Source organism: Microbacterium sp. C23T (assembly GCF_053345975.1).
On record NZ_JBKFBD010000016.1, the window covers coordinates 56,854 to 111,726 of the forward strand.

Consider the following 54,873-nt stretch of genomic DNA (forward strand, 5'->3'; position numbering starts at 1 on the left):
CGAGCCGGCGCTCCGGGTCGAGCAGCACGGTGAACCGCGGGTAGGTCAGCTCGCGCACGTCGCGTCCGTCGCCGGGACGGGGGAGCGGGAGCGGGATGCCGAGGAAGGCGTCGTCGTATGCGTCCGAGGTCACGTCTGCCACGCGCCCATCATGGCCCCAGCGGGCGACATCGCGCGACGTCGAGGCTCACTCACCGTCGGCCGCCCTTCTCGCGCCGAGCCGGCGGGCGAGGACCGCGTCGATGGCGAGCCCGAGCCCGACCGCGAACGCGACCGAGACGACCACCGCCACGACCGGCCCACCGGGCACCAGCGTCGCCACCACTGCCCCCACGAGGGCCTGGTAGATCGCCCAGGCGAGGGCGGCGAGGCCCGCGACCGCGAGGTAGCGCGGCGCCGGCAGGCGCGTCGCACCCGCCGTCAGGTTGACCGCGAGTCGTGCGAACGGGATGAACCGAGCGGTGAACAGCACCAGGGCCGCGCGGCGCTCCAGGCGCAGCCGCGCCCAGGCGAAGGCGGCCTGCGCGCGCGACGTGCGCATCCACCGCCAACGCTCGAGGCCGATCGTGCGCCCCACGAGGTAGCACGCCGCGTCGCCGGTGAGAGCGGCCGCCGCGGCCACGAGGACGATCGCCACGAGGGCGGGCTCGCCCTGCGACACCGCCAGCGCCCCCAGCGCGGTGACGGCGGCCTCGCCCGGTATCACCACCAGGAACGCGTCGCCCAGCACGAGCACGAACAGCAGCGGCAGCGCCCATGCGCTCGACGCCACCGTGGTGAGCAGGTCCTCGACCATGTCTTCTTGGTAGCCGCCCGCGGTGAACGGCGACGGAACGGGGCACGTCCGGTGACCCGCCGCGGTGCATCCGGTGAACTCTTGCGCACGGACGCCGGTTCGCGGCATCCGTCCTCGCTCGTCCCGTCACCCTGGAGGCGTGAGAGTCGCACTGCTCGCCGAATCGTTCCTGCCCCACATGAACGGGGTGACGGGGTCGGTGCTCCACGTCCTGCGGCATCTGGCCGCCGAAGGACACGAGACGCTCGTCATCGCACCGCGCGCCGGGGAGATCACCACCGACCTCCACGGCGCCCGCACCGAGCTGCTGCGCTCGGCGCCCCTGCCGTCGTATCCCGAGGTGCGCGTGGTGTTCGCGCGCGCCGCCCGGCTGACGGCGATCCTCCGCGAGTTCCGGCCGGATGTCGTGCATCTGGCGTCGCCGTTCGTGCTCGGCTGGCAGGGTCTCGCGGCCGCCGACGCGCTGCGCGTGCCATCCGTCGCCGTGTACCAGACCGACGTGGTCGCGTACGCGGAGAAGTACGGGATGCCGCAGGCCGCCGCGCTCGTCGGACGCCACATCGGGCGGCTGCACCGCAGGGCGACGCTCACCCTGGCGCCGTCGACGGCGTCGCTGCAGCAGCTCGAGCGCCTCGGCGTCGACCGCCTCCGTCGCTGGGGGCGCGGGGTCGACGTCGAGCGCTTCGGCCCGGAGCGGCGCAGCGACGGCTGGCGTGCGGAGGTCGCGCGGGGAGAGACGATCGTCGGCTACGTCGGCCGCCTCGCCCCCGAGAAGCAGGTCGAGGATCTCGCGGCGCTCGCCGGGCTCCCGGGGACGCGCCTCGTGATCGTCGGCGACGGACCGTCACGACCCGTACTCGAGCGCGCGCTGCCCGACGCCGTCTTCACCGGGCATCTCACCGGACCCGCGCTCGCCGAGGCGCTCGCGAGCTTCGACGTGTTCGTGCACCCCGGCGAGAGCGAGACGTTCGGGCAGACGATCCAGGAGGCGCTCGCCAGCGGCGTGCCGGTCGTCGCGACCGGCGTCGGCGGACCCGTCGATCTGGTGCGATCGTCGGTCGACGGCTGGCTCTACCGGCCCGGCGACCTGGTCGACCTGCGCGCGCGGGTCGCCGATCTCGTCGGCGATGACGGCAAACGCCGGGCGTTCGCTGCGGCGGCGCGCGAGTCGGTGCGCGAGCGCACGTGGCACGCCGTCTGCAGCCGCCTGGTCGACCATTACGACGAGGCACGGATGCTGCGCCCCATCGACGACGCGCAGCCCCAGCGCGCGGCGACCCGGCCGGCGGTTCCGACGCCCGCTCCGCGGCGCTCGTGGTCGCGGTTCGTCGCGCTGGGCGACTCCATCACTGAGGGGCTGTGCGACGCCTCGCGCATGCCGGCGGGCCAGTACCGCGGGTGGGCGGACCGGCTCGCGCAGCTGCTCGCGCACGCGGGCGGCTCCGGGGAACCGTTCCGCTACGCCAACCTCGCGGTGCGCAGCCGCCGGGTGAAGCACGTCGTCAGTGAGCAGGTGCCGCGGGCGCTGGCCCTCCGGCCGCAGCTGGTGTCGATCCTCATCGGGGCCAACGACCTCGTCGGGCGCCGCGTCGACCCGATCGCCGTCGCGCGCGACCTCGAGCAGTCCGTGGGCGAGCTGCGCGCAGCCGGCATCGACGTGCTCCTCGTGACGCCCTTCCTCCCTCGTCGGCGCCCTGCGCGGCTGTTCGCCCGCCGGTTCGCGGTGTTCTCGTCCGAACTGCGCCGGATCGCCGCAACCACCGGCGCGGTGCTCGTCGACACCGACGCGTTCCTCGACGCGCGCGGGCTCCCCGCCATCGGCGACCTCGACCTCTGGGCCGACGACAAGGTGCACCTGCGCCCGCGCGGCCACCGCTACCTCGCGTACCGCGCGGCCGAGGCGCTCGGGGTGCCCGACGCCGAGGCGCTCGGCGAGCTCGACGCGAGCCTCCACGCCGACGACGACCCGGTGCTGCCGGGCACGTGGCTGCGGCGGGATGCCCTGCCGTGGGTCTGGCGGCGCCTCCACGGGCGCACGGCCGGCGACGGGCTCGTCGCCAAGCACGCCGACTACGTGCTCATCGGAGGACCCGGCGACGTGCCTGCTCGCGTGCACGCCGGCTGAGGCATCCGCTCCGTCCTTCAGTCCGCCTCGCCGATCGTGCGCCGGGCCAGCAGCGCGGCCGCGAAGAAGCAGAGGGCGCCGATGCCCGTGCCGAGGTTCGCCCACAGCGGGCTCACGAGCTCACCTGTCGACGGCACCACGAACGCCGCGACCGCCGACACCCCGAAGGCGATCGACCCCAGCAGGTTGAGGCCGGTGCCGTGCCATGTGCGCGCGTCGCGATCCCACAGCGTCCCCCGGTCCTTCGTCGCCACGACCGCCAGGACGCTGGAGACGAGGAAGGCCGCGGAGCCCCACGCGTCGGGCCGCCATCCGGCCCCGACGTAGTCCGGATCCGTGATCGCGGCGAAGAGGGCGGCGGCGGTCGACACGTTGAACAGGAGCGTGCCGGCGAACTGGATGGCGGCGGCCCACCAGTCGAAGCGATCGGCCCGGTTCATCCGCGCGTCCGGGGTGCGGCGCCCGCTCAGCAGGAGCTGGATGAGACCCGCCGTGGTGAAGAAGATCGATCCGGCGAAGAACGTGACGTTCGCGCCGACAGGACCCGCCCACGCGGCGTAGGCCGGGACGACGCCGATGAAGAACAGCGCCGACCCGACCGCGAAGCCCCAGGACTCCCGCCGGAGTCGCCGGATCCGCCGCGCGGTCGGGTCCAGCGGTCGTCGCGCACTCAATGGTGGAAGCTGGGGCCGATGCCGGGGTGGGGCATGGGGCTGTCGAGCGAGTCGAGGAACTCGGTCTCGCTCTTGATGTCCTTCAGCAGGTCCTCGGCGAGGTCGCGGCTGAGCCCGTTCCGGCACACGATGCGCATGACGGTCTGCTCCGACAGCTCTCCCGAGAGCGGATACGCGGGGACGAGCCATCCCTTGATCCGCAGTCGCTCGGACAGGTGGTACAGCGTCCACTTGTCGGTGTGGCCCTCCGTGAGCCGCCAGGCGAACACCGGGATGTCGGTGCCGTCGCTGAGCAGCTCGAACGCGTCGAGCTCGCCGATCGCCGACGAGAGGAACACGGCGACGTCCTGCGAGGCCTGTTGGATCGCGGTGTAGCCGGCGCGACCGAGGCGCAGGAACCGGAAGTACTGCAGGAGCACCTGCGTGCCGGGGCGCGAGAAGTTGAGCGCGAAGGTCGGCATGGAACCACCCAGGTAGCTCACCTTGAAGACGAGGTCATCGGGGAGCGCTGCGGCGTTGCGCCAGACCACCCAGCCCACGCCCGGGTACACGAGCCCGTACTTGTGGCCCGACGTGTTGATGGATTGCACACGCTCAATCCGGAAGTCCCACTCGAGGTCGGGCTGCAGGAACGGCGCGATCATCGCTCCCGACGCGCCGTCGACGTGCATCGGGATGTCGAGCCCGGTCTTCGCCTGGATCTCGTCGAGCTTCGCGGCGATGGCCTTCACCGGCTCGTAGGCGCCGGTGTAGGTGACGCCCACGATCGCGACGACGCCGATCGTGTTCTCGTCGACGTAGTCCTCGAGCCCCGTGCCGTCCATGAGCGGGTGCTCCTCGGTGACGGGGACCAGCCGCATCTCGACGTCGAAGTAGTTGCAGAACTTCTCCCAGCACACCTGGACGGCCGAGCTCATGATGAGGTTCGGCTTCTCGGTGGACTTGCCGGCGGCGCGTCGCGCGTGCTGCCAGCGGCGCTTGAGCGCGAGACCGCCGAGCATGCACGCCTCGGACGAGCCGATGGTCGACGTGCCGATCACGTCGTCGTTGTCGGGGACGTTCCACAGGTCGCCGAGGATGCGCCAGCAGCACTCCTCGATGGCGGCCGTGGCCGGGTACTCGTCCTTGTCGATCATGTTCTTGTCGGCGGAGTCGACGGCGAGCTTGTTGGCGTAGTCGTCCATCCAGGTGCCGACGAAGGTGGCGAGGTTCAGCCGCGCGTTGCCGTCCAGCATCGTCTGGTCGCGGATCACCCGGTACGCCGTCTCGGGCAGCATCTCGCCCTCGGGGATGACGTTGTACCTCGCGGTCGTCGCCTCGCCGGCGCGGGTGAAGGTGGGCTGGAGCGCTTCGTCCTGGTACATGCATCCTCCGTCGCTTGCGGACCTGTCGCGCGGGCGCGCGCCTCGGAGCCTGCGATGCCCAGTCCACCGCACCCCCGGATCGGTCCCTTCGGTGCCGAAGCTATACCGCTGAGGTCCTGCCGTCATCCCCTACATCGCGTGAGACGGCGATGTCCCTTCGCTGTTCGGCTACGGAACGGACGGATGCTGCGCCCACGCGTACTCGGACTCCGGCCGGCCGCGCGTGCCGTAGCGGGCCGCGCGCTGTGCGCGCCCCTCGGTCACGAGGTGCTCGAGGTAGCGACGAGCGGCGACGCGCGACATCCCCAGCCTCTCCGCGGCCTCCGCAGCCGAGACCGGTCCCCGTGCGCGCACCTCGTCGCTGATGCGGGCGAGCGTATCGGCGGAGAGGCCCTTCGGCAGCGCGACCGGCGTCGCGGGTCGGAGCGCGCCGAGGAGCGCGTCGATCTCGGCCTGCGTCGGCGCGCCCGCGGCTTCGGCCGCGCGCCGCCGGAACTCGCGGTACTGCTCCAGGCGCTCGCGGAAGACAGCGAAGGTGAACGGCTTGACGAGGTACTGCGCGACGCCGAGCGACACCATCTGACGCACGACGTCGGCGTCGCGGACTCCCGTGATCGCGATGACATCGACGGCGGCGCCGCGGGCGCGCACGTGCCGCAGCACGTCCAGCCCCGTGCCGTCCGGCATCGTGACGTCCAGCAGCACGAGGTCGATCTCGTCCCCGCGCTCCAGCACGGCGTCGATCGCGGCGCGAGCGCCCGTGCACTCGGCGACGGCCTCGAAGTCGTCCAGGCGTGCAAGGTAGTCCCGGTGGAGCTCGAGCGTGAGTGCATCGTCGTCGACGAGGAGGACGCGGATCATGTCGCCCTCGCCGGAAGGATGACCACGAAGACCGTCGGGTCGTCGCGCAGCTCGACGTGGCCGCCGGCGCTCGCCACGATCGAGCGCACGAGCGCGAGGCCCACACCGCGTCCGTCGGCTCCGCCGGGCTTGGTGCTGAAGCCGTGCTCGTAGATGCGCTCGCCCAGCGCCTCGGGCACGCCGGTGCCGCTGTCCGACACTTCCATCCGCAGGGCCGCGGGGGAGGAGGTCGTCCTCCCGAACACGACGCGCACCCAGCGCGGCGCATCGGCGGCGGCCGCAGCATCCATCGCGTTGTCGATCAGGTTGCCCACGACCGACACCGCGTCGACCGGCGACAGCACGCTGCGCGGCGCGTCCGGGTCGATCTCGGCCGACCACTCGATGCCGCGCTCACGTGCCTGGGCCGCCTTGCCGAGCAGCAGCGCCCCCACGGTGGGGTCGCCGCCGCGCCGTGCGGCCACCTGGTCGACGAGCTCCTGGCTCTGCCGCGACGTCTCGGTGAGGATCTCGATCGCCTCGCCGGTGCGGCCGAGCTCGAGCAGCGACACGGCGGTGTGCATGCGGTTGCCGTGCTCGTGGGTCTGCGCGCGCAGCGCCTCGCCGAGCGTCCGCACGGACTCGTACGAGGCGACCGCGTCGCGGATCGTCCCGGCGGGCAGGTCGCCCGCGACGCGCCGTGTCGTGCGACGGGCGAGCCACGCACCCACGAGGCCCGCCGCGAGGAGTGCGAGCGCGATCGACACGACGAACGGCAGCCGCGGCAGGATCTTCGACCAGATGCTGCCGATCGTGACGCCGACCGAGACCCAGCCGACGAGTTCGCCCTCGGCCGTCACCGGCACGATCGTCCGCACCGACGGGCCCAGCGTGCCCGTGAACTCCTCGGTGAAGATGCTCGGCGTGCTCGGGATCGTGCCGAGATAGTGCCGGCCGATCTCGGCGGGGTCGCGGTGGCTGACGCGGATGCCGTCCGGGGTCATGATCGTGACGAAGTCGAGGCCCGTCTGCGCCATCACGTCAGCCGCGAGCGGCTGCAGCGCCTCCGAAGGGTCGGGTGCGCTCAGGTACTCGGCCACCTCGGGCAGTGACGCGAGGGACGACGCGACGGCCCGCGTCACCTCCTCCGCCTCGTTCCGTTCGGAGCGCTCCGCGTCGAGCACGAGCACGGCGGCGAGGGCGGCGACGATCACGGCCGCCGAGACGGCGACGACGACGAACACGCGCGATGCCGCGCTGCCCTGCTGCGTCTTCGCTGACATGGCCCTCCTCGTCGATGCCGCCGCATCCATCCTCGCCCGTCGAGGGCGGCAGAAGGGAGTCCGCGGGTGCGACCAATACGACCGTAAATCGCCGGCCGCCGCGGCGGCGCGCACGCTGTCTCACACGCCGCACCATCGAGCGGCACCGCGGAAACACCGCCGTTTCATCCCGCAGGAGGCAATGATGGCTCTCTCGACCCGCACCACGTCCTTCACGCTCCCCGGCTTCAACTGGAGGCGTGGCAAGCAGGCGTGGGACAAGCACACCTGGCTCTACCTCTCGGTCATCGCCGCCGTCGTCCTCGGCGCGATCGTCGGGCTGGTCTGGCCTGACGTCGGCGTCGCGCTCAAGCCGCTCGGCGAGGGCTTCGTCGCCCTCATCAAGATGATGATCGCGCCCATCATCTTCTGCACGATCGTCGTGGGCGTCGGGTCCATCGCGAAGGCGGCCACCGTCGGCAAGATCGGCGGTCTGGCGCTCCTGTACTTCATGGTGATGTCGACGTTCGCGCTCGCCATCGGCCTCGTCGTCGGCAACCTGCTGCACCCGGGCGAGGGCCTGAACATGGCGAACGCCACCTACGAGGCGACCGCCGAGGCGAAGACGACGCAGGAGTTCATCCTCGGCATCATCCCGACGACGTTCTTCTCGGCCTTCACCGGTGAGAGCGTGCTGCAGGTCCTGTTCATCGCACTGCTCGTCGGCTTCGCGCTGCAGCAGATGGGCGACAAGGGCACGCCGATCATGAACGCGGTGAAGCACCTGCAGGCGCTGGTCTTCCGCATCCTCGGCATGATCCTGTGGCTCGCGCCGATCGGAGCCTTCGGCGCGATCGCCGCCGTGGTCGGCACCACCGGCGTCGCCGCGATTTGGGCGCTCGGCACCCTGATGGTCGCGTTCTACATCACGTGCGTGATCTTCATCGTGGGCGTCCTCGGCACGCTGCTGTACGCGGTCACCCGCGTGAACATCTTCCGTCTCATCAAGTACCTGGCGCGCGAGTACCTGCTGATCGTGGGGACGTCCTCGTCCGAGTCGGCTCTGCCCCGCCTCATCGCGAAGATGGAGCACCTCGGCGTCTCGAAGCCGGTGGTGGGCATCACCGTGCCGACCGGATACTCGTTCAACCTCGACGGCACCGCGATCTACCTGACGATGGCATCGCTGTTCATCGCGAGCGGCATGGGGGCCCCGATGTCGATCGGCCAGCAGATCGGCCTTCTCGTCTTCATGATCATCGCCTCGAAGGGCGCGGCCGGCGTCACCGGTGCGGGCCTCGCGACTCTCGCCGGTGGTCTGCAGGCGTACCGACCCGACCTGGTGAACGGCGTCGGCGTCATCGTCGGCATCGACCGGTTCATGTCGGAGGGCCGTGCGCTCACGAACTTCACCGGCAACGCCGTCGCGACGGTGCTGATCGGCACGTGGACGAAGGAGTTCGACGCCTCCCGCGCGCGCCGCGTGCTCGCCGGGGAGCTGCCGTTCGACGAGACGACCTTGTCGGGCGACGGCCACGACGGGATGTCGCCCGCCACGGACGCGGTCGGGGTGCAGGGCCTCGAGGAGGCTGCGATCAGCGAGGCGGAGGCCAAGGAGCGCCGCGCTCGCGAACGCGAGCAGCTGCTGTCGCGCTGAGCGGACGGCACGGGCGGGCGCGGGTCGGACCCGCGCCTGCCCGTTCAGTCGTCCGGGGCGATCTCGCCGGCCTCGATCGCCGACTCGCGCTCCTCGAGCTCGAGCTCGTCGACATCCTCTTCGACCGCCTCGAGCGGGTCGATGGTCGGCGGCGGGAGCTCGAACTCCACGCTGTCGTCGACGGGCACGTCGCGCTCGTCGTCGGGGATGCGCTCTCGGAAGTCGCTCATGGCCTGCTCGCGATCACTCCTCGCCGTACGGCGGCAGCTCGTCTTCCTCGATCTCGCCCTCGAGGGGAGGGGCGTCGTCCTGACCGTCCAGGTCGGGCAGCTCGTCGGCCTCGTTCGAGATCTCGTGGAACGTCGGGTCGAAGACCATGGCCTGCTCCTATCCGCTCTTGCGACGGAACTCGCGCTTCGTGACCGCGCCGTGCGTGCCGTGGATCGCCGAGTCGCCATCCATGTGGGACTCGCCCTCGCGGTGATTCGCGTTCTTCTTGTCGAGTGCTTCCTTGAACTTGCGCTTCATCTCATCGGATGCCGCAGACGCCGGCTTCTCGTCGGTGCTCATGCCCCCACCCTAGGCGCGGCATCCGACGCTCGCCAGGGTGGGGGTCATCCGGGGTGCTGCTGATAGGCTTGGGCGGGTTGCCCTGGGGCAACCGCTCAATTCCACATGTGAGCTACACGGAGCAGGCCGGCAGGAAGCTGGTCCCCTGTGGTGGATTCCCCGCCGGACGACGTCGGGTGATCTTCTACTGGTGACCAGCGCTGGCGAACCCCGCGGCACTCCCGCGCGCCGAGATCTGCCTGTTCCTGCTCCTTCGCACAAGCTCGTGCGCGAAACGCGCGTGCGAGCCTAAACAAAGAAGGAGAGACCTCTTGGAAGGTCCTGAAATCACCGCCGCTGAAGCCGTTCTCGACAACGGCCGCTTCGGCACCCGTACCGTCCGGTTCGAGACCGGGCGACTCGCGCAGCAGGCACAGGGTGCCGTCGCCGCGTACCTCGACGAGGAGACGATGCTCCTGTCGGCGACCAGCGCCGGCAAGTCGCCTCGTGAGGGCTTCGACTTCTTCCCGCTGACCGTCGACGTCGAAGAGCGTTCGTACGCCGCGGGCAAGATCCCCGGTTCGTTCTTCCGTCGCGAGGGCCGCCCCTCGACCGAGGCGATCCTCGTCTGCCGTCTCATCGACCGCCCGCTGCGCCCGTCCTTCGTCGACGGTCTCCGCAACGAGGTGCAGATCGTCGTCACGGTGCTCTCGATCGCGCCGGGTGAGTTCTACGACGCGCTCGCGATCAACGCGGCCTCGCTGTCGACCCAGATCTCGGGTCTGCCGTTCTCGGGCCCGATCGCCGGTGTGCGCCTCGCGCTCATCCCGGGTCACGGTGAGCACGCCGACCAGTGGATCGCGTTCCCGACGGTCACCCAGCTCGAGGAGGCCGTGTTCGACCTCATCGTCGCCGGTCGCGTCCTGCCCGACGGCGACGTCGCGATCATGATGGTCGAGGCCGAGGCCACCGAGCACAGCTGGAACCTCATCAAGGCCGGTGCCACCAAGCCGAACGAGGAGATCGTCGCGCAGGGCCTCGAGGCCTCGAAGCCCTTCATCAAGGAGCTCGTCGCGGCGCAGAACGTCGTCGCCAACACCGCGGCGAAGGAGATCAAGGAGTTCCCCGTCTTCCTGCCGTACAGCCAGGAGACGTACGACTTCGTCGCGCACCGCGCGTACGACAAGCTCGTCCCGATCTACCAGATCGCCGACAAGCAGGACCGCCAGAACGCCGACGACGAGCTGAAGGACGCCGTCAAGGCGGAGCTGCTCGCCGCCGTCGAGGCGGGCGAGCTCCCGGCCGTCGCGACGACCGAGTTCTCCGCCGCCTACAAGTCGGTCACCAAGAAGATCGTCCGCGGTCGCATCCTCGCCGAAGGCGTCCGCATGGACGGCCGTGGCCTGGCCGACATCCGTCCGCTCGACGCCGAGGTGCAGGTCATCCCGCGCGTCCACGGCTCGGCGATCTTCCAGCGCGGCGAGACCCAGATCCTGGGCGTCACCACGCTGAACATGCTCAAGATGGAGCAGCAGATCGACTCGCTGTCGCCGGTGACGAGCAAGCGCTACATGCACCACTACAACTTCCCGCCCTACTCGACCGGTGAGACCGGCCGTGTCGGCAGCCCGAAGCGTCGCGAGATCGGGCACGGCTTCCTGGCCGAGCGCGCGCTCGTGCCGGTGCTGCCCAGCCGCGAGGAGTTCCCGTACGCGATCCGCCAGGTGTCCGAGGCTCTCGGCTCCAACGGCTCGACGTCCATGGGATCGGTGTGCGCCTCGACGCTGTCGCTGCTCAACGCGGGTGTGCCGCTGCGCGCCCCCGTCGCCGGCATCGCGATGGGTCTCGTGTCGGACGAGGTCGACGGCCAGACGCGCTACGCCGCGCTGACCGACATCCTCGGCGCCGAGGACGCCCTCGGTGACATGGACTTCAAGGTGGCCGGCACGAGCGAGTTCGTCACCGCGATCCAGCTGGACACGAAGCTCGACGGCATCCCGTCGTCGGTGCTCGCCGCCGCGCTCACGCAGGCCAAGGACGCGCGCCTCACGATCCTGGGCGTGCTCAACGCCGCGATCGACGGCCCGGACGAGATGGCTCCGACCGCCCCGCGCGTCATCAGCGTGCAGATCCCGGTCGACAAGATCGGCGAGCTGATCGGCCCGAAGGGCAAGACGATCAACGCGATCCAGGACGAGACCGGCGCGCAGATCTCCATCGAGGAGGACGGCACCGTCTACATCGGCGCGACCGACGGCCCCTCGGCCGAGGCCGCCCGTGCCCAGGTCAACGCGATCGCCAACCCCACCAACCCGGAGGTCGGCGAGCAGTTCCTCGGAACGGTCGTCAAGATCGCGACGTTCGGCGCGTTCATCTCGCTCCTGCCCGGCAAGGACGGCCTGCTGCACGTCAGCGAGGTCCGCAAGCTCGCCGGCGGCAAGCGCGTGGAGAACGTCGAGGACGTGCTCTCGGTCGGGCAGAAGCTGCTCGTCAAGATCACCAAGATCGACGACCGCGGCAAGCTCTCGCTCGAGCCGGTGCTCGAGGAGCCTGCTGACCAGGAGGGTCGCGCCGCGGCCAGCGAGGGCCCGGAGGCTCCCGCCGAAGGCTGACACACCTCGCCGTCCGGTGGAACCGGTCGATGAACGACGGATGCCCGTCCCCGAGAGGGGGCGGGCATCCGTCGTAGGTCGTCCGGTAGGTGCTTCACGCACCCTGTCCACCGAACAGGGGACGTATCCCCTAGGGATCAGCGCTTCGTGACCAAAGCGTTATGTAATGTTTATCCATAGTTCGCCTCAGTGAACGGCTCCCTGTCCGGACTGGCCTACCCTGTGTGTAAGCGCCGGGGGGCGCGCACAGTGATCACGACTCCCGTAGGGGATCTCGTGAGGGGGTGGCACATGGCTTACTTCGGCGTTGACTCGACGCTCCCGTCGTCGAGTCCGGATGTCGCGTCCGCGCAGCCGGGCGCCGTCGTGCGCGGCCCGCATCCCTCTGCTCCGATCCCCGTGCAGGGCCCCTCGATCGGCAGCAACGTGCGCGTCGCACTCGGTGAGAGCGGCTCGCACATCTTCCCGCTGATCCTCGGCGCCGCCGAGTTCGGGTGGAACGTCGATCTCGAGTCGAGCCACGCGATCCTCGACACGTACGCCGAACTGGGCGGCAACGCCGTGCACACCGCCGACAGCTACTCGAGCGGGCGCAGCGAGCACATCATCGGTCAGTGGCTGCAGTCCCGCGGTCTCCGCGATGACATCGTCCTGGCCGTCCGCGTGGGCGGCCACGCCGACAACCCCGGTCTCGGCCCGGTCAACCTCGTGCGCGCCGTCGAGGCTTCACTGACCCGCCTGCGCACCGACCGCATCGACGTCCTCTACCTCGACGCGACCACCGATCGCGCGTCGTCGCTCGAAGACACGCTCGCCACGGCGGAGTGGCTCGTCGAGACCGGCAAGGTGCGGGCGCTCGGCGCGATCGGCTACAGCGCCGCGCAACTCGTCGAGGCGCGCATCTTCGCGTCGGCGGGCTACCCCCGCATCACGGTGCTCGACGTCCCGTTCAACGTGCTGCGCCGCCACGAGTTCGACGCCGACCTGCGTCTCGTCGCCGGGGCGCAGGGCATGGCGGTGACGCCGTCGCACGCGCTCGAGCATGGGTTCCTCGCGGGCCGGCAGCGCTCGAAGATCCGCGGCGCCCTCTCGGTGCGCGGCGCGCAGCTCGCGGCCAACCTCAACCGCCGGGGGAGTCGCACCCTGCGCGCGCTCGACGCCGTCGGCGCCGAGCTGGGCGTCCCCGATGCGGCCGTGGCCGTCGCGTGGCTGCTCTCGCAGAAGCTCGTCACCGCGCCCATCGTGAACGCGTACGCGCCGCAGCATGTCGAGGAGCTCGTGCAGGGCGTCGGTGTCCGCCTCAGCCGCGGCCAGCTGTCCGACATCGGCCGCGCGTCGGAGTAGACGTAACCGCGGATGGGACTCACCGTCCACAAGCGCTGAAGCGCCCCGACGACGTGTCGTAGGGTGGAGGAAGTGCCTTTCCCCCAGGCACGCGATCCCCGACGGAGTGAGCTGCGTGACGCACTACATCTACCTCGTGCGGCACGGCGAGCATCAGGACGCCGAGCACGGACTCGTCGACGGACCGCTGTCGCCTCGCGGTCGCCGGCAGGCCGCGCTGCTGGCCGACCGGCTCTCCGGGGTTCCGTTCGACGCGCTCTGGCACTCGCCGCTCGAACGCGCCAGCCAGACCGCTCGCGCGGTCACCGAACGGATGCCGTCGCTCACGCCCGAACCGTCCGCGCTGCTGTTCGACTGCGTGCCGACGGGCATGACCGACGAGACCCCCGCCGCCTTCGAGCCGTTCTTCGGATCGATCACCGAGGCCGAGGTCGAGGCGGGTCGCGCCCAGATGTCGGACGCGACGAGCGAGTTCCTGGCCCGCAAGCGCGGCGAGGTGCACGAACTCCTGATCACCCACAACTTCGTGATCGCGTGGTTCGTCCGCGAGGTGCTGCAGGCGCCCGACTGGCGCTGGATGACGCTCAACCAGGCGCATTGCGGGCTGACCGTGATCGCGCAGAAGCAGGGGCGCCCGTGGACGCTCCTGTCGCACAACGACCTCGCGCACCTTCCGGTCGAGCTGCGGACCGGCCTGCCCGAGGTCTACCCCGTCTGACCCGTCCCCGCGCTCAGAGCACCTTGCCGTACCAGCGGGACGCGTTCGGGTTGTCGTTGTAGGGCTCGATCGCGACGAATCCGGTGCGCGCGTAGAGCGCTCCGGCGGCCTCGAGCGAGTGATGCGTGTCGAGCACGAGCTCGGCGGCGCCGAATCCGCGGGCGCGCTCGACGAGGTCCTCGACGAGCAGGCGCCCCCATCCGCGCCCGCGGGTGACCGGCCGGAGGTACAGGTGCTTCAGCTCGTATCGCGGGCCGAGCGGCCCGTCGGGGATGAGGCGGATGCCTCCGCAGCCCTGTGCGGCGCCCTCGTCGTCGTCGAGCACGACGAAGACGCCGGCGGGCGGCACGAAGGCCGCCGGATCGGGGAAGGTCGTCCGATACGCGACGCCCTGGTCGGCGAATCCCTCGGTGCGGATCCGGAAGTACTCGGCGAGGAGGTCGTGGGCGTCGGGCGCGTCGACGGGGGAGGGGCGGAGAGTCACCACACCTCCAGCGTAGGCGCCTGCCGCGGTCGGAAGGCCCGGCTGCTCGCCGGGCCCCCGCCTAGGATGGAGGCATGACGACACGCGTGGCCATCGTCGGCGGCACCGGAAAGCTCGGAGCGATCATCCGCGACGTGGTCGACGCCGAACCCGGGTTCGAGGTCGCCGGGGTGCTGTCGTCCCGGTCGGAGCTGTCAGAGCTCGACGGCGCCGACCTGGTGGTCGACGCGTCGACGCCCGCCGTGTCGATCGACGTCGTCCGCGCCGCGATCGAGCGCGGCATCAACGTGCTCATCGGCACCTCCGGATGGTCGGCGGAGCGCATCGCGCTGGTCCGTCCCCTCGTCGAGGCCGCCGGCACCGGCGCCGTCTTCATCCCCAACTTCTCCCTCGGCTCGGTGCTGGGCTCGGCGCTCGCGGCCGCCGCGGCGCCGTTCTTCCCGTCGATCGAGATCGTCGAGGCGCACCGTGAGACCAAGATCGACTCGCCCAGCGGCACCGCCGTGCGCACTGCGGAGCTCATCGCCGCCGCGCGCGACGGCGTCGGCCCGGTCGAGTCGCCGCACGTCGACCAGCGCGCCCGCGGCCAGCAGGTCGCGAGCGTGCCGATCCACTCCCTGCGCCGTCCGGGCGTCGTCGCCCGCCAGGAGACGATCCTCTCGGGGGCGGGGGAGTCGCTCACCATCGTGCACGACACCGTGGAGCCGGCACAGGCGTACGGTCCCGGCATCCGCCTGGCCCTCGCGGCCGCGCGCGATGCCTCTGGCGTCACCGTCGGCCTCGACAGCCTCATCGACATCGGCATCGGCCGCCGGACGGCGCAGCCTGACGGTCGCCCCGTCGACGAGGGCGGTGTGCCCGGCCAGGTCGCCCGCACCACCGGGGCATGAGCGCGCGCATCGGCGTCGCCGTCATGGCGGCGCTGCTCGCGCTGTACATCGTGCTCGTCGGACAGCGCGCGTGGCTGCTGCTCGTGAGCGGCGACCCGGTCGGCATCGCGATGGGCGCGGCGCTCGTCGTGCTGCCGCTCATCGCCGCGTGGGCGCTCGGGCGGGAGCTGTGGTTCGGCGTGCGCGCGCAGCAGCTGGGCAAGCGGCTCGAGGCCGAGGACGCCCTGCCGCAGGAGGAGGTCGCCGTGCGCCCGAGCGGCCGCGTGATGCGCGAGGACGGAGACGCCGTCTTCCCCGCGTATCGCGCTGACGTCGAGGCCCACCCCGACGACTGGCGGGCGTGGTACCGGCTCGGACTCGCCTACGACGCCGCCGGCGACCGCCGCCGCGCACGCGAGGCGGTGCGGGCCGCCATCCGGCTCGAGAAGGCCGACCGCCCCGGCTGAATCCGTCGCGGGATCAGGATGCTGCGGGCACGGCCGTCGCGACCGCGTCTTCCACCGTCGGGTGCGAGAACACGAACCCCGACTCCTCGAGCGCCTGCGGCACGACATGCGCATCCGCGGTGAGGATCGCCTCGGTGGCGTCCGCGCCGAGCGCGAGCTTCATGCCCCACACCGGCGCGCGCAGCAGGAACGGGCGGTTCATCCGCACCGCGAGTGCGAACCCGAGATCGTTCGCCGTGGCGCGCGTGGGTCCGGACAGGTTCACCGGACCGGTCAGGCGTGCGTCGATCACATGCCGGATCGCGCGCACTTCGTCCTCGAGCGAGATCCACGGCCACGCCTGCGTCCCGCGGCCGATCGGGCCGGACAGGCCGACCTTCGTCAGGAGCATCAGCGGCTTCAGCACGCCGTCGGCGTGCACGACCGGCGCCGTGCGCAGCACCGACACCGCAGCATCCGTCCCCGCGCCGTACGCCGCGGCCTCCCACTCGCCGCAGAGATCCGCGAGGAACGACTCCCCGCGCGGTGCGTCCTCCGCGAGGCGCGCGCCCGGCACCGAGCCGTAGTAGCCCACGGCCGAGGCCGACACGAGATGCGGGGCCGCCGCACCGAGCTCGCGCACCGCGCGAGCGAGTGCGCGGGTGGGCGCGATGCGCGACCACAGCAGGGTGCTCTTGTACGACGGCGTCCAGGGGAATCGCCCGATGCTCGCGCCGTTGAGCCCGACGACGGCGTCCGCACCCTCGAGCACGGCAGGATCCAGCGGCTCGGCGGTCGTGAGCCACTCGACCTCGTGCGCGGCCTCGGCGGGCCGGCGCACGAGGGTCGTCACCTCGGCGCCGTCGGCGCGGAGGCTCTCGACGAGCGCCCGGCCGATGAGGCCGGACGCCCCGGCGACGACGATCCGCCGACCGTCGTCACCGCCCGGAGGGCCTTCAGGCAAGCGTGGCCTCGATGGTGATCTCGATGCCCGCCAGGGCCTGCGAGACGGGGCAGCCGGCCTTCGCGCTCTGGGCGAGCCGCTCGAAGTCCTCGGGCTCGAGTCCCGGGACGACGGCATTGACGTTCAGGTGGCTGCCGGTGATGCCCGTGCCCGGCTTGAACGTGACCGAGGCGGTCGTGTCGATCGACTCCGGGGGAGTGCCGTTCTCAGCCAGGGCGAGCGAGAACGCCATGCTGAAGCACGACGCGTGCGCGGCGGCGATGAGCTCTTCCGGCGTCGTGACGGACGTCGAGCCTTCGCTGCGCGCCTTCCAGTTGACGGGGAAGGTCCCGAGGCCGGACGACACGAACGTGGTCTCGCCGGAGCCGTCGAACAGCCCGCCCTTCCATACCGTGGTTGCTTCGCTCGTGACGGTCATGTGGGCCTCCTCGCTGGCGGGGCGCCCGCGTGCCGGGCGTCTCGCGTCAGCCTATGGCGTCGGGCTGCCGCACCGCGATGGGTTGACAGCGGATGCTGCGCCCTCGGCCTGCGGACGGCCGACGCGGCGTCAGGCAGAGGCCGGGCGGGTGCGGCCGACGAGGCCGGCGCGCTGCAGCAGGAGGTACATCTGGCAGCCGAGGCAGAGGCCGAACACGGCGTTGAGGAACGCGGCGATGAAGGCGGCCGCCGCGGCGATCGTCAATGCCCACGGCACGCCGAACAGCTGCAGCACGAGGCCGAGAGCCGACACGAAGAGGCCGACGCCCTGCGCGAAGCGCGGCGGGCGCGGGTCCTCGAGCTCGGTCGGAGCCGACAGGCGCGGCGCCACGACCGCGCGGTAGAGCGCACCCCACGGCGCGGTGCGCGGCGAGACCACACCCCACAGGAAGAGGAGGGTCGTGACGAGCAGCAGGAGGAAGGCGGGGTCGAGGATCCGCTCGGCGACGCTCGCCGCGGAGATCGCCCATCCGTCGGCCGTCTGGGCCGTCGACAGGCCGGTGAGCCCGAGGAACACGACGATCAGCAGGAGCACGGCGGTGATGCCGGCCGCGAAGCGCGGACCGCGGGGGTCGATGCCTCGTGGGGTCGCAGCATCCCGTCGCTCAGACATTCGCGTCCTCCGCGATCAGGCGGTTGAGCTCGAGCTCGAGCACATCACGACCCGGGGCGCCGCCGAAGCGGGTCTGCACGACGCCGTTGCGGTCGAGCACGAGCGTGGTCGGCGTCTGCAGCACGTGGAAGTGCTTCGCGATGTCAGGGCGGTAGGTGAGATCGACGTCGAGGTGGCGGACGCCCTCGTGGTCGTCGGCGATCGCCGCCAGCGTGCGGTGCACACCGGGACAGCGGGCGCAGAGCTCGGTGCTGAACTGCAGGAGGGTGGCGACTTCACCCAGTCCATCGGCGCCGAGGCGGTGAGGTTCGATGACCTCGTGCTCGACGTTGCGGCGGGCGTGGGACTGTCGCCAGTTGAGGAAGACACCGAGTGCCACCGTCGCCGCGAGGAGCGCGGCGAGGGCGATGAGGGCGCCGACGAGGTTCACAGCAGATCAGGCTAACCCCTTTCACCTGAATGGAGGCCGAATCGGCGAAGATGACGCGATCGATGTCACAGAAGGCGGGTCGGCGCTGTGAGGGGAGCACACGGTGCGGGCACGGCCGGGATGCCCTGGGCGCGGGTATCGTGGCAGCCGTGACGACGCCGATCCCGACCCCGTACGAAGTCCTTCTGCGAGACGTGCTCGAGCACGGCACCCACAAGGACGACCGCACCGGCACCGGCACGACCAGTGCGTTCGGCCGGCAGATCCGGTTCGACCTCGCACAGGGCTTCCCGCTCATCACCACGAAGCGCGTGCACTTCAAGTCGATCGCATACGAGCTGCTGTGGTTCCTCCGCGGCGAGTCGAATGTGGCATGGCTGCAGGAGAACGGCGTCACCATCTGGGACGAATGGGCGGATGCCTCCGGCGAGCTGGGCCCGGTCTACGGAGTGCAGTGGCGGTCGTGGCCGACGCCGTCGGGCGACCACATCGACCAGATCGCGCTCGTGCTCGACCAGATCCGCGCGAACCCGGATTCGCGGCGGCTGATCGTGTCGGCGTGGAACCCCGCCGACATCCCCGACATGGCGCTCGCGCCGTGCCATGCGATGTTCCAGTTCTACGTGGCCGACGGCAAGCTGTCGTGCCAGCTGTACCAGCGCAGTGCCGACCTCTTCCTCGGCGTCCCCTTCAACATCGCGTCCTACGCGCTGCTGACCCTCATGGTGGCGCAGCAGGCGGGGCTCGAGCCGGGCGACTTCGTGTGGACCGGCGGCGACTGCCACATCTACGACAACCACGTCGAGCAGGTGCGCGAGCAGCTCACCCGCGAGCCGTACCCGTATCCGACGCTTCGCATCGCGCGCACGCCCGAGTCGATCTTCGACTACCGCTACGACGACTTCGTGCTCGAGGACTACCAGCACCACCCCGCGATCCGCGGGGCGGTCGCGGTATGACGGCCCCGATCGGCCTCATCTGGGCGGAGGCGCATGACGGCGTGATCGGCGCCGACGGCGGCATGCCGTGGCACGTGCCCGAAGACCTCGCGCACTTCAAGGCCCTGACGCTCGGCGCACCGGTCGTCATGGGCCGCCGCACGTGGGAGTCCTTCCCGGCGCGCTTCCGCCCGCTGCCGGGGCGGCGCAACATCGTCATCACCCGGCAGGACGAGTGGACGGATGCCGGCGCCGAGCGCACCGCATCGCTCGGGGCCGCGCTGGACCTGGCCGGCGAAGGCGCGCCCGAGCGCATCTGGGTGATCGGCGGCGGGCAGATCTTCCAGGAGGCCATGGCGCTCGCCGACCTCCTCGAGGTCACCGAGCTCGACGTCGCGGTCGAGGGCGACACCCTGGCGCCCGACCGCGCCGGCTGGATCACGGCCGCGACGGACCCGGTCGACGGCTGGCATACCTCGGGTTCCGGCATCCGCTACCGCTTCCTGCGGCTGGTGCGGCCTGCGGAGCACGGCCCGCGCTGACAACCGCAATAGGCTGGCGCGCATGGCGAAGACGGCGCTCATCACCGGTGCGAGTTCGGGACTCGGTGCGGAGTACGCGCGCCAGCTGGCGGCGAAGGGCGCGCACCTCGTGCTCGTCGCACGCGACCGGCAGGCGCTCGAGCAGCTCGCCGTCCGGCTGCGGTCGACGTACGGGGTCGAGGTCGAAGTCCTCGCGGCCGACCTGCTGAAGCGCCGCCAGCGCGATCGGGTCGCGGCGCGCGTCGCCGACGAGGCCCGGCCGATCGAGATTCTGGTGAACAACGCGGGCTTCGGGCTGCCCCTGGCATTCGAGCGCAACGACATCGAGGACGAGGTCCGCCACCTGGAGCTGCACGTCGAGGTGCCCATGCGCCTCACCCACGCGGCCCTGGGGGCGATGCTCGCGCGCGGGCACGGCCGCATCATCAACGTCGCATCGGTGGCCGCCTTCATCCCGCGCTCGACGTACGGCGCCTGCAAGGGGTGGCTCGTGAGCTTCAGCCGCTGGGCGAACGGCCGCTACGGTCCGCGCGGTGTCACGGTGACCGCGGTCTGCCCCGGGTACACCCACACGAACTTCCACGAGCGCCTCGGGCTGCCGCCGGGCCAGGAGGGCGTGCCCGACGGGATGTGGCTCGACGCGCGCGACGTCGTGGCCGAGTCGCTGCGTGATGCGGCACGCGGTGCGGCCGTGTCGATCCCGTCGCTGCGGTACAAGGCGCTCGTGACCCTGGCCCGCTTCGCCCCGCCGTCGGTCGCCGCGCGCATCGGAGAGCGCGGCCGCTGAGCCGGGCCCGGCGTCACCGGGCGCGCCGGGGCGCGGCATCCCGATAACCTGAATGCATGACGCATACGGGCAATCCCTTCGGACAGGTGCTCGTCGCGCTCGTCACCCCCATGACGGCCGACGGCGAGGTCGACTGGCCCGCTGTCGAGAAGCACATCGACGACGTCATCACCGCGGGGGCCGACGGCATCGTCGTGACCGGCACCACGGGTGAGACGTCGACCCTCACCGACGCGGAGAAGATCCGCCTCGTCGAGGTCGGAAAGGATGTCGCCGCCGGCCGCGCCAAGATCATCACGGGCGGCGGGTCGAACGAGACCGCGCACGCGATCGAGCTCTACAAGGCCAGCGAGAAGGTCGGCGCCGACGGCATCATGATCGTCACGCCGTACTACAACAAGCCCACGCAGGCCGGCATCCTGACGCACTTCCGCCTGGTCGCGGACGCCACCGACCTGCCGGTGATCCTGTACGACATCCCGGGCCGCACCGGCGTGCCGATCCGGTACGAGACGATCCTGCGCCTCGCCAAGCACCCGAACATCCTCGCCATCAAGGACGCCAAGGGCGACTTCAGCGAGGTGAGCCGCGTGCTCAACCAGACCGACCTGATGTACTTCTCGGGCGACGACGCCAACGTGCTGCCGCACCTCGCGATCGGTGCCACGGGGCTCATCGGCGTCACCGCGAACATCGCGGCGCAGCCCTACCGTGCGATCGTCGACGCCGTGAACGCCGGCGACCTCAAGACGGCCACCGCGGCGCACCAGCAGCTCGAGCCGCTCGTGCGCGCCGTGATGACCCACGTGCCCGGGACGGTGTCGGCGAAGTACATCCTCCACGGCCTCGGCCGCATCGGCAGCCCGCGTGTGCGGCTGCCGCTGGTCGGACCGGAGGAGTGGGAGGCCGCCAAGATCGAGGACGAGCTCGCGCTCGTGAACGATGTGCCCGGCGCCGACTTCTCGAACTTCCGCCCCGACCGCAACGCCGCCGCCGGCGGCGCGCTGCCGAAGGTCTCAGGCACCACGAGATGACGAATAGCGCCGTCGAACGGTCGACGGCGCGCAGATGACGGGCGTCCCAGCGCCCGGAGGAGGCTTCGCAATGCCCACCACCCCGTACGACCCGCCGGAGCTCGCAGCAGGAACCCTACGGATCGTCCCGCTCGGCGGCCTCGGCGAGGTCGGGCGCAACATGACGGTGTTCGAGTACGGCGGGAAGCTCCTCGTCGTCGACTGCGGCGTGCTGTTCCCCGAGGAGCACCAGCCCGGCGTCGACCTGATCCTCCCCGACTTCGAGCCGCTCAAGAAGCGGCTCGACGACATCGTCGGCGTCGTGCTCACGCACGGCCACGAGGACCACATCGGGGCGGTGCCGTACCTGCTCAAGCTCAAGAGCGACATCCCGATCATCGGATCGGGGCTGACCCTCGCGCTCACCGAGGCGAAGCTCAAGGAACACCGGATCAAGCCGTACAGCCTCACGGTGGCGGAGGGGCAGAGCGAGAACCTCGGGCCGTTCGAGCTCGAGTTCGTCGCGGTGAACCACTCGATCCCCGACGCGCTCGCCGTCGCGATCCGCACGCCCGCGGGTCTCGTGCTCGCGACCGGCGACTTCAAGATGGACCAGCTGCCGCTCGACGGCCGGCTGACCGACCTCCGCGCGTTCTCGCGGCTGGGGGAGGAGGGCGTCGACCTCTTCCTCGTCGACTCGACCAACGCCGATGTGCCCGGCTTCACGCCCCTCGAGCGGTCGATCGGCCCGGTGCTCGACCAGGTGATCGGAAAGGCGCCCCGGCGTGTGATCGTGGCGAGCTTCTCGAGCCACGTCCACCGCGTGCAGCAGGTGCTCGATGCGGCCGCCGCCCACGGCCGTCGCGTGGCGCTCCTCGGCCGCAGCATGCTGCGCAACATGACGATCGCCGAAGACCTCGGGTATCTGCACGTGCCGGAAGGCGTGCTCATCGACTACAAGAAGGCGCGCGACCTGCCCGACGACAAGATCGTCTACATGTCTACCGGATCGCAGGGCGAGCCGATGGCCGTGCTCAGTCGCATGGCGAACCTCGACCACGCGATCGAGCCCGGTCCCGGCGACACCGTGATCCTGGCGTCGAGCCTCATCCCCGGCAACGAGAACGCGGTGTACCGCGTGATCGACGGGCTCACCAAGCTCGGTGCGAACGTCGTGCACAAGGGCAACGCGAAGGTGCACGTGTCGGGGCACGCCGCGGCCGGCGAGCTGCTCTACTGCTACAACATCCTGAAGCCGAAGAATGTGCTGCCGGTGCACGGCGAGTACCGCCACCTGATGGCGAACGCGCGTCTCGCGCAGGACACGGGCATCGAGCCCGAGCGCACGATCCTCGCCGAGAACGGCAGCGTGATCGATCTCAAGGACGGCGACGCGCACGTCGTCGGCCAGCTCGACCTCGGCTTCGTCTACGTCGACGGGTCGACCGTCGGGGAGATCACGGACGCCGACCTCAAGGACCGCCGGATCCTCGGCGAAGAGGGCTTCATCTCAGTGATCGTCGTCGTCGACGCCTCGACGGGCAAGGTGATCTCCGGCCCCGAGGTCCACGCGCGCGGCTTCGCCGAGGACGACGCCGTGTTCGAGGACGTCAAGCCGAAGATCGCTGCAGCGCTCGCCGAGGCCGCCAAGTCCGGCGTCCGCGACCCGCACGCGCTGTCGCAGATCGTGCGCCGCACGATCGGCCGCTGGGTCAACCAGTCGCTGCGCCGCCGGCCGATGATCGTGCCGCTGGTGATCGAAGCGTAGCGAGATCGCCATCACGCGGAGTATCGAGTCGTAACACGCGGCCCGTACGATCGGCGTCGTGGCCTCCTCGTTCCGCACCCGCCCCGCCGTGTCGGCAGACGGCGCCTTCCTCGGCGACATGGTCGTCGAAGCGGCGAACTGGCGCCAGGGCGGCGCGCGGCCCCGCCACGAGGTGATCGGCGGCGCCGAGCACCGGCGTTACGTGGCGGGCTGGATGCGGCCGGGCGATGCGGGTTTCGTGGCCGAGGACGCCAACGGCGAGCCGGTGGGCGCCGCCTGGTACCGCATGCTCCCTCGTGACGACCCGGGCTTCGGGTATGTCGGCACGGGGGTGCCCGAGCTCATCATCGGCGTGCGCCCGATCTGGCGTGCCCACGGGGTGGGGCGCGCACTCCTGCAGAGACTGTGCGAGCATGCGGCAGCGCAGGGGTTCGCGCGGATCAGCCTGAGTGTCGAGCGGGGCAACTTCGCCTCGACGCTGTACCGCAGCGAGGGCTTCGCCGTCACGCAGAGCGGATCGGGCCGCGACACGATGGTCAAGCGCCTGCGCTGAGGGATCCGGCGACGCGGGCCTTCGCGACGCGCCGGGCCTGCGGCCGCTCGGCGGCGTGGTTGCGGGCAAATGTCGGGGTGTCGGCCTACCGTGGGGGGATGGCCAGGAGCTCAAGCCCGACCAGCCGGTCGCGCGCGTCTTCGAGCGCGTCGACGAACGCGCGCTCGAGCGCGTCCTCGTCGGCGCGCAAGCCCGCGGCCGCCAAGCCGGCACCCGCACCCAAGCGCTACGTGAACGAACCCGACCGGCCGCCGGTCATCGCGCGGGCGTGGATGGGTCTCGCGCACGCCACCGGCAGTCTGTTCCGCGCCTTCGGTCCCGAGGCGCTCGAGAAGGACCAGCGCCGCGACGGCTTCCCGTTCCTGCTCGTGCTGCTGGCGATCGCCGGCGCCGTGAACGAGTGGTTCTTCATCGGCAACGAGGTCGCGAAGACGATCAGCGCGTACACCGTCGGAATGCTGATCGGCCGCGAGGCCTTCGTCATGCCGGTGCTCCTGCTGCTGCTCGCGGGCTGGATGTTCCGGCATCCGTCGTCCGTGCACGACAACGGCCGCGTGGGCATCGGCTTCGGCCTGCTCGTCCTCACGATCGCGGGCTTCTGCCACGTCGCAGGCGGCCGCCCCCAGCCGAACCAGGGGCTTCCCGCGCTGAGCGAGGCGGGCGGCCTCTTCGGCTGGATGCTCGGCGAGCCGCTCGCCATGGTCCTCACCGACGTCGGCGCGTACATCGTGCTGTCGCTGCTGGCGGTGCTCAGCATCCTGATCATCACGAAGACGCCCCCGAACCGCATCGGGCGCCGCCTGGGCGAGCTGTACGCCTGGATGTTCGGCGCCGAGCCGCGGGAAGAGAAGGCGACGGCGGATGCTGCGGCCCCGGCCGCCGCGGACGACGACGGCGACTCCTCCCTGCCGTTCTGGCGCCGCAACAAGACCGGTCGCGAGAAGGACCCCGAGGGCGGGCTCGGCTCGCAGGACCTCACCGAGCTGCTGACGCCCGGCACGTCGCAGGGCGGGTTCGAGCAGGCGATGGCCACGCCCGTGACCCCTCCGCCGGCACCCGCGACCGACGCGCTCACCGAGGTCATCGACCCCGCCGTGCTGTCGGCGGCGAAGGCAGCGACCTCGTCGCGCACGTCGCTGCGCGACGACGCCGAGGTCATCGAGGACGACGGCACGCTTCCCGGCCTCGACGGCATCGGCTCGGCCACCGCCGTCGACTCGCCGTCCGCGCCGTACCGGCTGCCGTCCGTCAACTCTCTGGCCGCAGGATCGCCCCACGTGGCGCGCTCCCAGGCCAACGACGACACGGTGCGCGCGATCACGAGCGTGCTCGAGCAGTTCAATGTGGATGCACGGGTCACCGGCTTCTCGCGCGGCCCGACCGTGACGCAGTACGAGATCGAGGTCGGTCACGGCGTGAAGGTGGAGCGCATCACCGCGCTCACGAACAACTTCGCGTACGCCGTCGCCTCCAACGAGGTGCGCATCCTCGCGCCGATCCCGGGCAAGAGCGCCATCGGCGTGGAGATCCCCAACACCGACCGCGAGATCGTGACGCTCGGCGACGTGCTGCGCTCGCAGACCGCGACCAGCCAGACGCACCCCATGACGATCGGCGTCGGCAAGGACGTCGGCGGCGGCTACGTCATCGCGAACCTCGCCAAGATGCCTCACCTGCTGGTGGCCGGCTCCACGGGCTCGGGCAAGTCGAGCTTCGTGAACTCGATGATCACGAGCCTGCTGATGCGGGCGAAGCCCGCCGACGTGCGCATGGTGCTCATCGATCCCAAGCGCGTCGAGCTGACGTCGTACGCGGGCGTGCCGCACCTGATCACGCCCATCATCACGAACCCCAAGAAGGCCGCCGAGGCGCTGCAGTGGGTCGTGAAGGAGATGGACATGCGGTACGACGACCTGGCGTCGTTCGGCTTCCGTCACATCGACGACTTCAACAAGGCGGTCGTAGCCGGTGAGATCACGCTGCCGCCGGGCAGCGAGCGCGTGCTCAAGCCGTACCCTTACCTGCTCGTGGTCGTCGACGAGCTCGCCGACCTCATGATGGTCGCGCCTCGTGACGTCGAGGACTCGATCGTCCGCATCACACAGCTCGCGCGCGCCTCGGGCATCCACCTCGTGCTCGCGACGCAGCGGCCCTCGGTCGACGTCGTCACGGGCCTCATCAAGGCCAACGTGCCGTCGCGCCTCGCGTTCGCCGTGACGAGCGTCACGGACTCCCGCGTCATCCTCGACCAGCCCGGCGCCGACCGCCTCATCGGCCAGGGCGACGGCCTGTTCCTGCCGATGGGCGCCTCGAAGGCGCTCCGCGTTCAGGGCGCCTGGGTGAGCGAGAAGGAGATCGAAGAGGTCGTCAAGCACGTCACGCACCAGGCGCGGCCGGAGTATCGCGCCGACGTCGCGGCGGTGGCCGAGAAGAAGGAGATCGACGCCGACATCGGGGACGACCTCGAGCTGCTGCTGGCGGCGGCCGAGCTCGTCGTATCGAGCCAGTTCGGCTCGACGTCGATGCTCCAGCGCAAGCTCCGCGTCGGTTTCGCGAAGGCCGGCCGTCTGATGGATCTCCTGGAGTCCCGCGAGATCGTCGGCCCGTCCGAGGGCTCCAAGGCCCGCGATGTGCTGGTGACGGTGGAGCAGCTGCCCTCGGTGCTCGCGCGCCTGCGCGGCGAGGACGTGCCTGTCGCGGCGCCCGCATCTGCAGCGCCGGCCGCGGAGGCGGAGGCGGACGACCGCTACGGAACGGATGCCGTGGCCTCGCAGTACGACGGCTACCCCGTGCTCGAGAGCGACGACGACGGCTCCGAAGACGCGTGGGGTCTCACCGGTCGCGACTGACCGCCGTGCAGCGCCGCCGCGGCCGCATCGCGACCGCGCCCGCCGATAGGCTCGGGCCATGGCGATCCCCCGGCAGCTGCCCAACGCGATCACGATCGTGCGCATCCTGTGCGCGCCGGTCTTCCTGTGGATGCTCCTGGCCGACGGGGGAGCGGACGGCGCGCTGCGGTGGTGGGCGGCCGCGCTGTTCATCGTGGCGATCGCAACCGATGGGATCGACGGCTACCTCGCGCGGAAGTACGAGATCGTCACCGACCTCGGCAAGCTTCTCGACCCCATCGCCGACAAGGTGCTCACCGGCTTCGCCTTCATCGGCCTCTCCATCCTCGGCGAGCTGCCGTGGTGGATCACGATCATCGTGCTCATCCGAGAGATCGGGATCACGGTGTACCGGTTCATGGTCGTGAGCGATCACGTGCTGGCCGCCGCCTGGATGGGCAAGCTCAAGACCCTCGCGCAGGGGCTCGCCCTCTCGTTCGCCCTGCTGCCGCTGTGGACCCTCGTGGGCGACTGGATCTTCTGGGTCAACGGGGTGCTCATGACGATCGCGGTGATCCTCACGATCGCGAGCGGCATCGACTACATCGTGACCGAGATGCGTGCCGCGCGCGCGAAGCGGAGAGACGCGTGACGGATGCCGCAGTCGCGGTGCTGCGCGCCCTCGACGGCCGCGGCTGGTCGATCGCGGCAGCCGAGTCGCTGACCGGAGGGCGCGTCACCGCGACGCTGGTCGACGTGCCGGGGGCGTCCGCGCACGTGCGAGGCGGGATCGTCGCGTACGCCACTGACATCAAGCAGAGCCAGCTGGGCGTGGATCCCGATCTCCTGGCGGAGCGCGGCCCGGTCGACGCGGACGTCGCGGTGCAGATGGCGAAGGGCGTGCGTCGCGCGCTGCAGGCGGACGTGGGCGTCGCGACGACCGGAGTCGCCGGCCCGGATCCGCAGGACGGCAAGCCCGTCGGCACCGTCCACATCGCTGTCGTGACACCCGACGAGGTCGTGTCGTCGTCGCTCGAACTGTCGGGAACGCGCGATGAGATCCGCGCCCGGACGGTGCAGAGCGTGCTGGAGCTCGCTCTCACCGTGGTGGGAGGCATCCGTCATCCGTGAGACCGGGTCCGGGAACAGACGGTGTTTCGTCTCGGTTACATTCGGTGATTCCCACCCATTGCCCAGTTCACGGGATTAGATTGACATCATCCGGTGCTGTACTGTTGGCCACCCGGACGACGGTGGAATCAGAAGTGAGGAGGGGCCCTGATGATCCTGGTACGTCAAGAGATCGGCGAAGTGCTTCGTGATTTCCGCCAGCAGAAGGGGCGGACCCTCCGCCAGGTGGCCAGCCGCGCGAGTGTCGCGCTGGGCTATCTGAGCGAGGTGGAGCGCGGCCAGAAGGAAGCCTCGAGCGAGATCCTCGCGTCGGTGGCCGAGGCGCTCGATGTTCCCATCTCGATCATCATGCGCGAGGTGGGCGACCGCATCTCGGTCCTCGAGGGCCTGCAGACCTTCCCCGACGTCGTCCCCGACGACCTCGTGGCCTCGGTCGACGCCGAGCTGTCGCTGCGCTGACCCCGCCGCTTTCTCATATGCGTCGCAGTGAGTTCCAACGTGCCGTGAGCGATGAGTTCGGCGCACGCGCGAACGCCGTCGTGACGGATCTGTATCTGTCGAAGGTGGGCGGTCGCACGGCCGCCGAGGCGATCGATGCGGGGGTCGACCCGCGAGAGGTGTGGCTCGCCCTGTGCGAAGAGCTCGACGTTCCCGCCGAGCGCCGGTACGGCGTCGGACGACTCGAGCCGCGTCGCCGCTGACCTGCACGGCGGTACGCGTTTCCGCTGCCGCGACGCGGCGTGTCATCGAAGAAGTGTTCGAGATCCGCGTAGGCTCCTGCACAGCAGGTGTCGAGAGCGTGTTTTCCACGCAGCGGGAAGGAGCGAAGACGGATGTCGGAGCCCCTCCCTAACGTGAACAGCGTCGAACGACACCTCACGCCTTGTCGCAGCATCCGTCCCACCGGGGTGGAGCGCGACAGCCTACAGGCGACGGAACGCGAGCACTGAGGAGCACGTCATGCCATCACCCGTTGACCGCGAGAAGGCCCTGGAATCGGCCCTCGCCCAGATCGACCGGCAGTTCGGGAAGGGCTCGGTGATGCGCCTCGGCAGCGACGAGCGTGCTCCCGTCGAGGTCGTGCCCACCGGCTCGATCGCCCTCGATGTCGCGCTCGGCATCGGCGGTCTCCCGCGCGGCCGCATCATCGAGATCTACGGACCGGAGTCGTCGGGTAAGACGACGCTGACCCTGCACGCGATCGCCAACGCGCAGCGCGCCGGCGGCATCGCGGCGTTCATCGACGCGGAGCACGCGCTCGACCCCGACTACGCGCAGAAGCTCGGCGTCGACATCGACGCGCTTCTCGTCTCGCAGCCCGACACGGGTGAGCAGGCGCTCGAGATCGCCGACATGCTCGTGCGCTCCGGTGCGATCGACCTCATCGTGATCGACTCCGTCGCCGCCCTCGTGCCCAAGGCCGAGATCGAAGGCGAGATGGGCGACTCCCACGTGGGTCTGCAGGCACGCCTCATGTCGCAGGCGCTGCGCAAGCTCACCGGTGGTCTCAACCAGACCAACACCACGATGATCTTCATCAACCAGCTGCGCGAGAAGATCGGCGTGTTCTTCGGCTCGCCCGAGACCACCGCCGGTGGCAAGGCGCTCAAGTTCTACGCGTCCGTCCGTCTCGACATCCGTCGCATCGAGACCCTGAAGGACGGCGCTGAGGCGGTCGGCAACCGCACCCGCGTCAAGGTCGTCAAGAACAAGATGGCGCCGCCGTTCAAGCAGGCGGAGTTCGACATCCTCTACGGCGTGGGCATCTCGCGCGAGGGCAGCCTCATCGACTTCGGCGTGGAGCACGCCATCGTCAAGAAGTCCGGTGCCTGGTACACCTACGAGGGCGAGCAGCTCGGGCAGGGCAAGGAGAACGCCCGCAACTTCCTCCTGAAGAACCCGGATGTCGCGGCCGAGATCGAGACGAAGATCAAGACGAAGCTCGGCATCGGCGTGCCCAAGGCCACGGGCGAGGTCGCGGACGAGCTGGCGGCGCGCCGCCCGGCCTGATGGTCCGTTTCGTCGACAGCGGTGGCGAGTCCGACGCGGAGAACAGCGACGGACTCGCCCCCGTGACATCGCTCTTCGGCGACCGCAGCGCGAAGGCCTACCCGAAGACCGCGGCGGACGTCCGGCAGGAGCTCGAGGACCGCATCCCCGCCGGCCGAGCAAACCAGGACTCGTGGGCGGAGCACGGCCCCGCATCGTCGGCACCGGCTGCGGCCGAGTGGCGGACCGAGTGGAACGACGGCCCCGGCGCGAGCACGACCGCACACCACGCACCCGAGCGCGATGAGCGTGATGAGCGCCCCATCGACCTCGACGCCGAGCGCGCCGGTCGGGCTCGTTCCGGGGCGAGTCGGCGAGGTGGGGCGGAGGCCGCCGATCCCGCCGATGCGGCCGAGCTCGGCCTGCTGAAGAAGCTGCGTGCCCGGCAGGTCTCCGTGTCGGAGGCGAAGACGTACCTCGGCCAGTACGAGCTCGGCCGCGAAGGCGTCGAGGCGATCCTCGACTCCTTCCTCGAACGCGGCTACCTCGACGACGCCCGGCTCGCGGAGCAGGTGGTGCACGCCGGCGTCGATCGCAAGGGACAAGGACGCCAGGCGCTCTCGCAGAGCCTCGCGAAGCGGGGTATCCCGCGCGACATCGCCGATGCTGCGCTGGCGGAGCTGCCCGACGACGACGCAGAACGGGCGCTCGAGTTCGCGCGATCCAAGGCGGGCTCCATGCGCGGGCTCGAGCGCGACGTCGCGCTTCGTCGCCTCGCCGGCCAGCTGGCGCGCCGCGGCTACGGAGGCTCGGCGGCGCTCAACGCCGCCCGGCAGGCGCTGGACGAGTCGATGCGTCCCACCGGGCGCGTGCGATTCGACTGACGCCCACCGCTCGAGCCCGCCCGTTTCGTGCACGAAGCAGGCCCGCACGCGCCGCTAGGGTGAGCGGATGCTCACGAAGTTCCTCGTCGATGAGGCGCAGCTGACCGACCTCGTCGCGCCCGTGGGGCGTCTGTCATCGGCGGAACCGCTGTCGGGCGGGATGTTCGCGACGGCGTTCCGCCTCCACTTCGACGACGGCCGCCGTGCGGTCGCGAAGATCGTCGGTGCCGACACATCCCGGTTCCTGACGTACGAGCTCGGGCTGCTCGGCACGGAAGCCCTCACATACCGCATGCTCGAAGGCAGCGGAGTGCCCGTGCCACGTGTGCTCCACACCGATTTCACGCGCGAGGTGCTGGACGCCGATCTGGTCGTCGCCGAGCACCTTCCCGGCGTGCCGTGGCTCGGGCGCGAACTCGACGAGGCGCAGACCGCGGTCGTGCGTCGCAACCTCGGCGCGGTCATGGCGGGCCTGCATCGGGTGGATGCGCCGTCGTTCGGCTACCCGGCAGCGGATGCCGGGCTCAGCGCCGCCACCTGGCGTGAGGCCTTCGTCCTGATGATCGAGGCGGTGCTCGCCGACGCGGAGCGGTGGCAGGTCGTGCTTCCGGTGGAGCGCGTGCGCGCGGCGGTCGCCACCCACTCCGACGCCCTCGACACCGTCACTCGCGCCGCGGTGGTGCACACCGATCTGTGGGAGGGCAATGTCTTCATCGATCCCGACAGCCTCGACATCGTCGGGATCATCGACACCGAGCGGACGCTCTGGGGCGACCCGCTGCACGAGCTCGTCGGCGCCGATCAGTTCGGCACCGGGGAGCCGAACGCCGACCTGCTCGCGGGCGACGCGGCAGCGGGCGGCGTCCTCGCCCGTGAGCTCGCCACGCCGACCGGTCCGACGCGCCTCCAGCTGTCGCGGCTGTACTTCTCGCTCGTGCTCGCGGTCGAGCCGACAATGCGCGGCTACGAGGGGGAGTGGGCCGTCGGATACGAGCATGGAGCACGCGCCAACCTCGACCTCGCGCTGGATCGACTCGAGTCGATCTCGGCCGCTTCCTGACCGGCGGGGGACGCAGCATCCACTACCAGCCTCCGTGCATGCGGACGGCTCGTAGAATGGCGGGATCATGTCTTCCCCTTCCGCCACCCCGACTCTCATCGCGCCCTCCGAGGCCGCGCACGATGTCGACGGGCGTGCGCGCACCTATGAGGTGCGCACGTTCGGCTGCCAGATGAACGTGCACGACTCCGAGCGCCTCTCCGGTTCGCTCGAGAGCGCCGGCTACGTCCGCGCCGAGGCGGGTCAAGAGGCCGACGTCGTCGTCATCAACACGTGCGCCGTGCGCGACAACGCGGCCGGCAAGCTGTACGGCACGCTCGGTCACCTCAAGTCCCGCAAGGACAAGCACGAGGGCATGCAGATCGCCGTCGGCGGCTGCCTCGCGCAGATGGACAAGGACGTCGTCCAGCAGAAGGCGCCGTGGGTCGACGTCGTCTTCGGAACGCACAACATGGGATCGCTGCCGAGCCTGCTCGAGCGGGCGCGCCACAACGGCGAGGCCGAGCTCGAGATCCTCGAGTCGCTCGAGATCTTCCCGTCGACGCTTCCCACCAAGCGCGACAGCGTCTACAGCGGCTGGGTGTCGATCTCGGTCGGCTGCAACAACACCTGCACGTTCTGCATCGTGCCGAGCCTGCGCGGCAAGGAGAAGGACCGCCGCCCCGGCGACATCCTGAACGAGATCCGCCTCCTCGTCGACGACGGAGCGATGGAAGTCACCCTCCTCGGCCAGAACGTCAACTCGTACGGCGTCGAGTTCGGTGACCGCCAGGCGTTCGGCAAGCTGCTGCGCGCCGCCGGCGAGATCGAGGGCCTTGAGCGCATCCGCTTCACGAGCCCGCACCCCGCCGCGTTCACGGACGATGTCATCGACGCCATGGCCGAGACTCCGGCCGTCATGCCGCAGCTCCACATGCCGTTGCAGTCGGGCAGCGACCGCATCCTCAAGGCGATGCGCCGGTCATACCGCAGCGAGAAGTTCCTCGGCATCCTCGACCGTGTGCGGGCCCAGATGCCCGACGCCGCCATCACCACCGACATCATCGTGGGCTTCCCGGGCGAGACCGACGAGGACTTCGAGGACACGATGCGCGTCGTCGAGCAGGCCCGGTTCGCCAGCGCCTTCACGTTCCAGTACTCGATCCGCGAAGGCACCCCGGCGGCCACCATGCCCGACCAGGTGCCGAAGGAGATCGTGCAGGCGCGCTACGAGCGCCTCGCCGCCCTGCAGGAGCGCATCTCGCGCGAAGAGAACGAGAAGCAGCTCGGTCGCGAGCTGCAGGTGCTCGTCTCGACCGGCGAGGGCAAGAAGGACGCCGAGACCCACCGCCTGACGGGCCGCGCCGAAGACAACCGGCTCGTGCACTTCGAGGTGCCAGAGGGCTCCGAGATCCCGCGCCCCGGCGACGTCGTCTCGGTCGTGGTGACGCACGCCGCACCGTTCCACCTGCTCGCCGACTCGACCGACGGCGCGCCGCTGCGCATCCGCCGGACGCGCTCGGGCGACGCGTGGGATCGCTCGCAGGCCGAGTCGTGCGGCATCCCCGCGCCCGCGGGCGAGTCCGCTGGGCCGCGCGCGGTGTCGCTCGGGCTGCCGACCCTGCGCATCGGCGTCTGACCCGGTCAGTGAACACCTCGGCCGACGCCGCCCCGCCGCCGCGCCTGTGGGCCGTCGTCGGTGCGACGGGGACGGGCAAAACCGCGCTGTCGCTCGAACTCGCCCAAGCGCTCGCGGCGGCCGCCCGCCCGGCCGAGATCGTGAACGCCGACGCGATGCAGTTCTATCGCGGCATGGATATCGGCACCGCGAAGCTTCCCGAGGCCGAGCGGCGAGGCATCCCTCATCACCTCTTCGACGAGCTCGACGTCACCGAAGACGCCGCGGTCGCCTGGTATCAGGATGCTGCGCGCACGGCGATCCGCGAGATCCACGGGCGCGGCGCCGACGCCGTGCTGGTGGGCGGTTCCGGGCTGTACGTGTCGAGCGTGCTCTTCGACTTCCGCTTCCCGCCGCGCGATGAGGAGCTCCGCGCCCGCCTCGAGGTGGAGCTCGACGAGCACGGCCCCGGCGCCCTCTACGCCCGCCTCCGCGAGCTGGATCCCGCGACCGCGACCAAGGTCGACCCGCGCAACGGCCGCCGCATCGTGCGCGCCCTCGAGGTGCTCGAGCTCGGTGAGCGCACGCACGGCGCGATGCTGCCCGACGCGCCCGTCCTCTGGTACCCCGACACCCGCATCGTCGGCGTCGCCGTGCCCCGCGACGAGCTCGTGCTCCGCCTCGATGCACGCGTTGAGGGGATGTGGCGGGACGGGCTCCTCGATGAGGTGAGAGCGCTGCGTGCGCAGGGCCTCGAACGCGGTGTGACGGCGCGACGAGCCATCGGCTACGCGCAGGCGCTCGCGCAGCTGACGGGCGAGATGACCGAGGCCGAGGCGATCGCCGAGACCCAGGCGCTGACGCGCCGCTACGCCCGCCGCCAGGTGTCGTGGTTCAAGCGCTACGAGGATCTCCGGTGGGTGGATCCGGAGACGGATGCCGCCACCCTGGCAGACTCGTGGTCATGAGCATCGCGATCCGGGCCTTCGATCTCCCCGACACCGAGGCGGTCGTCTCGCTGTGGCAGCAGACGGGGCTCACGCGGCCGTGGAACAACCCGTACCAGGACATCCGACGCAAGCTCTCCGTGCAGCCGGAGCTGTTCCTCGTCGCCGTCGATGACCGGACGATCATCGGCACGGTCATGGCCGGCTACGACGGCCACCGCGGCTGGCTCTACTACCTCGCGAGCGCGCCGGACCGGCGCGGCGAAGGGATCGCACGCAAGCTGGTCGCCGAAGCCGAGGAGCTGCTGACCGAGATGGGCTGCCCGAAGGTGCAGCTCATGGTGCGGCCCGAGAACGGCATCGCACAGGGCTTCTACGACTCGCTCGGTTACGAGCCCTTCGAGACGTGGAACACCGGCAAGCGCCTCATCGCCGACTGAGCCGCGCCGGGCCCGGGGCCTCGGATCCCGCCCGTAGACTGGTGCGATGCCGCAGACGATCGCGTTCACCAAGGGCCACGGCACCGGCAACGACTTCGTGATCGTCCCCGACCCCGACGGCGCGCTCGACCTCAGCGACGACCAGGTCGCGGTGCTGTGCGACCGGCGCTTCGGGATCGGCGGCGACGGCATCCTGCGCGTGGTGCGTGGGAGCGCCATCGACGAGGGCTCCGAGGCGGCAGCATCCGGAGCCGAATGGTTCATGGACTACCGCAACGCCGATGGTTCGAAGGCGGAGATGTGCGGCAACGGCGTGCGGGTCTTCGTGCGCTACCTGGCCGACGTCGGCTGGGCCGACGTCGACGGCGAGCCGCTCAAGGTCGGCACCCGCGCGGGCATCAAGACCGTCACGCGCAGCGACCGCGGGTACGAGGTCGACCTCGGCCCGTTCGTCGTCGACGACTCCGGGGTGCTCGTGCGCACGCGCGGCGGGGGTGCTCCTCGTCCGGGTGTCGGGATCGACGTCGGCAACCCCCACGTCGTCGTGGCGCTGCCCGACGACGCGGAGCTCGAGGGACTCGACCTCGCCGCGCAGCCGCTGCTGCAACCTGAGCCTCCGCATGGTGCGAACGTCGAGTTCGTCGTCCCGAGCGACCCGCTCGTGCACGAGGGCGTCGGCTCGATCCGCATGCGCGTGTTCGAGCGCGGGGTGGGCGAGACGCTGAGCTGCGGCACCGGTGTCGCCGCCGCGGCGCTGGCGGTGCGGCACTGGGCCGGCCCCGCGGCACCCGATCACTGGGTCGTCGAGGTACCCGGCGGCACGCTGGGCGTGCGGATGCCGGAGGTCGACGGCGAGCGGCACGTGCTCCTGTCGGGCCCCGCGACGCTCGTCTACACCGGCGAGGTCACGCTCGCGTAGCGGAGCTCAGACCTCGGGCAGCTCGGGCAGGTCGATCGGCTCGCTCGGCGGTGAGCCGTGACGGCGCACCTTGAGCACGCGGAAGCCGCGGGCCGTCGCCGCACGGTGCACGGTGAAGCGCCGGTCGAGCGTGGCGGCCAGCCAGCGCTGCAGCGAATCGGAGCCGAGGTTGCGCTGCACCACGAGCCACGCGTCCGCGCGCTCGTCGAGCCGGGGGAGCCAGCGCTCGAGCAGGCCGTGCAGCTCGTTCTTGCCCACGCGGATGGGCGGATTCGACCGGATCGTGCGGAACAGGATGTCGTCGGGAACATCATCGGGCAGCGACGCGTTGACGTTGTCGAGCCCGAGTGCCGCCGCGTTGCGGCGCACCAGGTCGAGCGCACGCTCGTTCACGTCGACGGCCCACACCGTCGCGTGCGGCGCGTCGAGCGCGAGGCTGAGTGCGATCGGTCCCCACCCGCACCCGAGGTCGAGGAAGTTCCCGCTCGCCGGAGGCGGGGGAGTGTTCGACAGCAGCACCGCGGTTCCCGAGTCCACGTGATCGGGGCTGAAGACGCCCCCGGCAGTCGTGACCTCGAGATCGCGACCGGACAGCGTGACCCGGATGCGGCGCAGATTCTCGGGGCTGGCGGGTGTCGCACTGAAATAGTGGTCACTCCCCATGGCTGACGAGCCTAGCGGAGGTGCTCCGCACAACGGGAAGCTAGAATTCACGGATGCGGCGAACCGGCCGATGAGCGGCGGAAAACGGCATCCACCGCAACAAGCGAAGGAACACATGACGGATACCACGACACCCCAGAGCACCGACGAGACGCCGGTGGACCCGGTGGATCGCGTGCTGGCGCGCGCCGAAGCGCGCTCGGGGGTGCACGTCTTCGGAGCCGCTCAGGCGCTCCAGGACGAGGCAACGATCGGGCGCACCGACACCGACGGCGAGCAGTGGGATCGCGAGGAGCGCGCCGCGCTCCGGCGCGTCCCCGGGCTCTCCACGGAGCTCGAAGACGTCACCGAGGTCGAGTACCGGCAGCTGCGACTCGAGAACGTCGTGCTGGTCGGCGTGCACGCGCAGGGCGAGACGGAGGATGCCGAGAACTCGCTGCGTGAGCTGTCGGCGCTCGCCGAGACCGCCGGCGCCGTCGTGCTCGACGGCGTGCTGCAGAGGCGTCCCCACCCGGACCCCGCGACCTACGTGGGTCGCGGCAAGGCGGAGGAGCTGCGCGACATCGTCGCCTCGGTCGGCGCCGACACCGTGATCGCCGACACCGAGCTCGCGCCGAGCCAGCGGCGCGCCCTCGAGGACGTCGTCAAGGTCAAGGTGATCGACCGAACGACGGTGATCCTCGACATCTTCAGCCAGCACGCGAAGAGCCGCGAGGGCAAGGCCCAGGTCGAGCTGGCGCAGCTCGAGTACCTCCTCCCGCGCCTGCGCGGCTGGGGTGACTCGATGAGCCGCCAGGCCGGTGGACAGGTGGGCGCGGGCGGTGCGGGCATGGGCTCGCGCGGCCCCGGTGAGACGAAGATCGAGCTCGATCGTCGCCGCATCCGCACGCGCATGGCGCAGCTGCGCAAGCAGATCCGAGACTTCGCCCCGGCGCGCGACGCCAAGCGGGCCGAGCGCAAGCGCAACACGATCCCGTCGGTCGCGATCGCCGGGTACACCAACGCCGGCAAGTCGTCGCTGCTGAACCGCCTCACGAGCGCGGGCGTGCTCGTCGAGAACGCCCTGTTCGCGACGCTGGACGCCACGGTGCGGCGCACCGAGACGAACGACGGCCGGATCTACACGCTCACCGACACCGTCGGTTTCGTGCGCAACCTGCCCCACCAGCTGGTGGAGGCGTTCCGGTCGACGCTCGAGGAGGTCGGCGACGCCGACGTCATCGTGCACGTCGTCGACGGCTCGCACCCCGACCCGGCCGCCCAGCTGGCGACGGTGCGTGATGTGATCGGCGACGTCGGCGCCCGCGACATCCCCGAGATCATCGTCTTCAACAAGGCCGATCTGATCGACGACGACGCGCGCCTGCTGCTGCGCGGACTCGAGCCCAAGGCGGTGTTCGCGTCCTCCCGCACCGGCGAGGGGATCGACGAGCTGCGGGCCCTCATCGAGGACACGCTGCCGCTGCCGGCCGTCGAGGTGCGGGCGCTCGTGCCCTACGACCGCGGCGACCTCGTCTCGGCGATCCACGAGCAGGGGATGATCCTCGCGCAGGAGCACGAGGAGGGCGGCACCGCCGTGCACGCCCGCGTGGGCGAGCACCTCGCCGCACGCCTCGCCCCCTTCGCGGTCTGAGAACGCGAGCCGCCGCTCGAGCCGCTAGTCGAGCTCGAGCGGCGGCACTCCCGGCGTCTCGAAGCCGAACACCTGGCCGAGGAACGCGAGCTCGGCCTCCATGGTCCGTACGAGCGTCGTCGCGCTGCGGAAGCCGTGCCCTTCGCCCTCGAACGCGAGGTAGGCGTGGGCGACGCCGTTCGCCGCGAGGGCGTCGCGCACGGCCTCGGACTGCGACGGCGGCACGACGCGATCGTCGAGGCCTTGTTCGATCAGCAGCGGCGTGCGGAGTCGATCGAGGTGCGACAGCGGCGACCGCTGGACGTACAGCTCCTCGGCCTCGGGCAGCGGCCCGACCATGCCGTCGAGATAGCGGGCTTCGAAGTCGTGCGTGTCCTCGGCGAGCGTGCGCAGGTCGGCCACGCCGTAGCGGCTGATGCCCGCGCCGAACGAGTCCGAGTTCGTCAGTGCGCACAGCACCGTCCAGCCGCCCGCCGAGCCGCCCGCGATCGCGAGCCTGGCCCCATCGGCGGTGCCCGCCTCCGCGAGCCCGCGGGCCGCGGCCACGACGTCGTCGACGTCGACGACGCCCCACTGCCCCAGCAGGCGCTCACGATAGGCGCGGCCGTAGCCGCTGGAGCCGCCGTAGTTGACGTCCAGCACGCCGATTCCGCGGCTGGTCAGGTAAGCGATCTTCCCGGATGCTGCGCCGCCCACGTGATCGGTCGGACCGCCGTGCACGAACACCACGTACGGGGGCCGCTCGCCGTCGGGTCCGACGAATCCCGGGTTCGCCGGCGGGTAGTCGAAAGCGTGGACGGGACCATGCGGCCCCGGCACGGTGATCGGGCGCGAACGCGGCATCCACTCGGCTCCCCACGGCGACGTACCGCCGACGATGAGCCGCGTCGCCGCGGGATCGTCGACGTCGACCTCCCAGAGCCCTGCGCCGCCGGAGCCGGCGCCCGAGAGGAGCAGACGGGTGCCGCGCGCGTCCTCGATCGACAGGCGCGTCACCGCGTCGACGGGCAGCGCGCGGCGCCCGCCGGCGCCGTCGAAGACGACGAGCTCCTCCGCGCCGTTCGCCTCGACCGCGGCGATGCGCCCGTCGGCGAGCAGCGTGAACCACCGCGTGCCGAGCACCCACAGAGGCCCGCCGGTGTCGGCATCGACGGCAGTGATCGGCTCGTGGTGGAGGTCGGCCGTCAGCCGCAGCCGCCACAGGTTCCAGCGGCCCGTCGGGTCGTCGGCGTAGACGAGATCGTCGTCGTCGACCCACGCGGGCTGCAGCGGCGAGGAACCGCCGCCCGCGACCGTGGTCCACTCCGGGCCGTCGCCCCCCTGGAGGCGGCCTATGCGCAGCTCCGCGCGATCCCAGGCCATGTGGGGGTGATTCCACGCGATCCAGGCGAGGCGCGAGCCGTCGGGCGACAGCGCGGGGTGGGCGACGAAGTCGCTGCCGCTCGCGAGCGAGCTCAGGCGCGCAGCATCCGCTCTGCCGTCCCGGGGGATGTCCACGATGTCGCGAGCCGGAACCGCGGTGCCGCGGGTGTGGTCCTCGCGCACGGCGAGCAGGCGGCCGTGCTGCAGCGTCAGGCCGCCGAAGCGGACGTCGCCGGCCTCGGGCGTGAGCGGGCGCGGCTCACCGCCCGGTTCGAGCCGCCAGACGCGCTGGTCGGTCTTCTCGACGAAGTACAGCACGCCGTCGTCGTCGGCCGTCCACGAGCCGCCGCCGTACTCGTGCACGCGCGACCTGGCGCTCCACGGCGCGGGGAGCACATCGACGACGGCTCCGGATGCCGCCCTCCGGCGCACGGCGGAGCGGCCGCCCTCTTCCGGCACGGACTCGCCCCACCACACCTCCGGCGCGTCCGCACCGACGAAGCGCGCACCCTCCAGACGGGGTGAGGCCGCGGAGACCTCCGCGGCCGAGATGGGGGAGGGCCAGCTGCCGTAGGGGCGCACGTCCGGTGTCGTCACGCACCCCACGCTACGACGAAGCCCACGGGTGCCGCGATCGAAACAGAACGTCACAGGCGACACCGCGGCGGCGCGCTCCGCTACCGTGGACGAATCGTCGCCCGGTCGTCCTCACGGACGCCCCGAACCTCGGGGCCCGGGCAGGAGCGACAGCCGAGCCCGGCACCCGCCCGCGAATGACACCCCTTCCGCCGTCCGGCGGGTGGAGGTGCCGCGGCCGATCGGGCCTTCCCGTACGGCTCAGCCCTGTCCGCCGATCCCTGAGAAGCAGGCCATGTCGATCGACCTGAGCACTCCTCCCGTGCCGATCTCCTTCGAGGTGTACCCGCCGCGTTCCGACGCGGGCGTCGCCGCCCTTCACGAGACGATCCGCCACCTGGCGTCGGTCGACCCGCGGTTCATCTCGGTGACCTACGGAGCGGGCGGCTCCACCGGCGGTCGCTCCCTCGAGCTGCTGACCCACATCCTGCGCGAGACCCACGTCGAGCCCCTCGCCCACCTCACCTGCGTCGGGAACACCTACGCCGGCGCGAACGCGCTGATCCGCGAATTCCTGGATGCCGGGATCACGAGCTTCCTCGCACTCCGAGGCGATCCTCCGGCGGGCGTGTCGGAAGAGGACGTCTTCCTCGGCGACCTCGACAGCGCGGCGCAGCTCGTGCAGCTCATCGACTGCGTGCAGGCGGAGCGTGAGCCCTACAGCGAAGCGCCCATCCCCGGCGTGCCGGGTGCCGTGCGGCTCGCGGAGCGCCCCCGCGTCGACATCGCCGTGGCGGCGTTCCCGAACGGTCACCCTCGGTCGAGGCATCCGTTCGAAGACATCGACGCGCTGCTCGCGAAGCAGGCGGCCGGTGCGACGCTCGCGATCACGCAGCTGTTCTTCCACGCCGACGACTACCTGGCGTTCGTGCAGCGATCGCGCGAAGCCGGTGTCACGATCCCGATCCTCCCCGGCATCATGCCGATCACCTCGCCCACTCGGCTGCGCCGCGTGCTGGAGCTGACGGGGGAGCAGCGGCCGGCGGACCTCGCCGTCGCGCTCGACCTCGAGCCGACCGTCGACGGGCAGCGCGAGGTGGGCGTCGCGCACGCCGCGCGCCTGGCCCGCGAGGTCGTGGAGGGGGGCGCCCCCGGCGTCCACCTGTACGCGTTCAACAACCACGAGACGGTGCTCAACGTGCTGAGCGAAGCCGGCGTGCTCGCCTCCGCCGCGCGAATGCCCGACGCCGTCCGCTGACCCGGACGCCGCGATCCGTCGGATGACCGACGGGTCTCTTCGGCGACCCCGAAAACCCCCCACTCCGAGATGAACGAAGCGAAAGAGAGAGAGCACGATGACCGAACCTCGCAGCACCTTCCCCCACGGCACGATCCTGGGCTATCCCCGGATCGGGCGTCGCCGCGAACTCAAGCGCGCGGTCGAGGCGTACTGGGCCGGCGCCACTGACGCACCGACCCTGGAGCAGACGGCGGCCGGCCTGCGCCGCGCGACGCGCGAACGGCTCGCCGCGCTCGGTCTCGGCCGCGACGACTCGTCGATCCCCGAGTCGTTCTCGTTCTACGACCAGGTGCACGACGCGGCCGTGACCGTCGGGGCGCTGCCCGAGCGGTTCGCCGCGCTGCGCGACGCCGACGGCGCGATCGGGATCGACGCGTACTTCACCGCCGCACGCGGGGCGGGCGACGATGCTCCCCTCGAGATGACCAAGTGGTTCGACACGAACTATCACTTCCTCGTGCCCGAGATCGGCCCCGAGACGGTCTTCTCCCTCTCGAGCGACCGCTTCGCACGCCAGGTGGCCGAGGCGAAGGCCGACGGCTTCACGGTGCGTCCGGTCGTGGTCGGTCCGGTGACGCTCCTCGCTCTGGCGAAGGCGACGGTCCCCACGCCCACTCCACGCGCCGCTGGCGCGTCGCGCGGAGCCTCCGGGCGCGTGGGCCCAGCCGCGCCCCAGGGCTTCGATCCGCTCAGCCGCCTCGACGACCTGCTGCCGGTGTACGCCGAGCTGCTGTCCGCCCTTCGCGCCGCAGGCGCCGCGTGGGTACAGCTGGACGAGCCCGCCCTGGTGAGCGAGAGCCTGCCCGCGGACGCTGCCGTGCTGGCGGATGCCGCGGCTCGCGCGTATGCCGCGCTGGGCGTTCGCGGCGACCGCCCGGCGATCCTCGTCGCGGCGGGGTACGCGCAGCTGTCGCCCCAGGCGTGGACGGCGCTGGCGGCGGCCCCGATCGAGGCCATCGCCATCGATCTCACCCGGGGCGCCGTGCCCGACGCGGTTCCGGGCCTCGACCGCAAGACCCTCGTGGGCGGCGTCGTCGACGGACGGAACGTCTGGCGCGGTGACCTCGACGCCGCGTGGGAGCGCCTGCAGGCGCTGAGCGCCGTGGGCGCGTCGGAGATCAGCGCGGGCACCTCGACCTCGCTCCAGCACGTGCCCCACGACGTCGCCGACGAGTCCGCGCTCGACCCGCGGCTGGCGTCGTGGCTCGCGTTCGCCGACCAGAAGCTCGCGCAGGTGGTGACGCTCGCCACCGGCCTGGTCGAGGGTCGCGAGGCCATCGCCGAGCCGCTGGCCGAGGCATCCGCCGCCCTCGCGGACCGTCGCAGCGCGCCCGGGGTGCGCGACGGCGCCGTGCGCGAGCGGGCCGCGGTGCTGGACGCCGGTGACTTCGAGCGCGGCGACTACGACGCCCGCGTCGCGGCGCAGGATGCCGAGCTCGCGCTGCCCGTGCTGCCCACCACCACGATCGGGTCGTTCCCGCAGACCGGCGACATCCGCCGGGCGCGGGCTCGTCACGGCCGCGGGGAGCTCGGTGCCGACGAGTACCAGCGGTTCCTGCGCGACGAGATCGCGCGCGTCGTGACGCTCCAGGAGGACATCGGCCTCGACGTCCTCGTGCACGGCGAGGCCGAGCGCAACGACATGGTGCAGTACTTCGCCGAGAACCTCGACGGCTTCGCGGTGACCGAGAACGGCTGGGTGCAGTCGTACGGCTCGCGTGCGACGCGGCCGTCGATCCTGTGGGGCGACGTGTCACGGCCGACGGCGATCACGGTCGCGTGGTCGACGTTCGCGCAGTCGCTCACCGACAAGCCCATGAAGGGCATGCTGACCGGGCCGGTGACGATCCTGGCGTGGTCGTTCGTGCGCGACGACCAGCCGCTCGGCGAGACGGCGAACCAGGTGGCGCTGGCGCTGCGCGATGAGATCGCCGACCTCGAGGGCGCGGGCATCCGCGTCATCCAGGTCGACGAGCCGGCGCTGCGGGAGCTCCTTCCCCTCAAGGCGGCGGACCAGCCCGCCTACCTCGAGTGGTCGGTCGGCTCGTTCCGCCTCGCGACCGCGGGGGCCGCGCCGGCGACGCAGGTGCACACCCACCTCTGCTACTCGGAGTTCGATGTGGTCATCGACGCGATCGCGGCCCTCGACGCCGACGTGACCTCGATCGAGGCCGCCCGCAGCCGCGGTGAAGTGATCGGCGACATCCGGGTGTCGGGCTTCGCGGCCGGGATCGGCCCGGGCGTCTACGACATCCACTCGCCGCGCGTGCCCTCGGTCGACGAGATCACCGACCTCCTGGACCGCACGGTCGGCGAGCTCTCCCTGCGGCGCGTCTGGGTCAACCCCGACTGCGGGCTCAAGACGCGGGGGTACGACGAGACGGTCGCCTCGCTGAGGAATCTCGTCGAGGCGACCGGACTCGTGCGGGAGCGCGTCGGCGTCAGCCTCTAGGCGCGCGGCTTCTTCCCGGATGCTTCGGCCGGCGCGGATGCGCCGGTCGAGGCATCCTCGGTGTCGGGGATGACCTCGGTGTCGTTCTCGTCTTCGATGACCACCGTGTCGGCGTCGATGACGAGGGTGTCGGCGGTGCCGTCGGCGTCGTCGTCCTCGGCATCGACGGACTCCGCGACCGCCACCGCCTCGTCGGGGCGGACCTGCAGCAGCTCGAGGATCCAGGTCACGACGAGCGCGACGATGAGCACGAGGAAGATGTCGCCGGCCGACAGCGGTCGCAGTGCGAACAGCCAGATGACCGCGAGGACGATGATGAGCGTGCGCACCAGGGTGCGGTAGCGGTAGAGCCAGGCGCCGAAGCGTCCCGTGCCGAACCCGTGACTCGCCAGCTGCCGTCGTGCCGACGCGTTCAGGCTCGCAACGGCCTGGCGTGAGCGCACGGCCGGCGTCCAACGGCCGGCGAACCAGCCCAGGATCGCGATGACGACGCCGAGCAGCACGGCGATGGACGCGGTCTGCTGCATCGCGCCGACGAGGCTCTGGTAGACGACGTCGAGCGCTGTGACCGAGAGACCGAGCTGCGCCGCCGTCTGTCCGATGACCGGGTAGCCGACGGCGAACGCGATCGCCAGGGCACCGCCGCCGAGCGCGAAGCCGATGCCCGAGCCGAGCACCGCCGTGCTCCGGCGGCGCGCGATGAGGATGCCGAGCACGAAGAGCCCGATCGTGATGATCGGCAGCCACCAGCCCAGCGCCGTGGCGAGGGCGTACGTGGTGCGGATCGTCACGAGCGTGTCGCCGGTGCCGATGATGATGACCTTGTCGACGGCAGGGATCAGCTGCGCGATGCCGACGCCGCGATCGATGAGGTTCTGCTTGACGCGCTCGACGATCGCGCCGAGCTGGATGCCGAGGCCCTGGTCGTTCATCACCACGATGCCGCCGCCGTCGGACGTGGCCGCGGCGGTCAGGGCGCGGTGGGCGGCGCGGGTGGTCGCCGTCCAGGTGTCGGCGAAGGCGTCCGACTCGACGACGCGCGTGACGGTCTGCGTGAGGAGGTTCTGGAGTCCCTCCGCGGCCGGTGCCTGCAGCAGCTTGAGGGCCTGTGATGCGCGGGGCGGCAGCCCGAGCTGATCGATGCCGTCGAAGACGTTGGCCGTCAGCTCCTCGAAATCGACCTGGGCCTGCACGGCCTCGACGGTCTCGTCGATGATCATCTGCTGCACGGCGGGGTCATCGGCGAGCGGAGCCAGCGTCTGCACGAACGCGGCCTCGTCGACGAGCTCCAGCCGCGCCCACGCGGTGACGATCGAGATCGGGACGAGGATCGACGCGATCACGATGCACAGCGCGGAGAAGAACGCGCGCCAGCCGCTGCCTGCCGGGCGATTCGCCCTGCCGGTGGCCGGCGCGGGCGCGGCGCCGGCTCTGAGGAGGGCGTTCTCGGCCTCGAGCGCGTCCAGGCGGGCCTGGAGGTCGGGAACGTCTGGCGAGGGCGTGACGGCGGTCATTCCACCCTTATAGCGCGTCGCGCGTACTGCCCACCACCTCTGGCGTCGCGCGATTCGTGCGAAATGGCGTCAGACCGCGCGCAGCACCGCGACGACCTTGCCGAGCACGCTGGCGTCGTCGCCCAGGATCGGCTCGAACGCGGAGTTGCGGGGGAGGAGCCAGGTGTGGCCGTCGCGCTGGCGGAACGTCTTCACGGTCGCCTCGCTGTCGAGCATCGCGGCGACGATGTCGCCGTTGTCGGCGGTGGCCTGCGATCGCACCACGACCCAGTCGCCGTCGCAGATCGCGGCGTCGATCATCGACTCGCCGGAGACCTTGAGCATGAACAGGTCGCCCTTGCCGACGAGCTGGCGCGGGAGGGGGAAGATCTCCTCCACCTGCTGCTCGGCCGTGATGGGGACGCCCGCGGCGATGCGGCCGACCAGCGGCACGAGCGCGGCGTCGCCGACCGACGGCGCGGCGTCGGCGGGGCTCTCGGTGGCGGTCCCGGGCAGGTCGATGAGGACCTCCATGGCGCGGGTCTTGCCCGCGTCGCGCCGCAGGTAGCCGCTCAGCTCGAGCTGGTTGAGCTGGTGCGTGACGCTCGACAGCGACTTGAGGCCGACCGCATCGCCGATCTCGCGCATGCTGGGCGGGTAGCCGTGGCGGGCGATCGAGCGCTGGATCACCTCGAGGATCGCGAGCTGCTTCTCGCTCAGGCTCTTGCGCCGGCGGGTCTGGGGCTTCTCTCGCCCGGCCGCGTCGCTCATCTTCCGGCTCCGTCCTGCGCTCGGCCGCCGAGCGCTGTTTCTTCGAATGTCGGAGGCCCGTGGTGGGGTTCTCGTATCGAAACCGTATCCGGATCCCAGGCGATGAGGTGGCAACCTCGCCGCGTGTCGCGTTCGAGAGATCGACGTCGGAATGCGGTATTGACATCGTACAGACTCGAAGATAGCTTCGGAAGAGAGGTTCGTATTCTTCACTCCCGGCCGAGTGGAGAATGCGAATCTCTCCCCATCAGGAGGAGACGAGCATGACCGCGATCGACTTCACGACGTCCATCCCGTCGCCGGCCCGCGCCGCCGGTGCCGCAGCCCAGCGCGCCACGCGTGCCGTGGCCGGGCGATCAACGCGTCTGCGGTTGACGGTGCGCGGTCGTCGTGTGCTCGCCGTGCTGGCCGCTCTTCCGGCCGTGATCGCCCTGAGCGTCGCGGTGCTCGGCGGCGGCGCGGCGCTCGCCTCGCGTGACGCGGGCGCTCCCGCCGGCTCGTTCACGACAGTCACCGTCGCGCCCGGCGAATCGCTGTGGACGATCGCCGAAGCGGTCGCCCCCGACCGCGACCCGCGCGACGTGGTCGACGAGCTCGTGCGGCTGAACGCCCTCGACACCGTCCTCGTCCAGGCGGGCCAGCGCCTCGCGATCCCCGCGGCGTACGACCGCTGATCGCGCGGCGCGTCGCGCGACGTCACGCGGCGAGAGGTGCCCGATGGGCGGGCCTACCATGGGATGGGTGAGTGCACGTCTCGAAGATCTCCCCTTACGCGCCGACCTCCGGGGGCAGAAGCCCTACGGCGCCCCGCAGGCACCGCTTCCGGTCGCCCTGAACGTCAACGAGAACACTCATCCGGTTCCGGCCGAGGTCGCAGACGACATCCTCGACTCGATCGCACTCGCTCTGCGCGACGTCAACCGCTACCCCGACCGCGAGTTCACCGCCCTGCGCGAGGGCTTCGCCGACTATCTCGGTCACGGCCTCACTCGCGACCAGATCTGGGCCGCGAACGGCTCGAACGAGGTGCTGCAGCACATCCTGCAGGCCTTCGCGGGGCCGGGTCGCACCGCCTTCGGCTTCACTCCGACGTATTCGATGTACCCGCTGCTCACGCGCGGCACCGGCGCGGAATGGATCTCGGGCACCCGATCGGCCGACTTCACGATCGACGCCGAAGACGCGGCATCCCAGATCGCCGACGCCTCGCCTGACGTGGTCTTCCTCTGCTCGCCGAACAACCCGACCGGCACGCCCCTCGGTCTCGACGTCGTCGAGGCCGTGTACGAGGCCGCCGACGGGGTCGTCATCGTCGACGAGGCGTACTTCGAGTTCGCCCCGCACGACGAGCGCTCGGCGCTGACGCTGCTGCCCGGGCGCGAACGACTCGTCGTCTCGCGCACCATGAGCAAGGCGTTCGCCTTCGCCGGTGCCCGCGTCGGCTACCTGGCCGCCGATCCCGCCCTCATCGACGCACTCCGGCTCGTGCGCCTGCCATACCACCTCAGCGCGCTGACTCAGGCGGCGGCGTCCGCCGCGCTGCGTCATGCTCCGGTCATGCTGGGCATGGTCGACGAGATCGTCGCCCAGCGCGACCGCATCTCGGCCACGGTCGAGGCGCTCGGCTACACGCCCCACGAGTCCTGGACGAACTTCGTGCTGTTCGGCGGCGTGGCCGATCCGGCGGCCACCTGGCAGGCCCTGTACGACGAGGGTGTGCTCATCCGTGACGTCGGCATCCCGTCGCACCTGCGGGTCACCGCGGGCACCGCGGACGAGACCACCGCATTCCTCGACGCCCTCGCCTCGGTAGGATCGGCGGCATGAGCGCCGCACCACGTACCGCCTCGCTGCGCCGGGCGACGAGTGAGTCGACGGTCGAGCTGGAGCTCGATCTCGACGGCACCGGCCGCAGCCGCATCGACACCACGGTGCCGTTCTTCGACCACCTCCTGACCGCGTTCGCGAAGCACTCGCTCACCGATCTCACCGTGCGGGCATCGGGCGACACCGACATCGACGCCCACCACACCGTCGAAGACATCTCGATCGTGCTCGGCCAGGCGATCCGCGAGGCCCTCGGCGACAAGTCGGGCATCTCGCGCTACGGCGACGCTCTGGTGCCGCTCGACGAGGCGCTCGCGCAGGCCGTGGTCGACATCAGCGGCCGCCCCTACCTGGTGCACACCGGCGAGCCCGCCGGCTTCGAGCACCACCTCATCGGCGGCCACTTCACCGGTTCGCTCGTGCGACACACCTTCGAGGCCATCTCTTTCAACGCGGCACTGACCGTGCACGTCCGCGTGCTGTCGGGGCGCGACCCGCACCACATCGCCGAGGCGGAGTACAAGGCGTTCGCCCGCGCGTTCCGCCAGGCGAAGGCGCGGGACCCGCTCGTCGAGGGCATCCCGAGCACGAAGGGCGCCCTGTGACCGAAAGCGCTCCCGCCGAGCGGGAGAAGCCGCTCGTCGCCGTCCTCGACTACGGTTCGGGCAATGTCCACTCCGCGGTCAAGGCATTGGTCGCGGCGGGTGCCGACGCGCGGCTGACCTCCGATCGCGGTCTGATCATGGACGCCGACGGGCTCTTCGTGCCCGGTGTCGGCGCGTTCCGCGCGGTGGCCGAGGCGCTGCGCGCGAGCCGCGGCGACGAGCTCATCGAACGCCGGCTCGCCGGCGGCCGCCCGGTGCTCGGCGTGTGCGTCGGCATGCAGATCTTCTTCGAGCGCGGCGTGGAGCGCGGTGTCGACACCGAGGGCATGGGGGAGTGGCCGGGCGTCGTGACCGAGCTCGACGCCCCCGTGCTGCCCCACATGGGCTGGAACACCGTCGAGCCGGGCGAGGGCTCGCGCCTCTTCCGGGGCATCGAGCACGAGCGGTTCTACTTCGTCCACTCGTTCGGTGCGCAGAAGTGGCTGCTCGACGTCCGGCCGCCGTTCCCCGAGCCCGTCCTGACGTGGTGCGAGTACGGCACGCGGTTCCTCGCCGCGGTCGAGAACGGGCCGCTGTCGGCCACGCAGTTCCACCCGGAGAAGTCCGGGGATGCCGGCATCCGTCTTCTCACGAATTGGATCGACGGCCTCGGCGGGGCTACCCTCTGAGACCGTGCCGTCTGCGGGAGCGCGTGCTTCCGTGATCCGCCCCACAGCTTCCCCACGTCTGAGTCAGGATCCATGAACGATTTCGCGTCCACACCCAAGCTCGTCCTCCTGCCCGCCGTCGATGTCGCGGACGGCAAGGCCGTCCGCCTGACGCAGGGCGAGGCCGGCACCGAGACCAGCTACGGCGACCCCGTCGACGCAGCCCTCGACTTCGCGCGGCAGGGTGCCGAGTGGATCCACCTCGTCGACCTCGACGCCGCGTTCGGTCGGGGCAGCAACGCCGGCGTGCTCCGCAAGGTCATCAAGCAGGTCCGCGGCGTGCAGGTCGAGCTCTCGGGCGGCATCCGCGACGACCGCACGCTCGAGGCGGCCCTCGAGAGCGGCGCGTCGCGTATCAACCTCGGCACCGCGGCGCTCGAGAACCCCGAGTGGGCCGCCGACGTCATCGGCCGCTACGGCGACGCGATCGCCGTGGGCCTGGACGTGCGCGGCACGACGCTCGCCGCGCGCGGCTGGACGCGCGAGGGCGGCGACCTGTGGACGGTGCTCGACCGCCTCGAAGCGGCCGGCTGCAGCCGCTACGTCGTCACCGACGTCACGAAGGACGGCACCCTCAAGGGCCCGAACCTCGATCTCCTGCGCGAGCTGACCACGCGCACCCCGAAGCCGATCGTCGCCTCGGGCGGCGTGTCGAGCCTCGACGACATCGCGGCACTGCGCGATCTCGTCCCGCTCGGCGTCGAGGGCGCGATCGTGGGCAAGGCGCTGTATGCCGGAGCCTTCACGCTCGCCGAGGCGCTGGATGTCGCCGGACACTGACCCCCACGGCCACCACGGCCACGCGCACGGCGGCGACTCCGCCGGCGTGCCGTGGGAGGGTCGCAGCTTCCAGGCGAACCCGCACTCCTCCGACGACGGCTCGGCCGATCCGGCGCTGCTCGCCGCGCTCACCGCGTTCCGCGCGGGAACGGGCGGTGAGCGTGAGGTCGTCGACGCCTACCGGGCGGCGCGCCTGCTGATCCCGCTCGTCGCCGAGAAGGGCGACCACGGCATCGGGGCGCACGGCCTCGAGGTCGACAAGACGCAGGAGCTCTCCATCGTCACGGTGGCCGCTCCCGACGGCCGTCGCGTGCTGCCCGTGTTCACGTCGGTCGATGCCATGAGGCGATGGGATGCCGCGGCCCGGCCGGTTCCGGCGGACGGCGTCCGCACCGCCCTGTCTGCTGCGGCCGACGACACCGACCTCATCGTGGTCGACCCGGCGTCCGAGACCGAGTTCGTCATCCGGCGTCCCGCCGTGTGGGCGATCGGCCAGGGCCTCCCGTGGGAGCCGAGCTTCCTGTCGCCCGAAGTGGTGGCGGGGCTCCACGAGAGCATCGGCGGTGAGCTGTCGGTCATCGACCTCGCGGTCGAGCCCGGCGACCCCGATGCGCGACTGCGCGGCCCCGAGCTGGTGGTCCGCCTGCACCTGATGGACGGGCTCGAGAAGGCCGAGCTCGACGCGCTGCTCGCACGCCTCGCCAAGCGGTGGGCAGCCGATGACCGCATCGCCGTCCTGGTCGACTCCCTGACGGTCAAGCTCGTCCGCGCCTGACGGACGAGCCCTTGCGGCCCCCGGCCGGCCGGTGGATGATCGGCTCCGCGGAGGTGGCGGATGGAGCACGGGGCGAGCAGTGACTACGGGCGGGCGCTGCACACGGCGCACCGCCACGCGATGGCGTGGCTCGATTCGCTCGACGAGCGCCCGATCCGCCCCGAGCTCGATGCCGATGCGGTCCGCGATCGCTTCGCGGCCGAACTGCCCGATGAGCCCAGCGACGCGACCTCCGTCGTGGCGGAGCTCGTGGCTGCCGCGGAACCGGGCCTCATGGCGATGGGCTCTTCACGCTTCTACGGCCTTGTGACCGGTGGCACCTATCCGGCGGCACTCGCGGCGGACTGGCTCGTGTCGGCCTGGGACCAGAACACGGGGCCACGTCAGGTCGCCGGGGCGACGGCCGCCGTGGAGGAGACCGCCGGACGCTGGCTCCTCGACGTCCTCGGGCTGCCGCCCGACAGCGGAGTCGGCTTCTCGACCGGCGCCACGGGCGCGAACCTGGCCTGTCTGATCGCCGCCCGCGACGCCCTCGTCCGCGAACGTGGGGGCGACCCCGCTGCCGGACTGCATGATCTGCCGCCCGTCCGCTTCTTCGCGGGCGACGCCGTGCACACCTCGGTCGTCCTGGCGGGACGCATGTCGGGGCTCGGTGCTCCCCGAACAGTGGGCGCGGACGCGCAGGGCCGGATCGACGTCGACGGACTGGCGCGGGCGCTGCACGAGCACGGCGACGACCCCGCCATCGTCGCCCTGCAGGCGGGCGACGTGCACTCCGGCGCGTTCGACGATTTCGTCGAGGCCGTGGAGGTGGCGCATCTAGCCGGCGCGTGGGTGCACATCGACGGTGCCTTCGGACTGTGGGCCGCCGCGAGCCTTCGATCACGGCACCTCGTCGAGGGGGTCGCGCACGCGGATTCGTGGGCGACGGACGCCCACAAGACGCTCAACGTCCCCTACGACTGCGGGGTCGCGATCGTCCGCGACGAGACGGCGATGACCGCGGCCCTCGGCGCGCACGCGGCCTATCTCCCCGAGGTGGCCGGCGTCGCCGACCCCTACGACCACGTCACCGAGATGTCGCGCCGGGCGCGCGGCGTTCCGGTCTGGGCCGCGCTGCGGTCGCTCGGCCGTCAGGGGGTCGCCCAGCTGGTGGACGGGCTGACGGATGCTGCAACCGCCCTCGCCGCCGGATTCCGTGCGATTCCCGGGCTCGAGGTGCTCAACGACGTCGTGTTCACGCAGGTCTGCCTCGCCGCGAGGGACGATGCGTCGACCGCGGCGCTGGGGGAGTGGCTGCGCGCCGAGGGGACGGCGTGGGCCTCATCCTCTACCTGGCACGGACGCACGGTGGTGCGGTTCTCGGTGAGCAACCACGGCACCGATGCGGAGGCGGTCCGCCGCACCGTCGACGCGGTCGCGCGCGGCGCGGCGGCCCTGGGGCTCGAGGACTGAGCCCCAGGAGCCGGGGAGTATCACCGGGTCAGGTGACCGGGCCGGTCCACTTCTCGCCGGGGCCCTTGCCGATCGGGTCGGGGATGACCGAGGCCTCGCGGAAGGCGAGCTGCACCGAGCGCAGGCCGTCGCGGAGCGAGCGGGCGTGCATGTCGCTGATCTCGGGCGCGCCGGCGGTGATGAGCCCTGCGAGGGCGTTGATGAGCTTGCGGGCCTCGTCGAGGTCGGTCTGCGTCTCGGGGTCGTCGGCCAGCCCCACCTTGACGGCGGCGGCGCTCATCAGGTGAACCGCGGCTGTCGTGATGACCTCGACGGCCGGCACATCGGCGATGTCGCGCGAGGCCGAGGCGGCCGCCCGCTCCTGCTCCTCCCAGCGCGCCTGGCGCTCAGCATCCACTGCGGTCGCGCTCGTCTGATCGCCGTCCTGGTCTCGAATCGTGTCCACGCCGTTCTCTCTGATAGACTGCTGCGGTCTCCGGTGCGTTCTGTACCGGATCGGAAAGTGGATCACATCCCACCCGCGCTTGCCGTTCCAGGCTACCGGGTCATGCACTCCGCCCCGACCGTTCTGCGGCCGGGGTAGCCGTCGGGGCGACCGGACGGGAACTCCATCACCGGAGAGGGTGCAGGAAGTCGGCGCTCGAAGCGTCTGACGGGTGGAGTGGATCTTCCTCCGCCCGCGATACGACTGCGTGTCGCGGTGGTCCAGCCCATATACCCAAGGAGTTCCGCATCAGCGATCCCCGCACCAACGACCGCATCCGGGTCCCCGAGGTCCGCCTCGTCGGTCCGAACGGAGAGCAGGTCGGCGTCGTCCGCATCGAGGTGGCGCTGCGCCTGGCCCAGGAGGCCGACCTCGATCTCGTCGAGGTGGCCCCCAACTCGAAGCCGCCCGTGGTCAAGATCATGGACTACGGCAAGTTCAAGTACGAGGCTGCGCAGAAGGCCAAGGAAGCGCGTCGCAATCAGGCGAACACCGTCCTCAAGGAGGTCCGGTTCCGTCTGAAGATCGAGGCCCACGACTACATCACCAAGCTCAAGCGCGCCGAGGGCTTCCTCCAGTCCGGCGACAAGGTCAAGGCGATGATCCTGTTCCGCGGTCGCGAGCAGTCGCGTCCCGAGCAGGGCGTGCGCCTGCTCCGCAAGTTCGCGGAGGACGTCGCCGAGTTCGGCACGGTCGAATCGAACCCCACGATCGACGGCCGCAACATGGTGATGGTGGTCGCACCGCACAAGAACAAGTCCGAGGTGAAGACCGAGCAGAACGCTCAGCGCGCCGCGAACAAGGAAGCTGCCCGCTCCGCCCGGAGCGGCGGCGCGACGACGGCCGACGCCGCCGAGGCGACCGAGGCCCCTGCGGCCGATGCGCCGGCCGCAGCCCCCGAGGCAGCCACGGCCGAGTAAGGCCCCACAGACTCCCGCACCGCGGGATACCGACTCCCGCCTGGGCGGGAAGTGAAACGAAGGAAGAAGAGATGCCGAAGCAGAAGACCCACTCGGGCGCCAAGAAGCGCTTCAAGGTCACCGGCAGCGGGAAGCTCATGAAGCAGCAGGCGAACCTTCGCCACAACTTCGAGGGCAAGCCCAGCCGCCGTACCCGCCGCCTGTCGCAGGAGCAGGTCCTCGCCCCGGGCGACGCCAAGGTCGCGAAGAAGCTCCTCGGCCGCTGACGCGCGCCGACGCAAGTTAGGAACATCAAGAAATGGCTAGAGTCAAGCGGGCCGTCAACGCCCACAAGAAGCGTCGCGTCATCCTCGAGCGTGCCTCGGGTTACCGTGGCCAGCGTTCGCGCCTGTACCGCAAGGCGAAGGAGCAGGTCACCCACTCGCTCGTCTACGCGTACCGCGACCGTCGCAAGCGCAAGGGCGACTTCCGCCGCCTGTGGATCCAGCGCATCAACGCCGCTGCCCGTCAGAACGGCATCACGTACAACCGCTTCATCCAGGGCCTCGGCCTCGCGGGTGTGCAGGTCGACCGTCGCATGCTCGCCGAGCTCGCGGTGAACGAGCCCAAGACGTTCGCGTCGCTCGTCCAGACCGCCAAGAAGGCGCTGCCCGAGAACGTCAACGCTCCCAAGAGCGCCTGAATCGGCATCCGTTGTCTCGAAAGGGGCGTCCTCCTCACGGAGGGCGCCCCTTTCGCATGTGCGGGCGGCGGCAGACGGTGAGAAACGCATTCCGGGATGGGGTCCCCACGCCCTCTCCAGACGCCGCTGGCGCGTCGCCCGGAGCCTCTGGGCGCGTGGGCCCAGCCGCGACTCTAGACTGAGAGCCGTGCTCGAGAACCCTCGCTCTCCGCGTGTCCGCGCCGTCGCGAAGCTGACGAAGCGCAGCGCCCGTCAGGAGACCGGCCTGTTCCTGCTGGAGGGTCCGCAGGCCGCCCGCGAGGCGCTGGCGTACCGGCCCGACACCCTCGTCGAGATCTTCGCCACGCCCACCGCGCTCGAGAAGCACACCGATGTGCGCGACGCCGCGAAGGACGCCGGACTCGAGGTCGTCTACACGACCGAGGCGGTGCTCGACGCGATGGCCGACACCGTGACCCCGCAGGGCATCGTCGCGGTCGCCCGTCAGTCGCCGACGTCCTTGCGCGACGTCTTCGCCGCCTCGCCGCGTCTCGTCGCGATCTGTGAAGAGGTGCGCGACCCCGGCAACCTCGGCACGATCATCCGCGCGGCCGACGCCGCCGGCGCGGACGCCGTCGTGCTCACCGGACGCACCGTCGACCCCTACAACCCCAAGGTCGTGCGCGCGACGACCGGGTCCCTGTTCCACGTGCCTGTCGCGGTAGGAGTCGATCTCGCGACCGCCGTGGCGAAGGCGCACGAGGCGGGCGTCCGCGTGATCGCCGCCGA

At 71.1% G+C, this 54,873-nt stretch carries 58 protein-coding genes (2 of these 58 cut by a window edge); 39 read left to right on the forward strand and 19 right to left on the reverse strand.

The annotated features are described in order from the left end of the window. On the reverse strand, positions 1 to 142 hold the beginning of the coding sequence (locus ACLBXX_RS10760) for a DNA/RNA non-specific endonuclease (RefSeq protein WP_447658021.1). It extends 680 nt beyond the left edge of the window; only the first 142 of its 822 coding nucleotides appear in the window; its start codon is at positions 140 to 142; the stop codon falls past the left edge of the window. Positions 143 to 187: 45 nt separating this feature from the next. Continuing rightward, positions 188 to 796 (reverse strand): DedA family protein, encoded by a 609-nt coding sequence (locus tag ACLBXX_RS10765; RefSeq protein ID WP_447658022.1) that lies wholly within the window; start codon positions 794 to 796, stop codon positions 188 to 190. 139 nt (positions 797 to 935) lie between these two features. Between ACLBXX_RS10765 and ACLBXX_RS10770 the strand changes: the two genes are divergently transcribed. After that, positions 936 to 2,921 carry a GDSL-type esterase/lipase family protein gene (locus ACLBXX_RS10770; protein WP_447658023.1) on the forward strand — a complete coding sequence of 662 codons (1,986 nt, stop codon included), beginning with the start codon at positions 936 to 938 and terminating at the stop codon, positions 2,919 to 2,921. A gap of 17 nt (positions 2,922 to 2,938) precedes the next feature. Here ACLBXX_RS10770 and ACLBXX_RS10775 read toward each other — a convergent pair whose 3' ends face one another. The 4 genes from ACLBXX_RS10775 to ACLBXX_RS10790 all read right to left on the reverse strand — a co-directional run bounded on the left by ACLBXX_RS10775 (position 2,939) and on the right by ACLBXX_RS10790 (position 7,082). Continuing rightward, a complete protein-coding gene (locus ACLBXX_RS10775; protein ID WP_447658024.1) occupies positions 2,939 to 3,595 on the reverse strand; it encodes a hypothetical protein in 657 nt (218 codons plus the stop codon). Next, positions 3,592 to 4,959, reverse strand: a complete 1,368-nt coding sequence (locus tag ACLBXX_RS10780) for a glutamate decarboxylase (RefSeq protein ID WP_447658025.1) — start codon at positions 4,957 to 4,959, stop codon at positions 3,592 to 3,594. The genes ACLBXX_RS10775 and ACLBXX_RS10780 overlap by 4 nt, the downstream gene beginning before the upstream one ends. 168 nt (positions 4,960 to 5,127) lie before the next feature. Further along, complete coding sequence (locus tag ACLBXX_RS10785) at positions 5,128 to 5,820, reverse strand: response regulator (RefSeq protein WP_447658026.1); 693 nt, start codon at positions 5,818 to 5,820, stop codon at positions 5,128 to 5,130. After that, positions 5,817 to 7,082, reverse strand: a complete 1,266-nt coding sequence (locus ACLBXX_RS10790) for a sensor histidine kinase (RefSeq protein ID WP_447658027.1) — start codon at positions 7,080 to 7,082, stop codon at positions 5,817 to 5,819. Before ACLBXX_RS10790 ends, ACLBXX_RS10785 begins: the two co-directional genes overlap by 4 nt. A 184-nt stretch (positions 7,083 to 7,266) precedes the next feature. Between ACLBXX_RS10790 and ACLBXX_RS10795 the strand changes: the two genes are divergently transcribed. After that, positions 7,267 to 8,718: a cation:dicarboxylate symporter family transporter gene (locus tag ACLBXX_RS10795; RefSeq protein WP_447658028.1), complete on the forward strand. Its 1,452-nt coding sequence runs from the start codon at positions 7,267 to 7,269 to the stop codon at positions 8,716 to 8,718. A gap of 44 nt (positions 8,719 to 8,762) precedes the next feature. Here the strand turns inward: ACLBXX_RS10795 and ACLBXX_RS10800 are convergent, their stop codons facing one another. Genes ACLBXX_RS10800 through ACLBXX_RS10810 form a run of 3 tightly spaced genes read right to left on the reverse strand, consistent with a single transcriptional unit; the run spans position 8,763 to position 9,288 of the window. Then, positions 8,763 to 8,948, reverse strand: a complete 186-nt coding sequence (locus ACLBXX_RS10800; protein ID WP_045297299.1) for a hypothetical protein — start codon at positions 8,946 to 8,948, stop codon at positions 8,763 to 8,765. 13 nt (positions 8,949 to 8,961) lie between these two features. After that, a complete protein-coding gene (locus ACLBXX_RS10805) occupies positions 8,962 to 9,096 on the reverse strand; it encodes a hypothetical protein (protein ID WP_310289824.1) in 135 nt (44 codons plus the stop codon). 9 nt (positions 9,097 to 9,105) lie between these two features. Continuing rightward, positions 9,106 to 9,288: a DUF5302 domain-containing protein gene (locus ACLBXX_RS10810; protein ID WP_310289826.1), complete on the reverse strand. Its 183-nt coding sequence runs from the start codon at positions 9,286 to 9,288 to the stop codon at positions 9,106 to 9,108. A 311-nt stretch (positions 9,289 to 9,599) separates the two neighbouring features. On the opposite strand from ACLBXX_RS10810, the gene ACLBXX_RS10815 reads away from it, so the two are divergent. The 3 genes from ACLBXX_RS10815 (at position 9,600) to ACLBXX_RS10825 (ending at position 13,941) form a co-directional block, all read left to right on the forward strand. Next, a complete protein-coding gene (locus ACLBXX_RS10815) occupies positions 9,600 to 11,879 on the forward strand; it encodes a polyribonucleotide nucleotidyltransferase (protein WP_387146775.1) in 2,280 nt (759 codons plus the stop codon). A 291-nt stretch (positions 11,880 to 12,170) separates the two neighbouring features. Then, positions 12,171 to 13,223 (forward strand): aldo/keto reductase, encoded by a 1,053-nt coding sequence (locus ACLBXX_RS10820; protein WP_387146779.1) that lies wholly within the window; start codon positions 12,171 to 12,173, stop codon positions 13,221 to 13,223. A gap of 115 nt (positions 13,224 to 13,338) precedes the next feature. After that, positions 13,339 to 13,941, forward strand: coding sequence for a histidine phosphatase family protein (locus ACLBXX_RS10825; RefSeq protein ID WP_310289832.1), 603 nt, complete (start codon positions 13,339 to 13,341; stop codon positions 13,939 to 13,941). A gap of 13 nt (positions 13,942 to 13,954) precedes the next feature. Here the strand turns inward: ACLBXX_RS10825 and ACLBXX_RS10830 are convergent, their stop codons facing one another. Then, positions 13,955 to 14,428 (reverse strand): GNAT family N-acetyltransferase, encoded by a 474-nt coding sequence (locus ACLBXX_RS10830; RefSeq protein ID WP_387146785.1) that lies wholly within the window; start codon positions 14,426 to 14,428, stop codon positions 13,955 to 13,957. A gap of 71 nt (positions 14,429 to 14,499) precedes the next feature. Between ACLBXX_RS10830 and ACLBXX_RS10835 the strand changes: the two genes are divergently transcribed. Beyond that, positions 14,500 to 15,315 carry a 4-hydroxy-tetrahydrodipicolinate reductase gene (locus ACLBXX_RS10835; protein ID WP_387146788.1) on the forward strand — a complete coding sequence of 272 codons (816 nt, stop codon included), beginning with the start codon at positions 14,500 to 14,502 and terminating at the stop codon, positions 15,313 to 15,315. Continuing rightward, positions 15,312 to 15,761 carry a hypothetical protein gene (locus ACLBXX_RS10840; RefSeq protein WP_387146791.1) on the forward strand — a complete coding sequence of 150 codons (450 nt, stop codon included), beginning with the start codon at positions 15,312 to 15,314 and terminating at the stop codon, positions 15,759 to 15,761. Before ACLBXX_RS10835 ends, ACLBXX_RS10840 begins: the two co-directional genes overlap by 4 nt. Positions 15,762 to 15,774: 13 nt before the next feature. On the opposite strand, the gene ACLBXX_RS10845 is transcribed toward ACLBXX_RS10840, so the two are convergent. From ACLBXX_RS10845 to ACLBXX_RS10860, 4 genes are all read right to left on the reverse strand, one after another. After that, positions 15,775 to 16,704, reverse strand: a complete 930-nt coding sequence (locus ACLBXX_RS10845; protein ID WP_447658029.1) for a TIGR01777 family oxidoreductase — start codon at positions 16,702 to 16,704, stop codon at positions 15,775 to 15,777. After that, positions 16,697 to 17,122 carry an OsmC family peroxiredoxin gene (locus tag ACLBXX_RS10850; protein ID WP_045297285.1) on the reverse strand — a complete coding sequence of 142 codons (426 nt, stop codon included), beginning with the start codon at positions 17,120 to 17,122 and terminating at the stop codon, positions 16,697 to 16,699. The genes ACLBXX_RS10845 and ACLBXX_RS10850 overlap by 8 nt, the downstream gene beginning before the upstream one ends. Before the next feature lie 129 nt (positions 17,123 to 17,251). Continuing rightward, entirely contained in the window at positions 17,252 to 17,794 is a 543-nt protein-coding gene (locus ACLBXX_RS10855; RefSeq protein WP_447658030.1) for a DUF4395 domain-containing protein, read from the reverse strand. Beyond that, on the reverse strand, positions 17,787 to 18,224 hold the full coding sequence (locus ACLBXX_RS10860; RefSeq protein WP_387146800.1) for a TlpA family protein disulfide reductase: 438 nt from the start codon (positions 18,222 to 18,224) through the stop codon (positions 17,787 to 17,789). The genes ACLBXX_RS10855 and ACLBXX_RS10860 overlap by 8 nt, the downstream gene beginning before the upstream one ends. Positions 18,225 to 18,373: 149 nt before the next feature. Here ACLBXX_RS10860 and ACLBXX_RS10865 point away from each other — a divergent pair, with 149 nt between their 5' ends. From ACLBXX_RS10865 to dapF, 18 genes are all read left to right on the forward strand, one after another. After that, on the forward strand, positions 18,374 to 19,183 hold the full coding sequence (locus tag ACLBXX_RS10865) for a thymidylate synthase (RefSeq protein ID WP_447658031.1): 810 nt from the start codon (positions 18,374 to 18,376) through the stop codon (positions 19,181 to 19,183). Further along, a complete protein-coding gene (locus tag ACLBXX_RS10870) occupies positions 19,180 to 19,704 on the forward strand; it encodes a dihydrofolate reductase (RefSeq protein ID WP_447658032.1) in 525 nt (174 codons plus the stop codon). Before ACLBXX_RS10865 ends, ACLBXX_RS10870 begins: the two co-directional genes overlap by 4 nt. A gap of 22 nt (positions 19,705 to 19,726) precedes the next feature. Further along, positions 19,727 to 20,491, forward strand: a complete 765-nt coding sequence (locus ACLBXX_RS10875; protein ID WP_387146809.1) for an SDR family NAD(P)-dependent oxidoreductase — start codon at positions 19,727 to 19,729, stop codon at positions 20,489 to 20,491. A 56-nt stretch (positions 20,492 to 20,547) separates the two neighbouring features. Then, the gene (gene dapA / locus ACLBXX_RS10880) at positions 20,548 to 21,525 is read left to right on the forward strand and encodes a 4-hydroxy-tetrahydrodipicolinate synthase (protein WP_310289856.1); all 978 of its coding nucleotides are present in this window, start codon (positions 20,548 to 20,550) and stop codon (positions 21,523 to 21,525) included. Positions 21,526 to 21,595: 70 nt separating this feature from the next. Next, positions 21,596 to 23,272, forward strand: a complete 1,677-nt coding sequence (locus ACLBXX_RS10885; RefSeq protein WP_447658033.1) for a ribonuclease J — start codon at positions 21,596 to 21,598, stop codon at positions 23,270 to 23,272. A gap of 58 nt (positions 23,273 to 23,330) precedes the next feature. Next, on the forward strand, positions 23,331 to 23,825 hold the full coding sequence (locus ACLBXX_RS10890; protein WP_387146815.1) for a GNAT family N-acetyltransferase: 495 nt from the start codon (positions 23,331 to 23,333) through the stop codon (positions 23,823 to 23,825). Positions 23,826 to 23,923: 98 nt separating this feature from the next. Then, a complete protein-coding gene (locus ACLBXX_RS10895) occupies positions 23,924 to 26,674 on the forward strand; it encodes a DNA translocase FtsK 4TM domain-containing protein (protein WP_447658034.1) in 2,751 nt (916 codons plus the stop codon). 58 nt (positions 26,675 to 26,732) lie between these two features. Beyond that, a complete protein-coding gene (pgsA, locus tag ACLBXX_RS10900; protein ID WP_375872795.1) occupies positions 26,733 to 27,305 on the forward strand; it encodes a CDP-diacylglycerol--glycerol-3-phosphate 3-phosphatidyltransferase in 573 nt (190 codons plus the stop codon). Continuing rightward, positions 27,302 to 27,784 (forward strand): CinA family protein, encoded by a 483-nt coding sequence (locus ACLBXX_RS10905; RefSeq protein WP_447658035.1) that lies wholly within the window; start codon positions 27,302 to 27,304, stop codon positions 27,782 to 27,784. Before pgsA ends, ACLBXX_RS10905 begins: the two co-directional genes overlap by 4 nt. A gap of 150 nt (positions 27,785 to 27,934) precedes the next feature. Beyond that, complete coding sequence (locus ACLBXX_RS10910; protein ID WP_018172206.1) at positions 27,935 to 28,243, forward strand: helix-turn-helix domain-containing protein; 309 nt, start codon at positions 27,935 to 27,937, stop codon at positions 28,241 to 28,243. A gap of 17 nt (positions 28,244 to 28,260) precedes the next feature. Next, the gene (locus ACLBXX_RS10915) at positions 28,261 to 28,485 is read left to right on the forward strand and encodes a DUF3046 domain-containing protein (RefSeq protein ID WP_447658036.1); all 225 of its coding nucleotides are present in this window, start codon (positions 28,261 to 28,263) and stop codon (positions 28,483 to 28,485) included. A 259-nt stretch (positions 28,486 to 28,744) separates the two neighbouring features. After that, positions 28,745 to 29,794, forward strand: coding sequence for a recombinase RecA (gene recA / locus ACLBXX_RS10920; RefSeq protein WP_045297268.1), 1,050 nt, complete (start codon positions 28,745 to 28,747; stop codon positions 29,792 to 29,794). Then, positions 29,794 to 30,657, forward strand: coding sequence for a regulatory protein RecX (locus ACLBXX_RS10925; RefSeq protein WP_447658037.1), 864 nt, complete (start codon positions 29,794 to 29,796; stop codon positions 30,655 to 30,657). Before recA ends, ACLBXX_RS10925 begins: the two co-directional genes overlap by 1 nt. Positions 30,658 to 30,724: 67 nt before the next feature. Next, positions 30,725 to 31,717, forward strand: a complete 993-nt coding sequence (locus tag ACLBXX_RS10930) for a phosphotransferase family protein (protein ID WP_447658038.1) — start codon at positions 30,725 to 30,727, stop codon at positions 31,715 to 31,717. A gap of 67 nt (positions 31,718 to 31,784) precedes the next feature. Further along, positions 31,785 to 33,335: a tRNA (N6-isopentenyl adenosine(37)-C2)-methylthiotransferase MiaB gene (gene miaB, locus ACLBXX_RS10935; protein ID WP_447658039.1), complete on the forward strand. Its 1,551-nt coding sequence runs from the start codon at positions 31,785 to 31,787 to the stop codon at positions 33,333 to 33,335. Between the two features lie 8 nt (positions 33,336 to 33,343). Beyond that, positions 33,344 to 34,282, forward strand: coding sequence for a tRNA (adenosine(37)-N6)-dimethylallyltransferase MiaA (gene miaA, locus ACLBXX_RS10940; RefSeq protein ID WP_447658040.1), 939 nt, complete (start codon positions 33,344 to 33,346; stop codon positions 34,280 to 34,282). Then, complete coding sequence (locus ACLBXX_RS10945; RefSeq protein WP_447658041.1) at positions 34,279 to 34,701, forward strand: GNAT family acetyltransferase; 423 nt, start codon at positions 34,279 to 34,281, stop codon at positions 34,699 to 34,701. Before miaA ends, ACLBXX_RS10945 begins: the two co-directional genes overlap by 4 nt. Before the next feature lie 46 nt (positions 34,702 to 34,747). Further along, positions 34,748 to 35,620 carry a diaminopimelate epimerase gene (dapF, locus tag ACLBXX_RS10950; protein ID WP_447658042.1) on the forward strand — a complete coding sequence of 291 codons (873 nt, stop codon included), beginning with the start codon at positions 34,748 to 34,750 and terminating at the stop codon, positions 35,618 to 35,620. Between the two features lie 6 nt (positions 35,621 to 35,626). Here dapF and ACLBXX_RS10955 read toward each other — a convergent pair whose 3' ends face one another. Continuing rightward, the gene (locus ACLBXX_RS10955; protein ID WP_387146849.1) at positions 35,627 to 36,283 is read right to left on the reverse strand and encodes a class I SAM-dependent methyltransferase; all 657 of its coding nucleotides are present in this window, start codon (positions 36,281 to 36,283) and stop codon (positions 35,627 to 35,629) included. Positions 36,284 to 36,398: 115 nt separating this feature from the next. On the opposite strand from ACLBXX_RS10955, the gene hflX reads away from it, so the two are divergent. Next, positions 36,399 to 37,916 (forward strand): GTPase HflX, encoded by a 1,518-nt coding sequence (gene hflX, locus ACLBXX_RS10960; protein ID WP_447658043.1) that lies wholly within the window; start codon positions 36,399 to 36,401, stop codon positions 37,914 to 37,916. Between the two features lie 24 nt (positions 37,917 to 37,940). Here hflX and ACLBXX_RS10965 read toward each other — a convergent pair whose 3' ends face one another. Beyond that, the gene (locus ACLBXX_RS10965) at positions 37,941 to 39,875 is read right to left on the reverse strand and encodes an alpha/beta hydrolase family protein (RefSeq protein WP_447658044.1); all 1,935 of its coding nucleotides are present in this window, start codon (positions 39,873 to 39,875) and stop codon (positions 37,941 to 37,943) included. 274 nt (positions 39,876 to 40,149) lie between these two features. Between ACLBXX_RS10965 and ACLBXX_RS10970 the strand changes: the two genes are divergently transcribed. Both ACLBXX_RS10970 and metE read left to right on the forward strand, forming a co-directional pair. Further along, positions 40,150 to 41,112 (forward strand): methylenetetrahydrofolate reductase, encoded by a 963-nt coding sequence (locus ACLBXX_RS10970; protein ID WP_447658045.1) that lies wholly within the window; start codon positions 40,150 to 40,152, stop codon positions 41,110 to 41,112. 97 nt (positions 41,113 to 41,209) lie between these two features. Next, entirely contained in the window at positions 41,210 to 43,606 is a 2,397-nt protein-coding gene (gene metE / locus ACLBXX_RS10975) for a 5-methyltetrahydropteroyltriglutamate--homocysteine S-methyltransferase (protein WP_447658046.1), read from the forward strand. On the opposite strand, the gene ACLBXX_RS10980 is transcribed toward metE, so the two are convergent. Both ACLBXX_RS10980 and lexA read right to left on the reverse strand, forming a co-directional pair. Further along, entirely contained in the window at positions 43,603 to 45,120 is a 1,518-nt protein-coding gene (locus ACLBXX_RS10980) for a hypothetical protein (RefSeq protein ID WP_447658047.1), read from the reverse strand. The genes metE and ACLBXX_RS10980 overlap by 4 nt on opposite strands. A gap of 69 nt (positions 45,121 to 45,189) precedes the next feature. Continuing rightward, positions 45,190 to 45,870: a transcriptional repressor LexA gene (gene lexA, locus ACLBXX_RS10985; RefSeq protein WP_447658048.1), complete on the reverse strand. Its 681-nt coding sequence runs from the start codon at positions 45,868 to 45,870 to the stop codon at positions 45,190 to 45,192. A 263-nt stretch (positions 45,871 to 46,133) separates the two neighbouring features. Between lexA and ACLBXX_RS10990 the strand changes: the two genes are divergently transcribed. From ACLBXX_RS10990 to ACLBXX_RS11020, 7 genes are all read left to right on the forward strand, one after another. Beyond that, positions 46,134 to 46,544 (forward strand): LysM peptidoglycan-binding domain-containing protein, encoded by a 411-nt coding sequence (locus tag ACLBXX_RS10990; RefSeq protein ID WP_447658049.1) that lies wholly within the window; start codon positions 46,134 to 46,136, stop codon positions 46,542 to 46,544. 67 nt (positions 46,545 to 46,611) lie between these two features. After that, the gene (locus ACLBXX_RS10995; RefSeq protein ID WP_447658050.1) at positions 46,612 to 47,697 is read left to right on the forward strand and encodes a histidinol-phosphate transaminase; all 1,086 of its coding nucleotides are present in this window, start codon (positions 46,612 to 46,614) and stop codon (positions 47,695 to 47,697) included. Beyond that, complete coding sequence (hisB, locus tag ACLBXX_RS11000; protein ID WP_447658051.1) at positions 47,694 to 48,302, forward strand: imidazoleglycerol-phosphate dehydratase HisB; 609 nt, start codon at positions 47,694 to 47,696, stop codon at positions 48,300 to 48,302. The genes ACLBXX_RS10995 and hisB overlap by 4 nt, the downstream gene beginning before the upstream one ends. Next, positions 48,299 to 48,970, forward strand: a complete 672-nt coding sequence (gene hisH / locus ACLBXX_RS11005; protein WP_447658052.1) for an imidazole glycerol phosphate synthase subunit HisH — start codon at positions 48,299 to 48,301, stop codon at positions 48,968 to 48,970. The genes hisB and hisH overlap by 4 nt, the downstream gene beginning before the upstream one ends. 72 nt (positions 48,971 to 49,042) lie before the next feature. Beyond that, positions 49,043 to 49,789: a bifunctional 1-(5-phosphoribosyl)-5-((5-phosphoribosylamino)methylideneamino)imidazole-4-carboxamide isomerase/phosphoribosylanthranilate isomerase PriA gene (priA, locus tag ACLBXX_RS11010; protein ID WP_045297251.1), complete on the forward strand. Its 747-nt coding sequence runs from the start codon at positions 49,043 to 49,045 to the stop codon at positions 49,787 to 49,789. Beyond that, entirely contained in the window at positions 49,773 to 50,564 is a 792-nt protein-coding gene (locus ACLBXX_RS11015; protein WP_447658053.1) for an SseB family protein, read from the forward strand. The genes priA and ACLBXX_RS11015 overlap by 17 nt, the downstream gene beginning before the upstream one ends. Positions 50,565 to 50,624: 60 nt before the next feature. Beyond that, complete coding sequence (locus tag ACLBXX_RS11020; protein ID WP_447658054.1) at positions 50,625 to 52,019, forward strand: pyridoxal phosphate-dependent decarboxylase family protein; 1,395 nt, start codon at positions 50,625 to 50,627, stop codon at positions 52,017 to 52,019. A 28-nt stretch (positions 52,020 to 52,047) separates the two neighbouring features. Here the strand turns inward: ACLBXX_RS11020 and ACLBXX_RS11025 are convergent, their stop codons facing one another. After that, positions 52,048 to 52,464 carry a DUF1844 domain-containing protein gene (locus ACLBXX_RS11025; RefSeq protein WP_375872779.1) on the reverse strand — a complete coding sequence of 139 codons (417 nt, stop codon included), beginning with the start codon at positions 52,462 to 52,464 and terminating at the stop codon, positions 52,048 to 52,050. Positions 52,465 to 52,733: 269 nt separating this feature from the next. Between ACLBXX_RS11025 and infC the strand changes: the two genes are divergently transcribed. From infC to ACLBXX_RS11045, 4 genes are all read left to right on the forward strand, one after another. After that, positions 52,734 to 53,423 carry a translation initiation factor IF-3 gene (infC, locus tag ACLBXX_RS11030; protein ID WP_310290083.1) on the forward strand — a complete coding sequence of 230 codons (690 nt, stop codon included), beginning with the start codon at positions 52,734 to 52,736 and terminating at the stop codon, positions 53,421 to 53,423. Between the two features lie 71 nt (positions 53,424 to 53,494). After that, positions 53,495 to 53,689 (forward strand): 50S ribosomal protein L35, encoded by a 195-nt coding sequence (rpmI, locus tag ACLBXX_RS11035; protein ID WP_045297246.1) that lies wholly within the window; start codon positions 53,495 to 53,497, stop codon positions 53,687 to 53,689. A gap of 32 nt (positions 53,690 to 53,721) precedes the next feature. Further along, complete coding sequence (gene rplT / locus ACLBXX_RS11040; RefSeq protein WP_045297244.1) at positions 53,722 to 54,105, forward strand: 50S ribosomal protein L20; 384 nt, start codon at positions 53,722 to 53,724, stop codon at positions 54,103 to 54,105. Positions 54,106 to 54,292: 187 nt separating this feature from the next. Then, positions 54,293 to 54,873: the 5' portion of a TrmH family RNA methyltransferase gene (locus ACLBXX_RS11045; RefSeq protein WP_447658055.1), read on the forward strand. 220 nt of this gene lie beyond the right edge of the window; the window shows 581 of its 801 coding nt (coding positions 1–581); it begins with the start codon at positions 54,293 to 54,295; its stop codon lies beyond the right edge, outside the window.

Excerpts from the sequence above, each read along its gene's own strand:
- ACLBXX_RS10870 (WP_447658032.1), top strand. The coding sequence starts at position 19,180 with ATGACGGCCCCGATCGGCCTCATCTGGGCGGAGGCGCATGACGGCGTG.
- rplT (WP_045297244.1), top strand. The coding sequence starts at position 53,722 with ATGGCTAGAGTCAAGCGGGCCGTCAACGCCCACAAGAAGCGTCGCGTC.
- ACLBXX_RS10795 (WP_447658028.1), top strand. The coding sequence starts at position 7,267 with ATGGCTCTCTCGACCCGCACCACGTCCTTCACGCTCCCCGGCTTCAAC.
- ACLBXX_RS10930 (WP_447658038.1), top strand. The coding sequence starts at position 30,725 with ATGCTCACGAAGTTCCTCGTCGATGAGGCGCAGCTGACCGACCTCGTC.
- ACLBXX_RS10855 (WP_447658030.1), bottom strand. The coding sequence starts at position 17,794 with ATGTCTGAGCGACGGGATGCTGCGACCCCACGAGGCATCGACCCCCGC.
- ACLBXX_RS10910 (WP_018172206.1), top strand. The coding sequence starts at position 27,935 with ATGATCCTGGTACGTCAAGAGATCGGCGAAGTGCTTCGTGATTTCCGC.
- ACLBXX_RS10800 (WP_045297299.1), bottom strand. The coding sequence starts at position 8,948 with ATGAGCGACTTCCGAGAGCGCATCCCCGACGACGAGCGCGACGTGCCC.
- ACLBXX_RS10925 (WP_447658037.1), top strand. The coding sequence starts at position 29,794 with ATGGTCCGTTTCGTCGACAGCGGTGGCGAGTCCGACGCGGAGAACAGC.
- ACLBXX_RS10765 (WP_447658022.1), bottom strand. The coding sequence starts at position 796 with ATGGTCGAGGACCTGCTCACCACGGTGGCGTCGAGCGCATGGGCGCTG.
- ACLBXX_RS10970 (WP_447658045.1), top strand. The coding sequence starts at position 40,150 with ATGTCGATCGACCTGAGCACTCCTCCCGTGCCGATCTCCTTCGAGGTG.
- dapF (WP_447658042.1), top strand. The coding sequence starts at position 34,748 with ATGCCGCAGACGATCGCGTTCACCAAGGGCCACGGCACCGGCAACGAC.
- ACLBXX_RS10895 (WP_447658034.1), top strand. The coding sequence starts at position 23,924 with ATGGCCAGGAGCTCAAGCCCGACCAGCCGGTCGCGCGCGTCTTCGAGC.
- ACLBXX_RS10850 (WP_045297285.1), bottom strand. The coding sequence starts at position 17,122 with ATGACCGTCACGAGCGAAGCAACCACGGTATGGAAGGGCGGGCTGTTC.
- miaB (WP_447658039.1), top strand. The coding sequence starts at position 31,785 with ATGTCTTCCCCTTCCGCCACCCCGACTCTCATCGCGCCCTCCGAGGCC.
- hisB (WP_447658051.1), top strand. The coding sequence starts at position 47,694 with ATGAGCGCCGCACCACGTACCGCCTCGCTGCGCCGGGCGACGAGTGAG.
- ACLBXX_RS10780 (WP_447658025.1), bottom strand. The coding sequence starts at position 4,959 with ATGTACCAGGACGAAGCGCTCCAGCCCACCTTCACCCGCGCCGGCGAG.
- ACLBXX_RS10885 (WP_447658033.1), top strand. The coding sequence starts at position 21,596 with ATGCCCACCACCCCGTACGACCCGCCGGAGCTCGCAGCAGGAACCCTA.
- ACLBXX_RS10980 (WP_447658047.1), bottom strand. The coding sequence starts at position 45,120 with ATGACCGCCGTCACGCCCTCGCCAGACGTTCCCGACCTCCAGGCCCGC.
- ACLBXX_RS10875 (WP_387146809.1), top strand. The coding sequence starts at position 19,727 with ATGGCGAAGACGGCGCTCATCACCGGTGCGAGTTCGGGACTCGGTGCG.
- ACLBXX_RS11015 (WP_447658053.1), top strand. The coding sequence starts at position 49,773 with ATGTCGCCGGACACTGACCCCCACGGCCACCACGGCCACGCGCACGGC.
- ACLBXX_RS10915 (WP_447658036.1), top strand. The coding sequence starts at position 28,261 with ATGCGTCGCAGTGAGTTCCAACGTGCCGTGAGCGATGAGTTCGGCGCA.
- ACLBXX_RS10990 (WP_447658049.1), top strand. The coding sequence starts at position 46,134 with ATGACCGCGATCGACTTCACGACGTCCATCCCGTCGCCGGCCCGCGCC.
- ACLBXX_RS10820 (WP_387146779.1), top strand. The coding sequence starts at position 12,171 with ATGGCTTACTTCGGCGTTGACTCGACGCTCCCGTCGTCGAGTCCGGAT.
- rpmI (WP_045297246.1), top strand. The coding sequence starts at position 53,495 with ATGCCGAAGCAGAAGACCCACTCGGGCGCCAAGAAGCGCTTCAAGGTC.
- lexA (WP_447658048.1), bottom strand. The coding sequence starts at position 45,870 with ATGAGCGACGCGGCCGGGCGAGAGAAGCCCCAGACCCGCCGGCGCAAG.
- ACLBXX_RS10805 (WP_310289824.1), bottom strand. The coding sequence starts at position 9,096 with ATGGTCTTCGACCCGACGTTCCACGAGATCTCGAACGAGGCCGACGAG.
- ACLBXX_RS10945 (WP_447658041.1), top strand. The coding sequence starts at position 34,279 with ATGAGCATCGCGATCCGGGCCTTCGATCTCCCCGACACCGAGGCGGTC.
- ACLBXX_RS10835 (WP_387146788.1), top strand. The coding sequence starts at position 14,500 with ATGACGACACGCGTGGCCATCGTCGGCGGCACCGGAAAGCTCGGAGCG.
- ACLBXX_RS10840 (WP_387146791.1), top strand. The coding sequence starts at position 15,312 with ATGAGCGCGCGCATCGGCGTCGCCGTCATGGCGGCGCTGCTCGCGCTG.
- ACLBXX_RS10955 (WP_387146849.1), bottom strand. The coding sequence starts at position 36,283 with ATGGGGAGTGACCACTATTTCAGTGCGACACCCGCCAGCCCCGAGAAT.
- dapA (WP_310289856.1), top strand. The coding sequence starts at position 20,548 with ATGACGCATACGGGCAATCCCTTCGGACAGGTGCTCGTCGCGCTCGTC.
- ACLBXX_RS10810 (WP_310289826.1), bottom strand. The coding sequence starts at position 9,288 with ATGAGCACCGACGAGAAGCCGGCGTCTGCGGCATCCGATGAGATGAAG.
- pgsA (WP_375872795.1), top strand. The coding sequence starts at position 26,733 with ATGGCGATCCCCCGGCAGCTGCCCAACGCGATCACGATCGTGCGCATC.
- priA (WP_045297251.1), top strand. The coding sequence starts at position 49,043 with ATGAACGATTTCGCGTCCACACCCAAGCTCGTCCTCCTGCCCGCCGTC.
- recA (WP_045297268.1), top strand. The coding sequence starts at position 28,745 with ATGCCATCACCCGTTGACCGCGAGAAGGCCCTGGAATCGGCCCTCGCC.
- metE (WP_447658046.1), top strand. The coding sequence starts at position 41,210 with ATGACCGAACCTCGCAGCACCTTCCCCCACGGCACGATCCTGGGCTAT.
- hflX (WP_447658043.1), top strand. The coding sequence starts at position 36,399 with ATGACGGATACCACGACACCCCAGAGCACCGACGAGACGCCGGTGGAC.
- ACLBXX_RS10790 (WP_447658027.1), bottom strand. The coding sequence starts at position 7,082 with ATGTCAGCGAAGACGCAGCAGGGCAGCGCGGCATCGCGCGTGTTCGTC.
- ACLBXX_RS11020 (WP_447658054.1), top strand. The coding sequence starts at position 50,625 with ATGGAGCACGGGGCGAGCAGTGACTACGGGCGGGCGCTGCACACGGCG.
- ACLBXX_RS10785 (WP_447658026.1), bottom strand. The coding sequence starts at position 5,820 with ATGATCCGCGTCCTCCTCGTCGACGACGATGCACTCACGCTCGAGCTC.